We start from the raw sequence: 55,373 nt of genomic DNA, 5'->3' as shown, positions 1-55,373 counted from the left end.
CGCCTGCCTTCATTCGCCCGCCGTCATCCCTGGATCGGTCTACTGATCGTGGCGACGATTGCGATGGCCTCGTGGATGCTGCTGCGCGCGCCGCATCCGGCAACCGAGTCGATGCCCCTGGCCGCCGCCGGGTCCGAAGCGCCGAAACCGGCCGGCCCGCCCTGGCTGTATGGCCGTGCCGATGCGCGCTTCACGGTGGTCGGGTACGCCGACCTGGAGTGTCCGTACTGCCGGGCCTACTTCCCCGCGCTCAAGCGCTGGATCGACGCCCATCCCGAGGTGAACTGGCAGTGGCACCACCTGCCGCTGTCCATGCACGAGCCGGCCGCGACTGCCGAGGCACGCCTGGCCGAGTGCGCGGGAGAGACGGGCGGACATGCCACGTTCTGGCAGGCCGTGGCGTGGCTCTACGCGTACACCCGCGGCGACGGCCAGGGCCTGCCGGAGGGCCTGCGCTATCCCGACCTCACGCCAGCCATGCAGGCTTGTCTCGACAGCGAGCGCCCCGATGCGGTCATCCGTGCCCAGGCGGTGGAAGCCGCACAGCAGGGCATCGCGGCCACGCCGGCCCTGCAACTGCGCGACCGCGAGTCCGGCAAGACCCTCCTGCTGCACGGTCCCGTCGAAGGCGATGCCTTGCTGTCGGCCATCGACCTGCTCGCCGCCGGCAACACGACCGCAGCCGAACCTGCCCATTCCCCAGACATGCCCGCCGGCGTTGCCGGTGACATGCCCAGGTAGCCATCGATCTTCAAGGCTGCGGCGCGGCTCGTCCGCGTTGATCGAAACCCGTTCGCATCGCATCCCTTGACGCGAACAGCCACCGCATCCGCGGTGGTGGATGCCCGCTCGTCACCTGTTCCATCCCCATCGTCCCCAGGAGGGTTTGCCCTCCAGGGGCAGGCGCCCTCCGATCTCATCCATTGGAGGTTCGCCATGTCTCTCGTCATCGCCGACTCCCGCCCGGAGTCGCTCACCCTGATCGCCGCCCAGCACGAAGACTGGATCATCCGGCAGGCCATCACCCTGCTGGAGAACCGCGTGTTCAAGGCCGGTCCGGCGCTGGGCAGTCCCGCCGCCGTGCGCGACTACCTGCGCCTGAAACTGGTCGCGGAGCCGAACGAAATCTTCGCCGTCGTGTTTCTCGACAACCAGCACCAGGTGCTCGCCTTCGAGCCGCTGTTCAAGGGCACGGTCGACCAGACTTCGGTGTATCCGAGGGTGGTGGTCCAGCGTGCGCTGGCGCTCAACGCTTCGGCGCTGATCCTGGCGCATCAGCACCCCTCGGGGAACACCGAGCCCTCGGCCGCTGATCGTGCGATCACCGAGCGGCTGAAGAGCGCCCTGGCCACCGTCGATGTCCGGGTGCTGGACCACTTCATCGTCGGCAAGGGCAGCCCGTACTCGTTCGCCGAAGCCGGCTTGTTGTAGCAGCACCAGCCGACGCGCATTCATGTCATCACCACGGGAGCCCTTTGCTCCCGTTTCCTTTCGCCGGCCCGCAGAGAATCGGGACTGACCGGTTTCGGTTTCTTTGTCGTCCCCTGATCTGCGTTGCGCTCGACTACGAGTCTGCATCGACTCCGCGGAGGCGCGACATGCCGGCTCATTCCCTCAACCTTCCTGCCGCCTCGCGGCGCCCCCTGGCCGCCCGGCTGGCCGCTGGACTGTGCGCCGCGCTGCTCGGTCCCATCGCAGCGGCCGCCGATGTGCTCGTCGTCACCGACAGCCGTCATCCGGTGCTGGCCCCGGCCGGCGTGCGGATCATCGAGCTGGACCAGGCCACGCGCATCGAGGTCGAACTCGCCGCGCGCCTGCCGGCCGACCCGCAACAGGCCGCAGCCGTGGTGCGGCAGCGGTTGCATGACGGCGGCGAGGCGCTGCAGCGCCGCATCGGCCACGCCTATCAAGGTGTCGCGGATGCCTGGGGACTGGGCATCGCCAAGATTCCCGCCGTGGTGGTCGATCGACGCTACGTGGTCTACGGCGAGCCCGACGTGGCCCGCGCCGTCGCGCGCATCAACGCCTACCGGAGCACGCAGCCATGAGCCTCCTGCTGGCACGCCGGCGCCTGCGCGCCACCGCCGCCTCGCTGCTGCTGAGCGCGGCCACGTCGACGTTCGCCCTGGACACCGCCACCATCGTCTCGTCGGCGCTGTCCCCCGACTGCCTCGAATACCGCGTGGTCGGAATCTGCTACTGGCTGTACTGCACGCCCTTCGGCTGCTCGGTTCGCACCTCCGTCAAGGTGCGCCACTACGTCCCCGATGCGGTGGTGTCGAGCTACTCGAACACCGGAGAAAACCCGTGGCAGGAAGTCAGGGCGATGAGCATGCCCAACCCGACCGCCAAGGCTGGCGGTGACGGCACGACCAATCACGACAACGAGAACAACCTCGCCAAGTTCAAGAACGCCGATGTCATCGGCCATCCGGCCGGGCTGGTGTTCAGCCAGTTCGCCAGCGCCTCCGGCTACACCTGCGAAGGCGCTGGCACGGCCTTCATGCCGTATCTGCTGAGCACGCTCGACACGATCGCCTGGCGCTACAACATCCCGGAAGCGTTCTACCCCGAAGCGCTCATCCCCGGCCGGCGCGAAATCGGTACGCGCACCGGCCTGAACCTCTGGGGCAACGTGTATCCCCGCGGTGGCTTCCTGCACCAGACCGACGACCACAAGAGCGGCGCCGTGGTCGCGCAGCGCGCGGGCGACATCGTGACGCGCCGCAACCAGATTCACGTGTATCAGCCCCTGCTGGCCAACGCCCGCGACGGCTACTGGCCGGCCGGCGCGCTGATGGAGACCGACGCCTCGACGGGCAAGTGGCAGGAGCTGACGCCCACGCTCTCGAACAGTTGCGTGGTCTTCCCGCACAGCCGCACCCGCGTGCAGGCCCAGCAGGGCGACTACGCCTGGGCCTTGTGGCGGCCGTACTCCTGCTGCCGGCGCCGTGGCCAGGTCTTCCTCGGCAGCGTCGATTTCATGTGAGGAACCCACGATGAACGCCTCCCTCCCTGACTTCCTGCACCGCGCGAAGTCGCCCCTGCGGGCCACGCTGCTCGTGGCGGCCATCACGCTGGTCGTCGGCGTCGCCTGGGCGCAGACCCGCATCGACCCCAATGGCGTGAACGTCAGCGGCAGCGTGATCGGCGACGACGTGCTCTACAGCATCGGCGGCGGCCGGGCCGTGTCGATGGGTGGTGCCGGCAACATGCAGAGCATCGGCGTCGGCGTCGGCTGGAACAGCAACCTGATCTGCGGCGACATGAGCATCACCACGACGCTGCAGAACCAGCTCAACGGCATCACCAACGGCTTCCAGACGATCATGAGCAACGTGATCCAGAACGCCACTGCCGCGGTGGCGTCACTCCCGGCGCTCATCATCCAGCGCGCCGACCCGGGCCTGTACAACCTGCTCACCAACGGCATCCTCCAGGCGCGCCTGGATTTCGACCGCTCGAAGATGACCTGCCGGGCCATCGCCAATCGCATGGCGGACATGGCCGGCGGCCAGGCCGGCTGGGACCAACTCGCCGAAGGGATGGCGCTGCGGGATGCGGTCAGCAGCACCGATGCCGTCTCCGCCATCGAGCAGGCCGAGTCCAACAAGGGGAACAACGGCGTGCCCTGGGTCGGCGGCGGCAACGCGGGCGGCTCCGGCCAGAGTTCGATCAAGGTGGTCGGCGACGTGACGCGAGCGGGCTACAACCTGCTCAACGGGCGCAGCGCCACCGATACCTCGTCGATCGCGCGCAGCGCCTGCGGCAACCGCCTGACCTGCCAGACCTGGTCGTCGCCTGGCGCGGCCGCGGCCTTTGCGAACCGCGTGCTGGGCGAACGCGAGCAACGCACCTGCGAAAACTGCACGAAGACCCAGACCACGCCTGGCGTCGGGCTCACGCCAGTGATCCAGGAAGAGTACGAGACCAAGCTGCAGGTGTTGCAGGAACTGGTGACGGGCGCCCGGCCGACGACACTGGCCAATCTCGACGCGGCCGGCAGCAGCTCGCTGCCGATCACCCGCGGCGTGATCGAGGCCCTGCGTGACGAGCCCGACCAGGACGTGCTGGGCCGGCGCCTCGCGTCCGAGGCTGCGCTGTCCAGCGTGCTGGAGAAGGCCCTGCTGCTGCAACGCACGTTGCTGACCGGCAAGAAGGAGCCGAACGTCGCCGCCAACGAGCTCGCCGTGCAGGCGGTGGACCAGGAGAACAGCGCGCTGGAGCAGGAGATCAACAACCTCAAGACCGAGCTGGAGCTGCGCCGCACGCTGGCCGGCAACTCGGCGATGGCGATCATCCAGCGCCACAGTACCCGCGCTGCCGGCTCGCGCGGCGTCTTCGAGGGCGACACCACGCGCGACCGTCTGCGGGAAGTCCAGAAGCCGCGGAGCGGTACGCCATGAGCCGGCTCGCCTGGCTGCGGCTGCCATGGCTGTTCAACCGCCGCGTCGGCGTGGCGCTGCTGTGGACCTTGCTGGTGGTCGCCGCCGCGGTGGCGGTGAACATCGCCGGCATCCACGTGGTCGGCGGCGTCGAGGGCTGGCAGCACTGGCTGCAGGCGCACGCCGGCCACTTCTTCGTGTGGCGTCTGTGCCTCTACGGAGCGACGGCTTACGGCTGGTGGTGGATGCGTCGGCGCCTGTTGCGGCGGGAGCCGTCCCGCGAGACGCATCAGCGCCTGCTGCGCACGGAGATCGCGGCCGTCATCGCCGTGGTCGCGCTGGAAGCCAGCCAGCTGCTGCGGCACGGCTGAGACCGGGAGGCAGGCATGACGCTCTACACCACGGACTACTTGGAGTATTACCTGACCCTGGTGGCTTGGGTGGTCAACAACGGCATCTGGAGCATCCTCGTGGCCAGCGGCGTGTTCGCGCTGCCGTTCGTGGCCATCGTGATCCAGGAATGGCTCAAGGCCCGCAGCGAAGGTGCGGACGAGGGCAACAAGGGCGTGCTGTCGTCGATGCGCATCGAGAACCGGGTGTGGGTGGCGATCGTGGTCATCATGTTCGCCGGCATCCCGTTCATCCCGGTGGATCTCGCCACGATCAGGTTCGACACCACGCGCTCCGCGCAATGCCAGGTCAGTGTCCCGCTGCCCAACGACACGGGCTGGTCCAACGTCTACACGGCGCTCAACGACCAGAGCGCGCTGGTGCCGGTGTGGTGGTTCTTCATGCACGCGCTGTCGAAAGCCGTGACGGGCTCCGCGGTGGCGGCGATTCCCTGCGGCACGGACCTGCGTCAGATTCGCATGGATGTGGATGCCACGCGCATCGACGATCCGGTGCTGGCACAGGAGGTCGCCGACTTCACGCACGACTGCTACGGGCCGTCGCGCGCCAAGCTGTTCATGAACCGGCCGACGCTCTCCGACGAGCAAATGAACGACGTCACCTGGATCGGGTCGAGTTACTTCCTCGACACGCCCGGCTTCTATGACACCTATCGCGCCAAGACCCCACGCACGGCCTGGCCCTACGACGCGACCCGCGATGCAGGGTTGGCACAGGTGGACAGCGGCGGCGGCTATCCGTCCTGCCGGCAGTGGTGGGCCGATGGCGGCCAGGGACTGCGCAGCCGGCTGCTGGCACAGGTCGACCCGGACCTACTGACCCGCATCGGGCGCTGGGCGGGCTTCCTGTCGCAGAGCGAGGTCAATGACTCGGTGATCCGCGCCGTGGTCTCACCGCGACAGCAGAAGATGAACCAGGGCGCCGTCTACACCGACTACGGTGGCCAGATCGACAAGACGCTGCCGAACGTTGTCACGCGCGGCGCAAGCGACCTGGGGTTGACCGTCGGCTCGCTGGCCTTCTTTCCCGCGATGGACGTGGTGCGCCAGGCGCTGCCGATGGTGCTGACGATGCTCAAGATGGCGCTCGTCATCTGCATCCCGCTGGTGCTGCTGATCGGCACCTACGACCTGAAGACGGTGGTGACGGTGAGCTGCGTCCAGTTCGCGCTGTTCTTCGTGGACTTCTGGTTCCAGCTCGCGCGCTGGATCGACAGCACGATCCTGGACGCGCTCTACGGCTGGGGGTTTGGCGCGGACAGGCCGCACACGAACTTCGATCCGTTGATCGGTTTGAACAACGCCTTTGGCGACATGCTCCTTAACTTCGTCATGGCGATGATGTTCATCGTGCTACCGGGTTTCTGGGTAGCTGCGCTCGCGTGGGTTGGTGTCCGCGTAGGCAACATTTCGCAGATGCTCTCAGCAGCCACCGATGGCGCCAAATCTGCGGGAGGCAAAGGCGCTGACCTTGCAATCAAAGCAGCGAAGGCGAAGTAGCGCCGAGAGTGGCGAGCTACTCGTCGTCCGCGCTGCCGCCGTCAATGCGTACCTCGCCCCGGTAGAGACCGTATCCGTCCAGGCCGTTTCGCCATTGAGGCTCGTCATCATCACTGCTTTCGTCGGCATCGACGTTGCGTACCATCCAGGCAGCGATCCCTGCAAAGGCCAGCAGCAGCGCCAGCCAGAACGCGGAGTAGAGCAGCACACCAAGCACGGCCAGCTTCACGATCCAGAGCACCGCCGTCGCCGCGCTCGCGGGCACCCCGCGCGTCACCAGCCAACCGGCGACACGCTGCTCGCGGCGCAGGTATCCACGCCAGGCACGGCCAGCCCCCCGGCCCAGCCGGTGGCTCCAGCGCCCGTTGTGCGTGTTGGTGGTCATGCTCATGTGCCTCGGTTTCAGTGGTGCCTCACCTCAAGAGCGGCCGGTTGGGGCTTGCCCTCCAGCATAGACCGCGATCAGGAGGCCGGGTTGCGGCTGGCAGAGCGGTCGCAGGTCGATTAGATTCTGCACTATAAATCAAACGTTATGCTACTTTCCCTGCACGTTCTTGCGATAGCTCTAGAGGCTGATTTGATTCCGTGCTATTTTTACAGCATGGATGGAAATTCTAGGCACCAGGTAATCAAGCGGCTGCAGGCGGGACTCCCCCGCGGGGCGCCGTTCGACCTTGCCACCCTGAGCCAGTTCGGGGTGTCGCCCCAGCTCGCCGCCCACTATGCCGACGGCGGGTGGCTCGTGCGCCTGGCCCATGGCGTCTATGCCTTCCCGAACGATGAGTTCGGGGTCTACGGTGCGCTGAAGTTCCTGCAACAGCGCGTGCCCGGCCTGCACGTCGGCGGCAAGAGCGCCCTGGCCCTGCAGGGCGTGCGGCACAACCTGGGCAGCCGGGAGACGCTGGTGCTGTGGGGCGACGGTCGTTTCGCGTTGCCAGCCTGGTTCACCTCGCGCTTTCCGGCCCGCTACGTCCACGCCCGCCTGTTCGACTGGCCGGACACGGCGCTGGCCAGCAAGACCCTGACCACGCCGCCTGGCCTGCCCGAGGATCTGCGGGTGGCTGCCTCCGAGCGTGCCGTTCTGGAACTGCTGTACGAAGCCGGCGTCAAGCAGAGCCTCGAAGAGGCCCGCAACCTCTTTGATGGACTGCGTTCCCCCCGCAAGGACTTGCTCGGACAACTGCTGTCCTGCTGCACCAGCGTGAAGGCCGTGCGCCTGTTCCTCACCTGGGCGCGCGAGACCAGCCTCGTGGATGTCGATGCCCTGCTGGAGCAGTACCCGGTTCGCACCGGCAGCAACACGCGCTGGATGAGCCGGCTCGATGACGGCACCTTGCTGAGCCTGAGACCTCATGGATAAGACCTACGCGGACACCGTTCGCCTGCTGCTGGCCGTCGCGCCCGACGTGTTCGCCAACGACATCTTCGCCATGAAGGGCGGCACGGCCATCAACCTCTTCGTGCGGGACATGCCGCGCCTGTCGGTGGACATCGACGTGGTGTACCTCCCGTGGCAGACGCCGCGCGACGAAGCGCTGCAAGCCATCAACCAGGAGCTGGCCGCCATCGCCACGCGCGTTGCACCACTGGGCGTGCAGACACGCCTGGTTCGCGCCAAGGATCTGGGGGACACCAAGCTGATCGTCGAGAACGACGCCAACCAGGTGAAGATCGAGGTCAACGTCGTGTTCCGAGGCAGCGTGCTGCCCGTGGAGCGGCGGCCGCTGAGTGCCAAGACCAGCGATCTGTTCGGCGTCGAGTTCGAGCTGCCGGTTCTGGCACCGGACGAGCTGTACGCCAGCAAGCTGGTGGCTGCGCTGGATCGGCAGCACCCCCGCGACCTATTCGACGTGTGGCAGCTCTACGAATCGGGCGACATCAGCGACGGCATGGTCGAGTGCTTCGTGATCTATCTGGCGGGCCACAACCGGCCGCCCCACGAAGTGCTGTTCGGCAACGACAAGGACATCGCCGGCGAGTACGAGAGGGCCTTTGTCGGCATGACCGAAGTGGACTGCTCCCTGGAGACACTGCTCGACGCTCGCGCCAGGATGCGGCGCGAGCTGCCACAGCGACTGAGCACCGCGCACAGGCAGTTTCTGAGCGGGCTGGCGCGCGCAGAACCGGACTGGTCGCTGGTGCAGTGCCGGCACGCCGCGCAACTGCCGGCACTGCGCTGGAAGCTCGCCAATCTCGAAACCTTCCGCAAGCGCCGTCCCGACGACTTCGCAGCGCAATCCGCCGCCCTCGACACCGGCTTGGGCCAGAGCTGACGAACGTCCCGCAGCGCCCCACTTGCCGGGGTTGCCCCATGCCGCATTCATCGTGGCAGCCGCGAAGCAGCGGCCCTATACCCAAAGGCTTCCGACAAAGGCCAAAGGGCTGGGAAGGGGCAAAGGAAGGGCGCCAAGGGGAAAGGCCCTATCCTGAAAAGGCCAAAAGGCGCCCCGAGCAGCCCGTCATCCGGGGTTCGCCATGCTCTCGCTGTTCCAGCGCAAACGGGTGCCACCCACCGCCGGCACACCGCCCACCTCCGCCATCGAAACTCCGAAAGGGTTGACGCGGCCGGAGTCGGCCGCATCGCTGCTGGCCACGCCGCGCCGGCAGAAACTGCTGGAACACATCTGGCAGCGCACCTCGCTCTCGCGCCGGCAGTTCGCCACGCTCTACCTCGCCCCACTGGAGCGCTACGCCGAGCTGGTCCAGCAGTTCCCGGCCTCCGAGAACCACCACCACGCCTATCCGGGCGGCATGCTGGACCACGGCCTGGAGATCGTCGCCTATGCGCTGAAGCTGCGGCAGTCATACCTGCTGCCTGCGGGCGTCACGCCGGAGGCACAGGCGGCCCAGGCCGAAGCCTGGACCGCAGGCACGGCCTACGCGGCCCTGCTGCACGACATCGGCAAGATTGCGGTCGATCTGCACGTCGAACATGCCGACGGCAGCGTCTGGCATCCCTGGCACGGCCCGCTGCGAAAGCCCTACCGCTTCCGTTACCGAAAGGAGCGCGAGTACCGCCTGCACAGCGCCGCCACCGGGCTGCTCTACGCGCGCCTTCTCGATCGGGACATCTTCGACTGGCTCAGCGGCTATCCCGACCTCTGGGCCGCGCTGCTGTACGTGCTGGCCGGCCAGTACGAGCATGCCGGCACGCTCGGCGAGCTGGTCGTGCAGGCCGACCAGGCATCGGTCGCCCAGGAACTCGGCGGCGATCCCAGCAAGGCGCTGGCGGCGCCCAAGCATGCGCTGCAACGCAAATTGCTCGACGGCTTGCGCTACCTGCTCAAGGGAGCGTTCAAGTTGAACCAGGCCGGCCCGGCGGACGGCTGGCTGACACAAGACGCCTTGTGGCTGGTGAGCAAGACCGTCTCCGACAAGCTGCGCGCCCATCTGCTGTCGCAGGGCATCGACGGCATCCCGGCGAGCAACACGGCGGTGTTCAACGTGCTGCAGGATCACGGCATCGTGCAACCGACGCCGGATGGCAAGGCGATCTGGAAGGCTACCGTCACCAGCGACGCCGGCTGGTCGCACGCCTTCACCTTCCTGAAACTCTCGCCGGCGATGATCTGGGATGCCGCCGACCGGCCGGCGCCGTTCGCAGGCCGTGTGCAGGTCGAAGAGGAACAGGCGGAGCCGACGCCGCAGGCGACAACGGTGGCCGATGGGCCGCGCGCCGAAGGCATCGAAGCTGCATCCGCGAGCACGGCGCCGATCGCATCCACAGCCACGGATACCGGCGTGGCCGCGCTACTCGACCTGCTGGGCGACACCGCTCCACCCGCGACACCGGAGATCCCGAGTTCCCCTGTTGCCGAGCCCGAGCCGGCCCCTTCGACCATGCTCCCGCCGCAGATGAGCCTCGCGTCTTCCCAGGATCGCGCGGAGCCCTCCGGGGCGCACTTCATGGCCTGGCTGCGTCAGAGCATCCAGACGCGCAAGCTCATCATCAACGACGCCAAGGCCCTGGTGCATACCGTCGCCGGTACGACCTACCTCGTCAGCCCCGGCGTGTTCCAGCGCTACGCGCAGGAGTACCTTCAAGTCGCCGCGCTGGCCAAGCAGGAGAAGCTGGAGGGGTGGCAGTGGGTGCAGAAGCGCTTCGAGAAGTTGGGACAGCACCGCAAGCAGCCGAGCGGGCTGAACATCTGGACCTGCGAAGTCACGGGGCCGCGCAAGTCGCGCCGGCTGCACGGCTACCTGCTCGTCAGCCCGGATACGCTGTTCCAGGAGACGCCGCCAGACAACCCATACCTGCGGCTCCTCAACGAGGCCGCAAAGCGCGAAGATTCAGCCCTTGGGGGCAAGGACGACGATCAGGCGTAGGCATGCGACCGCTGTGCGGGCCGGCTTCAATCTGCGGATGGGGCCGACTCCGCCAGCTTGGCTTCGGTCAGAGTCATCAAGTGGGCGGAACTGCATTTCAGCGCACGGGCAATCTTGAGGATGAGAGGGAGCGTGGGGACATGCTCGCCGCGCTCGATCTTGCCCATGTGCGACCGTTCGATGCCGGCCATGTGGGCCAGCGTTTCCTGAGCGATGCCCTGGTTGGTTCTTTCTTCCCGCACGGCAGCCCCAAACGCGATGGCTGGTTCCGCTTCGTAGGTAGTGGTGCCGGTGGGGCGGCCCCTTTGGATCGAACGCTTTGGCATTGCCAAGAGCGTCGAACACGGTCACGATTTAAACCACGTTAAACTTAACTCATCCAACGGCTTCGAGATCAGTTGCCACGAGTTCACCGCCTGGGGGAGCTGGACGTGGAATCGAGTGACATCACCGCCGAAATTCGCATGGCCGTCCTCGGCGAATGGGTGCCTCCCCAGCTCGCCGACGTGCTCGCCCTGCAGCGTGCCGAAGAGCCGGAGACCCATGCCGTCCTGGCCGGGTGGACAGATCCCGGTCGAGGCGCGGAGCTGCCGGGCGACGGCTTCGACTTCGCTTTGTCTGCGGTTGCCCGGCAGTGGCCTGGCTGGCTATGCGAGCCGCTGTGGCATGGCACGCTGGCGGTCGCCGTGGCCAAGCGCTCTCACCTGCTGGCCTACCGTGAAGTGCCGTGCCAGGAAGTGCTCAAGCAGCCCTTGATCTGCGCGCAGTCCACGGCCGATGAACCATGGCGCATGACCGTACAGCGCGTGTTCGAGAACGCGCTGCAGGAGCGAGAGCAAACGGTGGAGACATTCGATGTGGCGATGACGCTGGTTGCCGCCGGGTACGGGATTTCCATTGCACCTGCCGCGAGACTGGCGAGCTACCTACGCCGAGGCATCGCCGTGCGGCCGCTGGCCGGCGCACCAACGATCGTGATGGCTTACCTGCTCCGTCGCAACGCTACCTTGTCGGACACCCAGGCAAGATTCGCCCGCCGCGCGCGCTTGGTGTCCTGACAGACGCGCGGGGATCGCGGTTTCGCCACGATCCCGCATTCCTGCTGCTAGGCGACCCCGACTCGCAGCGGGGTCCATTCGCTTTCCTTCACGGCTGTGCTCACTGCCATGACGAGCTTGTCGAGATTGCTGGCCGTCACGCCCTCCAGTGCCGAACGCCCCCGCAGCATCGAGCGCGGTTGCAGCAGTGCATGGTAGATCTGCCAAGGGTCCGCACCCCTGGTCAGCTTCAGGACGGACTGGATCAGCTCGTGCTTGAGTGGGTCGAGGTGCCAGTCCGGCACGCGCTGGCCGCGGTTGCCTACGTTCAACGCCAGCAAGTTGCCCGCCTTGATCTCGTAACTGATCCACCTGCGGGATTTGCCCGCCATCTTGGCAAACGCAGCGACGGAAAGGTTGTGCGGCGCTTCGAAGACATCGAACAGCTCCATCCTCTCGCGCTGAATGTCCGAAGGCACCAGCGGCGCGGCCGATCGAGGGGGCGGAACCGCCGGCAGCCGATGTGCGGCGGCAGAAACCAACGGCATGGCGTCACCCGGCTTCGTCACGAGCAGGATTGGCGAAGCGGCAATCGGCGTAGAGGGGGCGCTTTCGGTTTGCTCACTCGGGAATGCGGGCACGCCTTCCAGATGCACGGTGAGCGGCATGCTGGCCGCCTCGACCTGGTTCTGCTCGAAGAGGTCGAGCCGATCGGCCCAGTCCTGCATCATGCGGCGACGCTGCTCCACGTACTCGGCATGGTTGTAGGTCGCGCTGACCTTGTTGGGATCGACATGCGAGAGCTGTGCATCCACCCAGACCTTCGGGTAGCCGATCTCGTTGAGCGCAGTGGACATCGTGCCGCGGATACCGTGTCCGGTCAGGCGTTCCTGATAGCCCATGCGTTTGAGCGCACCATTGAGCGTGTTCTCGCTGATGCGCTTCTTCAAGTCGCTGTCGTGCCGGAACAGGTAGCGCTGGGCCGGCTTGAACTCATCCAGCAGGTGCCGGACGATCTCCATGGCCTGAATCGACAGCGGCACGATGTAGGGCGGGATGTCCTTCGGCTGCTGCCGCTTCTTGCGCATATCCAACTGGAGTTGCTTCACGACGTCGGCCGGGATGATCCACAACCCACGGTCCAGATCGAATTGATCCGGCATCGCCTGTCGCAGCTCGCCGGTTCGCACGCCGGTCAGCAGCAATAGCCGCAGCCCGAGCTGGGTCTGCCGCCTGCCGCGATAGCTGCGCAGCCGCTGCAACAGCTTCGGCAGCTCGGCCATGCGCAGGAACGGGTTGTGGTTGACGGGTGGCAGCGGCAGCGCCACCACATCGAGATCGGAGGCGGGGTTCTGCTCCAGGCCCGGCACGATCACCAGCGCGTAGCGGAACAGTTGGTTGAACCACGTCCTGACTTTCTCGGCGACGGAGAGCGCCCTGCGCTTCTCGATCTTGGCGATCACCTCCAAGAGGTCGGGACGCTTGATCTCATAGATCGACCGCTTGCCCAAGGCGGGCAGCACATCCTTGTCGAAGATGCGCGGAAGGATCGAGAGGGTCGTCTGCCGGCCTTCCTTGAGGCTGAGCCCGCGATGCTTGAGCCACTTGCGATACACCGCCTCGAAGGTGTTTTCGTCGGCGAGCCGGACAGCAGTGCGCTTCTGCTTGCGGTGAACGCGAGGATTGGTGCCTTTGGCCAGCAGGGCGCGCGCTTCGTCGCGTAGGCTGCGGGCCTCGCGAAGCGTCACCTCCGGGTAGGTGCCGAGCGACATCCGCTTCTGCTTGCCCGCCCAGTAGTAACGGAAGTGCCAAGTCCTGCCCCCTGCAGCCGTGACGGCCAGGGAGAGGCCATCCAAGTCAGGGAGGGTGTATGCCTTGCCAGTTGCCTTGGCCTGTCGAACGGCCAGGTCTGAGAGTGCCATGCTCTTGCTCCTGAACATGAGTCAGGAACCAGATGCTGGTCACGTCGACCTCGCCCCTCCATCAACAATCCGGAATCAGCCGCGCCCGCAAAAATGGACTTGTTTGTGGACTTAAAAGTCCCGGCTGTAGGCGGATCGCAGTGGACTACGGCAGAACGTCAAAGAGAGGAAAAGTCCTTGTGTGGCAACGACTTGCAGACTCTCTTGGACTTCTGCGGAAGTCCGCAGAATGATGCGGTGGAGCGGGCGATGGGAATCGAACCCACGTCTTTAGCTTGGGAAGCTAAGGTAATGGCCATTATACGACGCCCGCCATGGCTTGCTGGGGGCGGATTGTAGCATGGCTCGCTGCGCCGATGTCCGCGCCGGACCCGGCCTGCGGCTCTCCCGCAGTGAGCCGCCGTGCGGTGTCTTCCGTCGGCGAAATATCGGCGCACAATAGTAGCCATCCTCACAAGACGCCCCCGCCTGTGCATCCGAATCCTGCCGAACGTTTCACTGCCGAACTGTTGCCCCGCATCGTGGATCGCGTGCAGCAGCTGTCCCATGGCACGCTGCATACCGAGATCCTGCCGCCGGTGGCCTTCGATCAACCGGCGCGGCTGCGGGTCTGGGCGCCGCCGCGGGCCGAGCGTGGGCGCTATGCACATCCGCTCGCTATCACGTTGTCCTGGGATGGGCTCGAGGTCGAGAGACTGTTCGCGTCAGGCGGCAATCTGCGCTTTGCGGAATATCTGGATGCGCTGCCGGCCAAGCTCTATGCCTGGCAGGAGCCGCGTCGGATCGATTTGGGTTCGCGCACGCAGGCCGAGGCCGAGGTGCTCATCGGTGGCCTCGATTTCGAGCATCTGTTGTCGTAGCCTTATCTGACGGTGACACGGCAAGTGGCGGGCTCCGCGGCGCCCGCAGGCACCCAGCGCAAGCCGTGGCCGTGGTGGATGGCGTTGGGCAGGCCGAGCCACGGTTCCACGCAGTAGAAGTCCGACGTCTCGCGCTCGGTCCACGTGGTCACGGCGTACCACGGCACGGAGCCGTTGCCGCCGAGCGCGAAATCGATGGTGCGCGTAGGCATTTCCAGTGCGACGGGTCCGGTGCCGTTCAGCACGTGGAAGGTGTCCTGCAGGCGTGGGTCGCTGATCGAGTAGGCGCGTTCGCCGGGCTCGGCGGCGGTCAGACTGCCATCGGGCAACTGTCTGACGCGCGACGTGGCGGGCAGTGTGATGCGGCTCTGCGCGCGCTGGTCATGGGGCAGGGCGAAATAGAAGTGATGGCCGGCGTAGTAAGGCAGGGGCGTATCGCCGGTATTGCGGATGTGCAGTGTCACTTCGAAGCCGTCCGGTATCGCCCGATACGTTGCGGTGAATACAAACCCGAACGGATACGCCGCTTGTGTTGCCGGCGACGACCTCAGCGTCAGGCTGACCGTGGCCTGGGAAATGTCGGAAATGTCGAATGGCCGATCGCGGGCAAAACCATGCGGCGGCATATCGCGCACGACCCCTGCGCGGTCGCGCCACTTGCCGATTTGTCCGTCTACAACGTGCCTGGCGATAAACGGAAACAGCAGCGGATTGCCGCCCCTGACCCGCGCGACGTTAGTCCAGTCGGCATCGTCGGGCCAGTAGAGGATGTCCTCCCCGCGCCGCACCCACCGTACCAGCCGGCCGCCGTGCCCCGGTGCCAGCAGCAGATAATTGTCGTCGTCTCCAATGCGGATCAGTTCCTGGTTCTGAAAGCGTTGTGTGGTCGTCATCGGCTCAAGGTCTGCAGTCTCCGAAACCCGCAGCGTAGCGCAAGCGCGTGCCGCCACGATGGGGCGACGCGCATCATTTCGGCGCTGGGTCTTGCGCGGTCGTCGTGCATGGACAAGCCGTGGAGGCGGCCGCGATGTCGCGCGCGCCACTTCATCCCCAAAATCGCCCGGCCTGAATGTTGCAGCGCAAGGGCGCCATGACCGTGCTCGTGGCCCATTCCCATGCTGAACAAGGAGTGCTCCATGTCGCAGCTGCCGCCGCTCCAGCCAGTGTCGCTGGCTTCCCCCACACGCTTTTCCCATGTTCGCCCGTTCGACACCAAATTTGTCGACCAGGGTTTGCGCGACTTCTTTCTTTACCGTGACCTGGGCATTGCCGACGCCACGCAAGGCAAGCTGCTGGTACAGCTCGTCAAGGCGAACCTGCCGCCGGAGCAGGGCACGGGTTGGCATCGTCATGTGGCCGATTTCCATGTCGTGCTGATGCTCAAGGGCTGGGCGCGGTTCATGTACGAGGATCAGGAAACCCTGGTGGCCGAGGGTGATTGCGTGCATCAGCGTCCCGGCATCGTGCATTACCTGTTCGACTATTCGCCCGACATGGAGTACCTGGAGATCGTCGGGCCGGCCGACTTCAAGACGATCGATGCGCTCGCGCCGTGCGAGGTGCCGCCCGTCACGCCGTGGACAGAGACGCCGCCACAGTCCTGGCGCGACGCGGCACTGTAGTGCATCGTCGCGCACGCCGCGCTCATGCCCGCATGTCGTCGCTCATGTGGATCGTGTCCCGCACCAGCGGATAGACCTGGGATTCCCAGCGCTTGCCGTTGAATACGCCGTAGTGGCCGACGCCGGTCTGGATGTGGTGCATGCGCATGTAGGGCCGCAGGCTTGCGCACAGGTCCTGCGCGGCCATGGTCTGGCCGATGGCGCAGATGTCGTCGCGTTCGCCTTCCACGGTCAGCAATGCCGTACGGCGGATGGCGGCGGTGGTGACGCGCCGGCCGCCCACATCGAGCAGGCCCTGCGCCAGCAGGAAGCGCTGAAACACCAGGCTGACCGTTTCGAGATAGAACTCGGCGGTCAAGTCCATGGTGGCGAAGTACTCGGTGTAGAACGATTGGATCGCGTCGGCCTTGTCGTGTTCGCCGCGTGCGCGCAAGTCGTACAGGTCGCGCAAGGCTTGCTCGTGGCGTTCGCGGTTCATGCTCATGAACGCAACCAGCTGCACGAAACCCGGATAGACGCGACGCAGGCCGCCGGCGAAGCGCAGCGGCACGTAGCCGATCAGGGTGTTTTCGAACCACTCGATCGGGCGGCTGGTCGCCAGTTCGTTGACCTTGGTCGGATTCACGCGCGCGTCGATCGGTCCCGCCATCAGCGTGAGGCTCGGCGGCTGCATCGGGTCGTTGTCCTCGGCCATCAGCGATACCGCCGCCAGCGCGGCGACCGTCGGCTGGCACACGGCCACCAGATGGGTATTGCCGCCCAGCGCATGCAGGAATGTGATCAGGTGCTGCACGTATTCGTCGAAGCCGAAGCGGCCGAATACCAGGGGAATGTCGCGCGGGTTGTGCCAGTCGGTAATGTAGACGTCATGATCGCGGAGCATCGTTTCCACGGTGCCGCGCAATAGCGTGGCGAAATGGCCGGACATCGGCGCTACCAGCAACACGCGCGGCTGCTGCGGCATGCCTTCGCGCCGAAAGCGCAAGAGCGAGCAGAACGGCGTCCGCGTGATCACCTCTTCGACTACCGGCACGGCTGCGCCGTTGATTCGCACGCTGTCGATGCCGAATGGCGGGCGATAGTGGGTGAGCCGGGCCAGCGCCAGCACTTCGCAGCCGGCGCGCAGGCTCCGCAATGACTCACTCTGGTCGGCACGCGGCACCATGCGCTGGAATGCATCGATCAGGGTGGCCGTAATGTCCGCCAGCGAGCACGCCGGCTGCATCATGTCCGCGTAGGTCTGGTAGGCCTGGTAGAGCATGGCTCGGTCCCCTCGCATATTCGAGCCCAGTAGCCGCAATATATATGCCATCGTCATGAAAGTTGGCATGCGGCTTGCGCATTGCGTGGGCGGACACACGCAAACTGTGCAACGTGGCGTAGTCAGCGCGTGGCAAGCGGGCACGCGGCATCGCGCTGGTGCTGGCGTGCCGGTGCCACGCACCGCATGGGTGCGAACTGGTCAAACCGGTCCGCGCCGCCGATACTGCAAGCGAATGTCACGCTCCAGCGGAGCGGAGGAGGCACGATGGCCAAGACCACTCTGACCATCAGCAGCAAGACGTATTCGTCGTGGTCATTGCGCGGGTGGCTGCTGGCGCGCTTTGCCGGTCTGGAATTCGAGGAAGTGCTGGTGCCGCCCGATGATCCGGCCGCACGCGCCGAAATTCTGCTGCTGTCGCCGTCGATCCTGGTGCCCTGCCTGCGGCATCAGGGCGTTACCGTGTGGGACACGCTGGCAATTGCCGAATACCTCAACGAGATCCGGCCGAAGGCGAAATTGCTGCCCGACGACCTGGTGGCGCGCGCGCACTGCCGTGCCATCTGCGGTGAAATGCATTCCGGTTTTGCGGCCATGCGCGCAGCGTTGCCGATGAATCTCAAGGGGCATTTTCCCGGCCTGAAGGTCTGGTCGCGCGCACAGGCGGACATCGATCGCATCGTCGCCATCTGGAGCGATTGCCTGACGCGCTATGGCGGTCCGTTCCTGTTCGGCAAGCATCGCACCATGGCCGACGCGATGTACGCGCCGGTGGTCACGCGCTTTGTCACCTACGGGGTCAAGCTCGATGCCCCGCTGGTGGAATTCTGCAAGACCATACTTGCCATGCCCGAGATGCAGGAATGGATTCACGCTGCGCGCGAGGAGCCCGACGAAATCAGCGAGCTCGACGTCGAGTTCTAAGGGCGGTGAGCGAAGCCGGCGCGTTTCGCACCGCGCGACGCAGCCTCACGCCACGCGCGGCTGACGCGCCAGATAGTCGGCCGCGTAGGCGAAGTACCAGCCCAGGCAATCGGGGTTGGCCATCGCGTCCGGATTGGCGATCTTGTCCGCGGAGTGGCCGAGCAGCAGCTTCTTGATCGGCACCTCCATCTTCTTGCCCGACAGCGTGCGCGGCACGGCTGGCGCCTGGACGATGTCGTTCGGCACATGGCGCGACGACAACGCCGCGCGGATGCGAGCGCGCATCGTGTCGCGCAGGGCATCGTCGAGTTGCAACCCATCGCGCAGCACGACGAACAGCGGCATGTACGACTCGCGTCCCAGGTATTCGAGATCGACCACCAGGCTGTCGAGCACCTCGGGCAATTCCTCGACCACGCGATACAGCTCGCTGGTGCCCATGCGGATGCCATGGCGATTGATCGTCGCATCGGAGCGGCCGTAGATCGTGGCGCCGCCGCGCGCCGAAATACGTATCCAGTCGCCGTGCCGCCAGGCGTTCGGATAGGTGTCGAAATAGCTGTCGCGATAGCGTTTGCCGTCGGCATCGCCCCACAGGAACAGCGGCATCGAAGGCATGGGCTGCGTGCACACCAGCTCGCCGACTTCGTCGATCAGCGCGCGGCCGCTGTCGTCGAAGGCTTCGACCTTTGCGCCCAGGCACCGGCATTGCATCTCGCCGGCGTATACCGGCAGCAGCGGGCATCCCGCCACGAACGACCCCGCGAAGTCGGTCCCGCCCGACATCGGCGCGAGCCAGACGTCTTTACGGACATGCGCGTAGATCCACGCGTAGGCCTCTTCGGGCAACGGCGAGCCGGTGGAGCCGATGCCGCGCAGGCGCGACACGTCGGCGATCCGCGCCGGTTCGATCCCGGCTTTCATGCATCCGGTGAAGAATGCTGCGCCCGCGCCGAACATCGTCACCCGGGCATCGTCGACGAATCGCCATAGCACGCCGGCGTCGGGCCAGGCAGGGTTGCCGTCATAGAGCGCGATCGTGGTGCCCAGCAGCAGCCCCGCGATTTGCGCGTTCCACATGATCCAGCCGCTGCTGCTGTACCAGTGGAACACGTCGTCGGGGCCCAGATTGTTGTGGAACGCCATGAGCTTGAGCTGCTCGATCACGATGCCGCCGTGCCCATGCACGATTGGTTTGGGCATCCCTGTGGTGCCGGACGAGTAGACGATCCACAGCGGATGGTCGAACGGCACCGGATCGATCCGCAGCGCCACGTCGTGGCCGACCACATCGGCCCAGCTGTGGCGCCGCACGCGGCTGCCGGTATCGATGTGGCTGCCGATGGACGGCACGATGACGATATCGGTCAGCGAAGGCAGCGCCGCGACGAGATCGGCCAGCACCGGGGCGCGGTCATAGACCTTGCCGCCGTAGCGATAGCCATCGACCGCGATCAGCACCTTGGGTTCGATCTGGCGAAAGCGATCGATGACCGCCACCTGACCCATGTCGGGCGCGCAGCCGGACCACACCGCGCCGATGCTCGCGGCGGCCAGGAACGCCACGACCGTGGCGGGGATATTGGGCAGGTAGCCCGCCACGCGATCGCCGCGCGCCACGCCCATCTGACGCAGCGCGTGCGCCATCGACGCCACCTGCTTTTCGAGCGTCTCCCAGCTGATATCGGCAAGTTCCACGGCCTCGCCCGCGTGGCGGATCGCGGTGCGGCGCCGCTGCTCGCCGCTGCCGGCGTGGCGGAAGACCTGCTGGACGTAGTTCAGTGTCGCGCCGTCGAACCAGCGTGCGCCGGGCATGGTGCGACGATCGAGGACGCTGCGGGCCGGTGTGTCGAAGCGGACGTCGAAATAATCGACGACGTTCTGCCAGAACGCTTCAAGGTCGGTGACGGACCAGTTCCACAGGCTGGCGTAGTCGGGGAAATCGAGCGAGCGCTCGCGGCGCAGCCACGCCATGAACGCGGCGATCCGGCTGCTGTCGGCAAAGGCGGCCGACGGCGTCCACATCGGCGCGCCGCCGGTTGCTGGTGCAACGGTCATCTTGTCTCCTCCGCGGCCCGTCTGCGCGGGCCATGAGAGTGATGGGAAGTCCGCAGATGATAGCGGAGCGCCGCTTTACTTGCCGGCTTCGAACAGCGATCCCCAGATTTCGTCGACGCGGGTCTTGACGGCCGGGTCCATGCGGATCGGCGTGCCCCATTCGCGGGTGGTTTCGCCGGGCCACTTGTCGGTCGCATCGATGCCCATCTTCGACCCCAGCCCCGACACCGGCGAGGCAAAGTCGAGATAGTCGATCGGGGTGTTGTCGACCATCACCGTGTCGCGGCTGGGATCGACGCGCGTCGTAATGGCCCAGATCACTTCCTTCCAGTCGCGTACGTCGATGTCGTCGTCCACAACGATGATGAACTTGGTGTACATGAACTGGCGCAGGAAACTCCAGACGCCAAACATCACGCGCTTGGCATGGCCGGCGTACTGCTTCTTCATGCGCACCACGGCCATCCGATAGCTGCATCCTTCGGGCGGCAGATAGAAATCGGTGATTTCCGGAAACTGCTTCTGCAGCAGCGGCACGAACACCTCGTTCAGCGCCACGCCGAGCACCGCCGGCTCGTCGGGCGGCTTGCCGGTGTAGGTAGAGTGGTAGATCGGATCGCGGCGCATGGTGATGCGCTCGATCGTGAAGACCGGAAACCAGTCCTGCTCGTTGTAATAGCCGGTGTGATCGCCATAGGGACCTTCCAGCGCGTGTTGGTAGCCGGACGGATGGTCGGGATCAGGCTGGATGTGGCCTTCGAGAACGAACTCGGCCGAGGCCGGCACCGACAGTTCGGACAACGTTGGCGTGAGGCAGCCGGCCAAAGCCGTGCGGCTGCCGCGCAGCAGTCCGGCGAACTGATATTCGGACAGCGTATCGGGCACGGGCGTGACCGCGCCGAGGATGGTGGCGGGATCGGCGCCCAGCGCCACGGCGATCGGAAACGGCTTGCCTGGATTGGCCAGCGCGTGCTCGCGAAAATCGAGCGCGCCGCCGCGGTGCGCCAGCCAGCGCATGATGACCTGGTTGCGGCTGATCACCTGCTGGCGGTAAATGCCGAGGTTCTGCCGTTTCTTGTGCGGCCCCTTGGTGACCACCAGGCCCCAGGTGATCAGCGGTGCGGCGTCGCCGGGCCAGCAGGTCTGGATCGGCAGGCGGCCCAGGTCGACATCGTTGCCTTCCCAGACGATCTCCTGGCACGGCGGGCTGCTGACACGCTTGGGCGCCATGTCCCAGACCGATTTGGCCAGTGTGAACAGCTTGCCCGCCTCGCGCAGCCCGCGCGGCGGCTCGGGTTCCTTGAGCGCCGAAAGCACGCGGCCGATGTCGCGCAGGTCTTCCAGCGAGGAGGCGCCCATGCCTTGCGCCACCCTCTGTGTCGTGCCGAACAGATTTGCCAGAACCGGCACTTTATATATATCGCCATTGTCATGACGTGGCCGTTCGAACAACACGGCGGGGCCTTCGGCGCGCAGCAGGCGGTCGCAGATCTCGGTCATCTCGAGGTCGGGCGACACGGCGGCGCTCACGCGTTTGAGATCGCCGCGCTGCTCGAGTTGACTGATGAAATCGCGCAAGTCTTTGTATTGCATGGTGAATTCGGTTCGGAATGCGGCGTCGCGCCAATCCGGCGGGACGGCGGCGGAGTGTGTGACGATACACACGCCACCTCAATGGCGCAAAAAAATCGCGTGCGGGATGGTGACGAAATTGTAAGTAAATTGCGAGATCACGGGATCGGATCGATGGCCGTGAGGCTAGGTGGGGCTTGCGATTCGAGGTCGTACGACAAGCCCCCGACGTCGTAAAAAGCGTTGTTACATATTTCTGAAAGTAGTTATTTTTCGGTTTATTATGCTTGACGGGTTATAAAAGCGTTCCTACAATCCGGTCTGCTCTGTGAAGTGTTGCGTCGCAACATAGCTTCGTGCCCGATGTCAAGAGGGTGAAGCGAAAAAAGCGACGTCAGCAAACTTCCATTCGATTGTCACCAAGCGGTGCCCGGGAGGCGCCCGGTGCGCAGTCACCTGGCGGGATGCCAGGGTCGTAGAGTCTTAAGTGGCAGGGTGCGGCTCCCCAAGCTCGTACCCTGTTTCTCGTTGGGCGCATGGGGAGCGCCCGCCAACAGATGCTGGACACCCCTGCTAGGTGGCGCAGCATCCTTACTTGAGTACGTTGAGATCGGGCACGCGCTGTATTGTGGCGCGCGCAGCGGGCAGCGGATGGAGGTAAGCATGAGCGGTTGGAAAACCCTTCATCTTCCCGGCATCGGGCGGGCATTGCAGGTCCGCTTCAGACAGCCGGTTCCCGGTGTGAGCCGCGCACTTCAGGTGCGACTGGCCCATCCGGTGGCAGGTCGCGCCTTGTTGCGCGGCGGCCGAACAACCTTGAAGTACGCCCTGAACAGTCTCGGGGTGCTTTCCGTGGCTGCCGCAGTCACGTTGACCGTGAGCCAGCAATGGCGGACGTCCCTCGCCGGTGCGCTGGCGGGCAAGGAAGCGCCTGCCGTGCTGGTGGACGCCGCCGTCAGCCAGGCGCCAGCGCAGGTCACCGTGCCGGCGATGTCGGCCGATGTGGCCGCTGCCCGCCTGGTCGTCGCAGGCACTGGCGTGAAAGGCTTGCCGACGGTGTCGGGCGTGGACGAATGGAGCCAGACCGCTGCAGGCAAGGTTCCGTCGGTGGCCCATCTGGCTGCGCAGATCCCGCTGCAGCGCGTGGCGTTGGATGCGCGCAGCAGCTCGGCATTGGGCTCTGCCCGTGAGCAGGCCGCCGTGGCCGACTACATCGCCCGCAAGTACCGCGTGGCAACGCAGGCGACCGCGCAACTGGTGAAGGCCGCCTACATGACCGGGCGCGAAGTCGGGATCGATCCGCTGCTGATCCTGGGCGTGATCGCAATCGAGTCCAGCTTCAATCCGTACGCCGAAAGCGGCGTCGGTGCGCAGGGCCTGATGCAGGTCATGACCAAGGTCCACCAGGACAAGTACGAAGCAGTGGGCGGCGTGGCCGCCGCGCTGAATCCGTACGCCAACATCAAGATCGGCGCGCTGGTGCTCAAGGATTGCATCGCCCGCGCCGGTTCGATTGAAGGCGGGCTGAAGTACTACGTCGGCGCCACGACCAACACCGACGGTGGCTATGGTGCCAAGGTTCTGGCCGAACGCGCTCGACTGCGCGCGCTGTTGGGATTGCCCACCACCGAAGCCGCCAAGGCGTCGGCCGATGCCAAGACGCAGGCCGAGCATCATCAGAATGGCGGCGAAAAGCTCGAGGCCGCCGGCAATACCGCCCAGGCCGCCTGATCGTCGGCCGGACGCTCCGGCGTCCTGCGCTGCGGCTGGTCCGCGTCGCAAAAAAGAATGGCACCCCGCGGGGTGCCATTTTCATTGCTTCGGGCTGTCCGACTCAGCGCAGGAAATGATGCAGGCGCTGCATCGCTTCCTCGATATTCGCCATGGACGTCGCGTACGAAATTCGGATGTAGTCGTTGGCCGTATGCGGGCCGAAATCGGTCCCCGGCACCATGACCACGCCCGCGTCGTGCAGGATCGCCTGCGTCAGCCGATCGGCGTCGCCAGCGGCGGGATGGTTCACATGCCGGCAGTCGGCATAGACATAGAACGCGCCATCGGGCTTGACCGGCACACGCAGGCCCAGCGCTTCCAGCGCCGGCAGGATCGCGTCGCGGCGGCGATGGAATTCCTCCTTGCGCGCATCATAGATCGCCAGCGCCTCGGGCGAGAAACACGCCACGGCGGCATGCTGTGCCACGGCAGACGCGCAGATGAACAGGTTTTGCGCCACCTTTTCGAATGCCGATACGAGTGAATCCGGTACAACCAGCCATCCCAGGCGCCATCCCGTCATATTGAAATACTTCGAGAAGCTGTTGACCGTGATGACGTCGTCGTCCAGCGCCAGCGCGGAAACCGGCGGTCCGTCGTACGACAGGCCCTGGTAGATTTCGTCGACGATGGCAAAACCACGGCGCGCGCGCACTTCGGCGAGGATGGCTTTGAGTTCGTAAGGCAGGATCGACGTGCCGGTGGGGTTGGACGGCGACGCCAGCAGTACGCCGCGCGTCCGGGCGCCCCAATGAGACGCCACCTGCGCGGCGGTCAGCTGGAACCGCTCCGCCGGGCCGCTCGGGATCATTTTGGCGTGGCCGTCGAAGGCGGCGACAAAATGGCGGTTGCAGGGGTAGCTCGGATCCGGCATCAACACTTCCGCGCCGATTTCCACCAGCACGGCGCACGCCAGCAACAGCGCGCCCGAAGCGCCCGCCGTGACGATCACGCGTCGCGCGGGAATATCGAGCCCATAGGCGGTTTTATAGTGGCCGGCAATAGCTTCGCGCAGCGCATGGATGCCCAGCGCGCCGGTGTACTGCGTGACGCCGCGCCGCATCGCGGCCTCGGCCGCGTGGATGACCGGCGGCGCCGCCGTGAAATCGGGCTCGCCGATTCCCATGTGGATGATGTGCCGGCCGGCGCGCTCCAGCTCTGCCGCCTGCTTGGCCAGTTCCATGACATGGAACGCTTCGATGTTGGCCAACCGGGAGGCGGTGGCGATGTGCTGGGAGTTCATGGCGATGGGGGCGAACGGCCTCAAATGGATGCTTGCGCGCGGCAGCATCGGAAGCGGATTCAATAAAAACACCCGCCAGGGCGGGTGTTGTTGCCGGCGCAGGCATCATCGAACGCCGTGCGCCGAAATGCAACAGCTGTTCGAAAGTGCGATCAGCGGCGCGCTGCCACTTCGGGCGCCCGCACCTGGGCGGCCAGCTTGTCCAGCACGCCATTGACATACTTGTAGCCTTCGACCCCGCCGAAGGTTTTGGTCAGCTCGACGGCCTCGTTGATCACGACCTTGTAGGGAATGTCCAGGCAGTGCACGAGTTCATAGCTGCCGACCAGCAGCGCAGCGCGTTCCACAGGCGACAGTTCTTCGACCGTGCGGTCCAGGAACGGTGCGAAGGCTGCCGTCAGGCGCTCTTCCTCGCGCACGGCGCCATTGAGCAGCGCGTCGAAATGCTCGACGTCGGCCTTGTTGAAGCCCTGGGCATCATGCAGATGCGCTTGAATCGCACCGATGTCGTGGCGATTCAGCAGCCATTGATACAGGCCCTGGAGCGCCAGTTCGCGCGACCGGCGGCGCGCGCTTTTGGGCGGCGCCTTCGGTTCGGGGCGCGGCTTGGCGCCAGCGGGCTTGCCGGCCACGTCGCCGTTGTCGCCCTTGTCGCCGATGTCGGACGCGTTACTCATCATCTTCCTCGTCGTTGCTTTCGTTTTCGCGCAGCGAATCCAGCGCCACCACCAGGTTGGCCATCTCCACGGCGGTGCGGGCGCAGTCGCGGCCCTTTTCGCGCGTGCGGGCATGCGCTTGCGCGTCGGTGTCGACGGTCAGGATGCCATTGGCGATCGGCACGTTGAAATCCAGGCCCACGCGGGTGATGCCGGCGCCCGATTCGTTCGAAACCAGCTCGAAGTGATAGGTCTCGCCCCGCACCACGGCGCCCAGCGCCACCAGTGCGTCGAACTGGCCGCTTTCGGCCATCTTCTGCAGGGCAAGCGGCACTTCGAGCGCGCCCGGCACGGTCACCAGCAGCGTGTCTTCGCCTTCGACGCCAAGTTTTTCCAGCTCCGCCAGGCACGCTTCGCGCAGCTCGTCGCAGACGGGCTCGTTAAAGCGGGCCTGCACAATGCCAATACGCAGGCCTTCACCGTCGAGGTTGCTCTCGTAGAAGCCGTGATCCATTGTCAGTTCTCCATTCATTCGGTCGGGCATCGGCGCGGATGGCCGATGTCCTGTGATTCAGTGTGATTCGGTGCGGCCCGCGGGGCCACTCAGTTGCAGCCCGGCTCGCCGCTCATGGGCTGGCAGCCGACGATTTCCAGGTCATAGCCGGTCATGCTCGGCATTTTCTGCGGCGAGCCCAGCACGCGCATCCTGCCGACGCCCACGTCGCGCAGAATCTGCGCACCGACGCCGTAGATGCGCAGATCGGGCTTGCGGCGCGGCCGATTCTGCGGCGCGTCCAGCGCGGCGAACTGCGTGAACAGCTCGTCGGGCGAATCGCCGCAATTCAGCAGCACCATCACGCCTTGCTCGCTGCCGTGCAGCACTTCCAGCGCGGCCGGCACGCTCCACGAATGCGTGGTCCGGCCGGATTCGAGCACGTCCAGCACCGACAGCGGTTCATGCACGCGCACCAGCGTATCGCGCTCTGGATGCGGCTGGCCCTTGACCAGCGCCAGATGCGCGCGGCCCGACGGCTTGTCGCGATACATCACGCCGCGGAACGTGCCCCAGGGCGTTTGCATGTCGCGTTCGCCCATGCGTTCGATGATGCTTTCCGTGCGGCTACGATAGTGGATCAGGTCGGCGATGGTGCCGATCTTGAGGTCGTGTTCGCGAGCGAATTCGATCAGGTCCGGCAGGCGCGCCATCGTGCCGTCGTCCTTCATGATTTCGCAGATCACCGCGGCGGGCGTCAGGCCGGCCAGGGCGCCGAGGTCGCAGCCGGCCTCGGTATGGCCGGCACGAATCAGCACGCCGCCGGGCTGGGCCGTCAGCGGGAAAATGTGGCCGGGCTGCACCAGATCGGTGGCACGCGCGTCCTTGGCAACCGCGGCCTGGACGGTGCGCGCGCGGTCCGCCGCGGAAATGCCGGTCGTCACGCCTTCGGCCGCTTCGATCGACACCGTGAAGTTGGTGCCATGCACGGTACCGTTGCGCGACACCATCGGATACAGCTCCAACTGGCGGCAGCGTTCCGCGGTCAGCGTCAGGCAGATCAGGCCGCGCCCGTACTTGGCCATGAAGTTGATGGCTTCAGGCGTCACGAAATCGGCCGCCAGGACCAGGTCGCCTTCGTTTTCGCGATCTTCCTCATCTACGAGGATGACCATGCGGCCGGCACGAATGTCGGCAATGATGTCTTCGGTACGGGCGATAGTCATGGCTGGGGCGACGTCTGAATAACGGGCGGGTGCGAGGGTGCCGATGGTGTCAGCGGCGGGGCAGGGCGGCGCAGATGCTTGGAGGCCGACGAAATCAAGGCCGCTATTGTACGCCATGCCGCTCCGCGATGCCCCGGTTCGCGGCGCCAATCGAAGCGCCGATCCGCAGCCACGGGTTGGCCCGGGTTGCACGGAAGTGCGTAAAGCGGCATATCGGAAGACGCCTTTTTGGCCGGCAAACAGGAGACATCGCATGACACCACCGCTGCAGGGCATCCGCATCGTCGAATTCGAAGGAATCGGCCCGGGGCCGCTGGCCGGCAGGATGCTGGCGGACATGGGAGCGGAGGTTGTGGTCGTCACCCGTCGCCAGCGCGTGGCCGTGGCCGAGCAACTGGGCGGCGCAAAGGCGAGCCCGCTGCGGCGGGGCAAAACCATCGTGCCGCTCGACCTCAAGCAGCCGGGCGATCTGGCCCAAGCCATGGATCTGGTAGCCAGCGCGGCGGGACTGATCGAGGGCAATCGACCCGGCGTGATGGAGCGACTGGGCCTGGGGCCCGCCGACTGCGCGCTGCGCAATCCCGCGCTGGTCTATGGCCGGATGACCGGCTGGGGCCAAAGTGGGCCACTGGCCCAGGTGGCCGGGCACGACCTCAACTATGTCGCGTTGACCGGCATGTTGTCACTGGCGGCGCGTCCGGGCCAGACGCCGATGATTCCGCCGACGGTGGTCGGCGATGCCGGCGGCGCACTGGGGCTGGCCTTCGGCATGGTCTGCGCGATGCTGGACGCGCGCGCCACGGGCCGCGGGCGCGTGGTGGATGGCGCGATCGTCGATATGGTCGCCATGCTGGGCAGCATCGCGTTGTGGGTGCGAAACAATGGCCAACTGGACGGCCCGGCGCCGAGTCCCTTCCATCAATCGCCGTTCTACGACGTATATGAGTGCGCCGATGGTGGATTTATCACGATCGGCGCGCTGGAGCCACAGTTCTACGCGTTACTGCTGCAGAAGCTGGGCATGACGGACGTGGATCCCGCCACGCAGTACGACGCCGGCTCGTGGCCGGCGCTGAAGCAGCGTTTCAAGACATTATTCCGCAGCCAGCCGCGCGCGCACTGGGACGCCTTGCTGGGCGGCACCGATGTCTGCTACGCGCCAGTGCTCAGCATTGCCGAAGCCGCGGCGCATCCGCACAACGCAGCGCGGGGATTGTTTGTCCAAAATGGCGACGGCACGCTTGATGTGGCAGGCGCCCCGCGATTTGTCCCGCTGGACCGTTAGCTTTTCCGGCCGACGGCAAGCGGCCGCTCAAGGTATCTGGTTTGCCGCCGAAAACAAGGATGCGGACGCGTGGCGCACGCGAGTGCGTCGCGCGCGCCGTATTTCCCAACTCGTACAAGGTAGTCCTTCATGAGTACTTCCCTCGTCAGTTCGCTGGGCGCGGCCGATGCCGGCAGTGACCCGGTGGCGCTGCTGATGCTGCGCAAGACGCTGGATCTGCAGGCCCAAGGTGTTGCACAACTGTTGCAAGGCGCGACACCTGTGGCATCGTCCGGCAGCAATCCGCCGCATCTGGGCAACACCATCGACATCAAGGTGTAACGCCTCTGAAAGCGCGGGCGGTCTTCGGTGTGCCTGCCGAAGGCCGCTTGCCCGGCGGCGCCTTGACAGGAAGGAACGGGCAACGGCCGCAGGTCCTCCCGACGATTTCGGTCCTGGTCGTGCTTTGCCTCAGGCTTGACGCCTCAGCTCAACGGCCACGCATGCTCAGCCGTTGTGTTGCACGCCGGATGCCGACAGCATCCGCTCCACATAGCGTGCAATCAGATCGATTTCCAGATTCACGCGCTTGCCCGCCGACAGCTCGTTGAGCGTGGTGACCTCCACCGTGTGCGGAATCAGGTTGATCGAGAATTCGCAACCCTCGGCCGAATCGCTGACATTGTTGACGGTCAGCGATACACCGTTGACCACCACAGAGCCCTTGTAGGCGAGGTAGCGGCCAAGCTCGCGCGGCGCGCGGATGCGCAGCTCGTGCGATTCGCCGACCGGGGCGAAGCGCACCACCTCTCCAAGGCCGTCGACATGGCCCGACACCAGATGACCGCCAAGTCGGTCCGCCAGGCGCAGTGCCTTCTCGAGGTTGACGCGGCCCGGTTGATCCAGCCCCACGGTCTTGTCCAGCGATTCGCGCGAGACATCGACTTCGAAATGGCCGGGCTCGAGCGTCACGGCCGTCATGCATGCGCCTTGGATCGCGATGCTGTCGCCGATGCCGACATCGGACAAGTCCAGATCGCCGGCCGCCACGCGCAGGCGTACCCCTGCGTTGACGTCGCCAAGCGGGGTGACCGATTCGATGCGGCCAACCGCCGCCACGATGCCAGTAAACATGTTTGCCTCTTCAAGTATGCGTAGTGCGTAGTTGTCTGGTGCCGGCTCAGTGCGTGTTATCGGCACGGCGCGCAATCAGGCGCAAATCGTCGCCGATCTGGCGCACTTCATGCCAGCGGAAGGATGCGGCGTCGTCGAGCTTGGCCAGGGGCGGGAGATTGAACATCCCTTGCGCATCGCCCAGCAGCTTCGGCGCCAGATAAATCAGCAGTTCGTCCGCGCAGCCTTCGCGAATCAGCGATCCATTGAGCTTGAAGCCCGCTTCGACGTGCAGTTCGTTGATGCCGCGTTGCCCGAGCGCCTCGAGCATGCGTCGCAGTTCGACCTTGCCATGGCGATTGGGCAGCACCACCACTTCGACACCGCGCGCTTCCAGCGCCTGCCGGCGGGCCTTGTCGTCGATGGCGCAGAACACGAGCACCGGTTTCGCGAATTCGCCAGTGTCGCGATTGAGGATCTGCGCATCGAGCGGAACTTCGAGGCGCGAATCGACGAGCACGCGTTGCGGCTGGCGCGGCGTGGAAACGGCGCGCACGGTCAGTGCCGGGTTGTCGTCGCGCACCGTACCGATGCCGGTGAGAATGGCGCAGGCGCGTGCGCGCCAGGCGTGACCATCGTCGCGCGCAGCCTGACCGGTGATCCATTGGCTGGTGCCGTCATGCAGCGCCGTGCCGCCATCCAGCGACGCAGCCACTTTCACGCGCACCCACGGCAAGCCGCGCGTCATCCGCGAAACAAAGCCGATATTCAGATCGCGTGCCTCTTTTTCCAGCAAGCCGCACCGAACATCGATGCCAGCATCGCGCAGCCGCTGCAGTCCGCGACCCGACACCGCCGGGTTCGGGTCTTCCATGGCCGCCACCACGCGCGCGATGCGCGCCCGCACCAATGCGTCAGCGCATGGCGGCGTGCGGCCGAAGTGGCTGCAGGGTTCGAGCGTTACGTATGCGGTGGCGCCGGCGGGATCGTGCCCGTGCGCGATGGCGTCCTTCATCGCCTGGATCTCGGCGTGATCCTGTCCGGCTGGCTGCGTGTAACCCTGACCGATGATCCGGCCATCCTTCATCAGGACACAACCGACGCGAGGATTTGGCGTGGTCGTGAACATCCCGCGTGCTGCCAGCGCGAGGGCTTGTTCCATGGCGGTGTGGTCGGAATCGGAAAACATGGCGTGCGGAATCGGGCCGAAAGAGGAAATCGGGAGTCAGGACCTGGCGTCGTCAGGCGGGGCGCGCATGGGCTGGCGTCGGGTGGTCAATCGCAGTCGGTATCCACGCCGGGTTGGCAAATCCGTATGCGCCCCTGGGCACCCAGCCGGACTTGTCGTTGTGCGTGGCCGCAGCTCACCTGAAACGTGGCGGCAAAGAAACCGCCATGCTCAGACCGTGAGTATCCCACAGCTGTCAAGCGCAGGCTTTGGCTCCCCGCGGCGCCTCCCGTACCGCGCAATGCCACGCCCAGGCATCGTTCGTTGAGCGCAACGACTGCAAACGGTGCGTCCGTGGTGTCCGCGTCTGCGTCGGGCACGCTAAGCTGCCAGCCGTGATCGAGCGCTGTGTTGTCGCCGAGCGGCTCCAACAGGACCTCCATACGCCGATTGGCTGCGGTGGAGCGCGCCAGCGCCAGCGACGCCGCAAGGCGATCCGCGGCCTGTGTGGCGATCATGGTGGCGTGCATGTCGCGCAGCATGGGCCACGCTGCTATTGCCAAGGTCAGCGCCACAGCCAGCGCGATGAGCGTTTCGGCAAGGGTTGCGCCCTGCTGCGATGAGATCGTGCGGGTCATTTCAACAGTTGGGCGGCAGCGGCAGGGCTTCACCAAGTTCGGTGGGCACGGAAAGCCACTCGCCGCTGCTACGCAGCACCAGGGTCCCGCACGCCGCATCGGGGCGCACTGGTGTGGCGCGAACTTCCACGCAATGCGACAGAGAGCGCCCCGCGCAACTGGTGGCTGTCAGCCAGTGACGCGTGGGAGCAGGGGGTGGTGGCAGCGGCTTTGGCCAGTCGCCGGCGGGCGAAGCGCCGCCCGGCTCGCTTGCGTAGGTGGCGGTGAGCAAAGCGTGTCGTTCGAGCGTCAGCATCGCCGCGATCATCTCGGCGCGCGCCTGCATCCGCCAGCCCCGTTCGATGTGCCGTTGCCACGTCGGCAATGCAAGCGTCATCACGATTGCGACGATCGCAAGCGCCGCGACCAGCTCCGGTAGCGAGAATGCGAAGTGGCCCGCGCGCAGGTGGAGACGTTCCTTGCTCATGATGGTGACCGAATCAGTTCGCGCCAGCCGAGCCGGCCACGCTGCCGGTACCAGGTGGCTTGCTGGGTGAGACGCGCGGTGTCGCCATCGATCTGCCAAAGCTCAAGCCTGAACGCGTCGCGCGATGTTTTGCCGGCCGACGTATCCGCCCCGGTCGACGTGGCCGTCGATACGACGACCGGGGCGACCTCGCCGTCGAACGGCAGACCTGTCACCGCCGGTGCAATAGCGCCGTTGGCGTCGGTGGCGATCACGGATTCTCCCGTCGCGGCATCGACCAGATAGCTGCGTTGCCGGCCGTCTGGCGTTACGGTGGTGAAGCTCAAATGAACCGGCGTGGGTCCCTGCAGCGTTTCAATGCGCTCGCCTTCATGGGGCAGCCGGAGCGTCCAGCCGTTCTCCGATGTGGCCACGCCGGCCTGATGGGTGCGCAAGACAACGCCGTCGCCATCGGCAAGCGCATCAACCTGTGCCGGCATGCCGCGGCCGGGGCGATCGGGAATCGCGGAAAGCTCTCCGCCCGAGCCGAACACCACGAGCGGCCCAGTGCCGGTTTGGATGACGACAGGTGCCTCTGCCTGGCCCGGGGCCGGCGCCTGATGCCGATGCATGCAGGTCGCGGGCGAAGCGCTGTCGTTGCGGGAGAGATGATCAAGTCCGAAGCGCCAGAGCCGGCCGGTGTCGTCCACCACATAGGCGGCCTGGGACGTGCCGTCGACATTGCCGTTCACCGTGGTGGCAAGCAGATGGGCAGTGGCCGCGGGCACGCCGCAGCCCGCGTCCGGCAAGCCGATGCGCGGCACGTTGCCGGACGCGGCCCAGAACTGGGGCGAGCGGTCGAGCGGCAGCAAGGCAATGCCAGCGCGCGCACTGGTCTCCACGTCAGGGGCAAGCGCGGCCACGACGGCCCAGCGGCGCACGCTATGCTCGATCCACATCGCGACGCGGATCGGCCCGTCGCCCGAGATCGGCAGCGCTGGCGATGCGCCGACTTCCCAGAGCAATCCCAATTGACTGGCTTCGGCGTCCGGGTCGGAAATGTCGAGCACGAAAACCGCGCCCGGCTGGGTGAATCGAGGCGTTTCACTGGCGGGAACGCCGCAAAGCAGCAGCGTGCGCCAGGTGCCCGCGGGATCCGCATCGACACTTTCGGGGCGTGGGCAGGGCGCGGCAGGTATGGGCCCGTCGACCGACGTCAGCGATGCGGCGCCATGCAGCATTGCGTACGGCAGGTAGGCTGCGCGTTCGTCTCCGGACAGGGCATCGAATTGATGAACCAGACCGTCGCGTGTGCCGAGCCATAGCGTCACGGGCCGCGACACATGGCGCCGCCGATAATCGGCATGGCCAGGCTGCATGGGCAGCCATTGCGGCGGCAACACCAGATGAATGCGTGCGCCGCTGGCGCTGCCAAGCCGCGTATCGCGCGGCCGCAAGGATGTGTCCGTGCGGTCGCCGCGCAGCCATGCCAGACGGGCGGCGCCGTGCTCGGTTGGGTCCACGCTGTCCAGCGCCACTTTTGCCTCTGCGTCGATGGAATCCCAATGCAGTGCGCCAAGGTGCGCGCCGCCCAGATAGAGCTGCCGCGATGGCGTCTGGCGTTGATCGAGCTGGAACCCTGCCTCCCATTTCGTCAATACCGCAGACGAAGACGGTGACGCCGTGCGGAAGGCCAGCGCATGCAGTCTGCCGGTCCAGGGGAAGTCGCCGCTTGAAATGCGGTAGCCAAGCGGCAACTGGCCTGGCGGCGACGCGCAGAGCGCCACCGGGCTGATCGCCAATGCGATGGCGGTCAGGCCAAGATGGATTCGCTGGGAAATCCTCATGGTTGAAACTCCGTTTGCAATACCACGCGTACCGAAGGATCGCGACCTACACCCAACGCGACGATGCGGAAGACGGGCCATGCGTCGCGTGTGGGCGACGGAGCGTCGTCCCGCAGTTCGATCAGATAGCGGGGCAGAGTTGTGGCACCGATGACGTCGGGCGGCAACGGTGGAAGTTGTGCACCGGTAAACGTACCCAGTGCAACGCCAAGGTTGCGGCTTGCGATGCTGGCCGAGCTGCCGTCCAGCCAGGATTGCCACGCGGCGTCCCGGCCGTTGGTGCGACACAGGCCGGCCTGTGCGCCTTCACCGCAGGCGCCGGGGGCGGGCCATACCGCGAATCGGTCGTCGTCGCCAAGCGCGGCTGCAACGAGATCCGACTCGCCGTCGAGCAACGCGGCCTCCGCTGCGCGAAACGCGATCTCGCGATCCAACTGCTGGCTTGCCAATTGGCGGCCCATCATGAGAAAGAGCGTAATGGCGGCACTGATCGACGCCATCAGCAACATCAGCATGGCGACGAAGGCAATCAGGGCAGCGCCTGTTTGTGGACGTGGCTTCAGCACTTGGCCTCCATGCATGGCGATGGATTGCGCAGCCGGATCGTGGTCGAGAAGACGCGACGGCGCACCGGTGAGCGAGCCGGCGGTTGGAACGACGAATCCACCGATGCGTCGCCGTCGGCCTGGGAAGGGAAAAGCTGCAGGACTGTCACGGGATAGGGCTGGGCAGTGCGGCGGTCGCCTCGTACCACCATCGAGATTTGCACGGCGCGCACGCGATGCCACGCCCCCTCGCCCAGTTCTTGCACAGCGCGAGCGGGAATAAAGCGGTCGGGGTTGCCGTCGTCGTCCATGTCCACGCCATAGCGCAATTGCATGGTTTCGACGCCGCGCACCAGCGTGCCTGCGGTGTAGGCGTTGGTCAGCACACGGTTGCCTTGCCGCGTGGGGTAGCGGCACAGCAACTGCGGCACGCCATCGCTGGCCTTGCCGATATAGAACAGATTGGTGGCGGCGTGGTACGGCAGCGGGGCGTCATCGCCGGGCGTAGCTGTCGCGGGCAGCGCGTAGCCACTGCAATCGCTCATCGTGCCGTCAGGCAATGTGTTATCCGTCGGCAGGCCGCTGCCGGATACGCGCACGAGCAATGCGTCGCTGGCGGCCACTCCGGAACGGGTGCACTGCATCTGCGGCTGTGATGACAACTGTCCGCAATCGTCGCGGCCTTCGATTGGCGCATCGGGCGCTGGATGTGCGGCCGACATCGACACATGGGCGGGTATCCATCCCGCCTGCCGAACGGCGTGCGCGATGATTGCAAGGGCGCGCTGCCCGCGTTCCTCTATCAGTACGCTATCGGCCGTTACCGCATAGCTATCGCGCAGCACCTGGAAAGTGGAGAGCGCCGCCACGGAGGCAATCATGGCGAGGGATATCCCCACCATTACGCTGACCAGCGCGAAGCCGCATTTGCGGCGAGCTCCGGTCATGGCGACACCCACAACGCGATGCCCGCGAGCGGTTGCTTTCCCGCGCCGATTTCTGTCGTCGTATCGGGGGACAAGCCGGCGACTGCAACGCGATGGCCCGGCGTACATCCGGCGCCGACAGTCGGCGCATCACATAGCGCAACGCGCTGCGGATCGCCGCCGACCAGCGGCCATGTATCGGCGCCCGCTTCGGCGCGTTCTGCCGCCAGCTGAAGCGTTGCGGTAAGTTGCTCGTGATTGCCGGACCAGCGCAGCCATTGGCTGCCGAGCACGGCCAGCGGCATCACGCCAAGACTGATCAGCGCAATGCATAGCAGAGACTCGAACAAGACGTGCCCCGCATGGCGAGAACGTGAGCCCGGCGAGATGGCACGGGGAAACCTGGCAGAACACATGGTGCATCGGCTCAAAGAGAACAGATGCCCACGATAGCGGCTAGCGAAGGGTTAAAACGTGTCCGTTTTTTGAGGGCTTGCGTCAGTGTGTTTCCGAATGGATATCGGATACGGCGGGCGTGTGAGCGGATGCCTCACGGCATCGTGCAGGTGGTCGTGTCGACGGAAGGATTGCAGACGCGTGCGCGGCCCAGCAAACTGATTTCCACCACGCGCTGTGCTTCGGAAATGGCAAAGCCGACCGTCATTGCCATCTGGGCCTTAGTGGCCGCTGTCTGCGAATAGCCGACCGGCGAAAACGAGATCGAGCCCAGGCCCTGTGGTGTGGTCGCGACGGTGATCGACATGTCGGCAGGCGGCTGATCGGATTCGGAAATCAGCGTGTCGATGCCTTCCTCGTAAGTGCCGTTTGGCGACGCATGCTCGTTGAAGACCTGCCAGCCGTTTTTCCAGTCGCCGCCCAGTGGTGCCACGGTGACATAGCTGTTGGTGGCCGCCGCGGTGGTCCGCGCCTTTGACACCGCCGAGTTGAAACTGTTTGCCGTCGTCATCACGCGATTGCTGCGGATCAGGCCCGACATGCTGGGTACCGCGAATCCGACCAGCACCGCGCCAACCACCAACGTGATCATCAGCTCGAGTAACGTGAAGCCGCGCATGCGGCGGGCGTGGATCGTGGGCATCGCGGTCACCAGCAATTTGCGGTTTGGGAATACGTGGTGCCGTTGGCCATGTTGTTCTTCTGGCCGTTGGTTCGCAGCACTAACGTTCCACATGTGGCGTCGGTGCGCCTTGGGATGGCTTGAAGCTCGATGCATTGGCCATTGTTGGTGCCGGGGCACTGGATGGCGCGGATGTCATAGTTGCTGCCGTTGCTGGCGTCGCCGGAAAACGTCTTGTAGCCGTTCCAGATGGTGGCATCCGTGCTCGATGTGGAGTACGTGTTGACCTGCGAGTAGTGTCGCTCGAACAGCTGCATGTTGCTCATCAACGCTGCCTTCGCTTCGGTGCGGCGTCCCTTGAGAATGAACTCCTGGTAGGACGGATAGGCGAACGCGCACAGGATCCCGATGATGGTGACCGTGGTCATCAATTCAGCGAGTGTGAAGCCGCTTTGGCGGCGTTTGATATGGCGTGTCATGGCGGCTTTCTGTCAGTTCGCAATCGTGAAGTTACGCACTTCGCGCCAGCTTGTGCGGCCCGGCCGGCTGTTGGAATCGAGCGGCGGCGAAGTGGTGGCCGCGCCAGACGTACCGAAACCGATGACCTGCGTCCGCGTTGTCTGGGGCAAGCCGCCTACCGAGTCGCGGGCGCCCACGGTGACATTGGTGATGATGATCGACGGCGCGCCAAGCAGGCCGATGGTCGACAGATAGCCCGAAATGCCGAGCGTTGGCAGGCCGGTCAGCGTGTTCAGCGCGTAGCTGCGGCTGCCGCCGGACGTGCCGCAGGTGCCCGTGGCGGTGTAGATCGAATTGAAGTAGACCAGCCCGCCCGATACCACCGCGGACGTGATCTGCCGCTCGGTGGTGTCAAGAAAATCGATCACCCAACCCGGTTTGCGCGGCGCGACATAGCCCGGCGCTGCCGCGCTGCCCGAGTACTGGATCGATTTGCCGCTGTCGTAGTAGCTCAAGGTCAGCTTGTTGAGCTTGCTGCGATCGCTGACATAGTTGGTGCCGCCGCCATCGTAGATGCCGTAGAAGGAATTTGTCTGGGCGGTGGCGGCGTTGGTGTCGGCCAGCTCGTAATATTTGCCGGTGCCGAACAGCACCATGTAGCCGGCCGGCGCATACACGACTTGCGGTTGCATCGTGATCGGCTGGCGGGCGCCTGTCGGCGAGGTGGCCACGAACATCGGCTTGCCCGGTGCGCCGCCATAGGCGGGCAGGGCGCCGCCGGCGTTGGCGTTCCAGGTGTCCGGGGTGCCGGTCAGAGTGAACTTCCACAGATTGCCCTGCAGATCGCCGGCATACGCGGCGAGCGCCGCGCCGCTGACCTGCGTGATCAAGGCGGGCGTGCTCAGGCCGTTGGCCGTTGCCGTGGTGGAAGGCGAGGGCGTAACGATCTTCCAGTAGTTGCCATTGAGCGACCATGCGGCGCCCGGCGCCTTGTCCAGCGACAGGATGAATAGCACGCTCGGTGCATTGGAATTGGCGGAGCCGTCCGGCTGATTCGAGTTCAGGCCGTTGCCGACGATCACATACCATTTGTAGAGCGGCTGGTTGCTGCTGTCATAGCCGCTAAGCAACTTTGCAAATACTGGCGTACCCATGACGTTGCCCATGTCGGCATCGTCCTTGTCGGTAAATTCCCAGATCACGTTTGAAGCGTTGAAGGCCGCGCCGCTGAGGCTGCCGACCGGATCCGTGACATCGAGCGCGTACACGCCCTGCGCGCCGCCGCCGAAGCCGCCGGCGAGTACCGACTTCCAGGTGCCGCCGACCTGGACGTCCGAGACGACCGGCGTAGCGTCGACATAGGCGCGATGGTTGTACGTCGGCGAAGTCAACTGCGTCAGGTTGTTGAACACTGCATTGGGCACGTAGGCGAAGACCTCATCGCCGGTTGTCGCGTTGAAGCCGTGCACCATGCCGTCGTTGGCCCCGACGTAGAGCATCGGCGTGCGCGCGACGTACTTCGATAAGAAGGTGCTGTAGCCTGCGCCCGTGCGCGAAGGCGACGGCGCGCCGACATACAGCGGCCCGGAGTTGATGATGTCCCCGAACACGGTTTTGCGCCCGCGGAATACACCGCCGTTGCCCAGGCTGTCGGCTTCGAGGCTGCGATCGCCGCGCAGGTAATCGACGCGTTGCTGGCCACGGCCGTCGCTGGTGCCGGTGCCGGGATTCAGGTTCAGCGCGTCCTGCTGCGTCTTGCCGAGATTGCCCCACGCGAATGCCGTGCCCGCGCCGGTCGTGCTGCTGAGGGTGAAGATCGAGCGCGAGGAAAAGCTGCGTGCCGTCAGCTTGGCGCCGGCTTCCCAGGCCGATGTCGAGGAAATCGACACGGTGCCGTCGGGCGCCTTGGTCAATGGAAATGCATTGAGCTTGCCGTTCCACTGCTGGTCGAAGCCCGGCGTGTAGACGTAGCCGCTATCGACGATGCGGGTGCTGCTGAGCGCCACGCCGGAGAGCGTGCCCGCGGAACTGGTGATCTGGGTGAACACCTGCTTGATCGCGTTGATCATCTGCGCCGGCTGGCTGGCCAGGAACCAGTTCGACGGAATGTTCGAACCGGCGGGCGCCGCTTCCCACTCGGTGTTGTTGGTCACCACGGTGCCGCCGGGGCCCAGGGTCTTGAACGGATTGCCGTCCTTGTTGCCGCCATCGGACGTCTCTTCCTTGAATCCGCCGTATTTGGCGGCCAGGAAGATCTGGCTCTGGCGTTGGGTGCTGCCGACCGTGCCGTTGCCGTTCTCGTTCACGTCGATGCCGAACGTCGTCACGCGCGCGTCGGGCATGGTTGGCCGGAACGACGACGTGTGCGCCCAGTAGGCGACGCCGGCCATGTAATAGGTGGAATTGCTGGAAGTCGGGTGATTCTTGGTGCCGAGGTTCGTGAACGACGAATCCAGCGGATTGGCGTTGCCCGCGGCAGGTGTGTTGGTTTCCAGCGCACCGACCTTGTTGGTCCAGTCGACCACGTTGAAGTTGCTCCAGCTGTCGGCGGCGCGCGCCGGATCGCCCTGGTTGGCGATGCCGTTGCCGGGGATGTAGTGATCCTGGTGAGTGTTGATATCGCCGATTGTCAGCACGTAGTTGCGTTGGCAACTGTTCAGCAGCGGATCGGTCCAGGTCGTATAGACCGGAAAGTTATCCGCGTATGCCGTGGTGATGTTGTTGATGGCTTCGGGCGTGGGGCCGTCAGGGTGGTTTTGCAGGTAGCGGATGCTCTCGTAGTACAGCTCGCTCAGCGGATCGTAGGTCTTGTAACTGCCGACAGGGTTGTCGGTTGGCTTGCCGAGATCGGTCACCATCGTGCGGCCGAACTTGTTCAGGTAGTTGATCACGCCGCTGTTGCCGGTGGTGGCGTCGTTCAACGGGTTTTGCAGCAGGACGCCATAGGCGTCCCATTCCTTGGCCGGATTGGCGATGGTGTTGAGCGAAGCGTTGACGGCGTTATCGCCGAGATACTTCATCGGGGCCCGCAGCACGCCGCCATAACGCTCGTTCTGGGCCAGTTTCGAGTTGTTGGTGGGATCGTTGAGGTAGCCGAAGGCGGCAAAGCGCACGCGGTCGGCATTGCGCTGCATTTCACCGACAGGCTTGTAGTTCGTCCCATCGTAGCTGTAGCAAAGGTCGGTGCGGGTGGTGGCCTCGTTGCTGTCGCAAACCTGCACCTGAACGCGGAAGCCGCGTCGTTCGGTCACCGCGCCCTTTTTGTCCGTAACGTCGGCATATTTGCCCAGGCTTGTGCAGTTGGCCGTGGAATCGTCGGCATCGGAAAAATAGATGTGATTGCCGCATGACGCCATGTAAAGCTTGTTGTAGCCGAACGGCGTGACCTTGCTCGGTGCGCTGGTGGTGCCGTTGCCGTCGATGCTCTTGAGCGGAAAGTAGCTGCCGCTCTTGAAGAAGTCGGCGCGCAGCATCGCGCGCTGCAGGACGGTCTGCGTACGGGTGTCGATTACCCGGTCGCCGCCGGTCATGGCGAGACGGAGTTCGTCGATCGCCGATGCGGACGCCCAGTTCATGAAGTTGCCACTGAAGGCGCTTGAGCATTCATGATTGCTGGATGCGGCGCCGGAAATCGTGAAGTAGCCATTCGTGGCGTTGTACGTGTAGCACTTCGCATTGTTGAAGTAGCCGAGGTAGTTTTGCGACTTGTCGTACGCGCTCCGATAGGCCGCACCAGTGGTCGGAAACTCCACCGACAGCGTGAGCATCAGGTTGGGGTGGATGTTCTGCGACTGGCCATAGAGCGGCGTGCTCGAGATCGAGACGGTCGGTACGGTCGTGGCTGCAGACAACAGCGTGCACCAGAGCATGGCGCAGGCGACGAATAATCGGTGTTGGATCTTCATGAATGCGTTCCCGGTTTGGTGGGGGCAGACGAAGGCAAGGGGCTCAGGAGTCGGACTTGCGATAGATCGACTGGACCATTGCACGCGTGGTGTCGTTGGGTCCGAATCCGATGGCAGTGATCCGGTAGAGATAACGTTTGGCCGCGTCGTTGCTGGCCGACCCGCCGTTCGAACTATCGGGCAGCAGCTCGATCAGGTAACGCGGCTTGCGGGCCGGCGTGAGACCCGATCCCGTCGGATATTGGCGCCCCGTGAACGTGCCGTATTCCACGGTGCTGTTGCCGGTTGCGGCCGTCCAGTCGATGGTGTTCCAGATCGGCTCGCCGGTCCCGCTGAACGTATCGCACAGTCCGAGGTATGGCGATGGCGCCGCGGTGCCGGTGTTGCAGCCGCCCGCGAGAAATCCCACGGGCTTGTCCGGCGCGAAAATGCTCGACCGGCTCTTTGCCGCTACGGCGCCCTGAATATCGATTTCGGCGTCATACAACGCCGCTTCCGCCGCCTGATAGGCGATTTCGAAGTCGCGCTGGTTGCGCGTGGAGCGCTTGGTGTCGAGCGCAAGGCGCGCGCCGCCCAGCGCCAGCAGCGTGATCACCAGCAGCATGATCACAGCGGTAATCAGCGCGATGCCTGTGGGGCGACGCGAGCGGTGGAGCCTCGCGGGTCGGATGGTCATTAGCATGACGAATCTCCGCAGGACTGATAGTTGCGAATCTGCACGGTGGCGTAGTACAGCTTCCGTACGGATCCCGTGTCTGTCGTGGGCGTGAAAGTCGCGTTGTTACCGCTGTACAGCGGCCCAAACAGCGAGATCGTGGCGGGCGTGCCCGCATCGGCGCTGAGGTTGTCCGCACGCACGACCAGTGCGATCTTTACGGTCTTGACGTTGATCCAGTCCGTGGCCGCCATGCCGTCCGCGGTGACGTATTTGTCGGGCACGTCATCGCCGTTTGTGGTGACGCCGTACAGCAGTTGCATGGTTTCCACGCCGGGCACCAGTTCCTGCGTGACAAAAGTCGTGCCTTCGACGCCGTTGGCCGCACGCGTGCGGTACTTGCACATCAGCGACGGCTTGCCGCTGGCGCCATTGGCGATGAACAGCATCGATAATCCACGCTCGGTATCGGCGGTGTCGTTGCTAGTCGATCCCGCCACACCTTGCCCGGAACAGTCGATGACCGAACCGTCCGGCACGTTTTTTTGCGTTTCCGATTTGCCGATGCCGTAATAGCGGATCATGACCGCGTCGCTGCCGTTGACCGCGGTGCCCGGTCCGCAGCTCAGCGTCTCGCTGTCGTTGGGTGTCGAGCAGTTGTCCAGGCCGGTCAGCATCGCCGAGGTGACAGAAAGCATGCCACCGGTATCGCTGACGACAGGTACGTACGCGGTTTGACGCATCAGGCGCGTCATGACGGAGATCGCAAAGTTGCCGCGTTCTTCCAGGTTGGCGTTATCGTCGATGGTCACATAGCTGCTGCGACTCATGAGATAGAAGGACAGTCCCGCCATCAGCACGAGCAGCGTGATGACCAGCGTGACCATCAGCTCGATCAGCGTAAAGCCGGCATCGCGGCGTGGTAGCGGCGGAGCACATCGGCGCGGCATCAACTTGCAACTCCCGGTGAAACCACGACGACGATCTGCACGGTTTCGGACCCATCGGCAGCCAGGCCATCGGCCGTGCCGGTATCGGTGCTGTCATTGAAGCGCGAGATCCAGCCAATCTTGATGACCAGCGGCGCATTGGCGCCGCCCGTGTCGTTGCAGTCCCACATATAGCCGGTGGTGGTCCAGGTGTTGACGTCCCGGCAGATCACGGCCCGTCCGCCGGGCAGGCCGGCGGTGACGCGCCGCGCCCACTCGGCGGTATCGAAAGCGGCCGCGATCGGCTGGCATACGCTTGACGCGCCGGCACAGGCGGTTTTGTAGAGATTGTTTGCGTCGGAAATCTGTGGGATGCCCAGCTTCGTGTCGAAGTTGTCAAAGGCGCCCGCGTTGGTCTGCACCAGATTTGCGCGCATGCGATCCGCCATGTCGTTGGCCAATTGCAGGGCGACGACGTCATAGGAAGACTGCTGCGCGAAGCGGAATGACTTGATGAGCAGGTTTGCCACGCCCAGCACGCCGAAGGCGAGCACGACGATGGCGACCAATGCTTCAAGCATAGTGAAGCCGGCTGCCCCCCGGCAGCGTGATTGACCCATGACGACTCCCGTCCAATAAACGACAGTTCTTTTTGTTTTTTCTCGGCGCGCTGGCGTTCTGCGTTCTGTTGCGTCCGGGCCTCTGATGGGCCGGTGCCGCAGGGTGTAGCGGTTGAATCGCGCGCTCGTTGGTCAACCTCCTACCCGAAGGAGGTCAGTGCAGATTAGACAGCTTTTTTAGTGAAGTGACTACCCCTTTCGTGGGGTGGGAGGGGAAAATTCGTCGAGTACGTCGCGGAATTCCGACACGTCTTCGAAGCTTCGGTAGACGGAGGCGAAGCGGATATAGGCGATCTTGTCGAGCTTGCGCAGCTCGCGCATGACCAGTTCGCCCAACTGGCTGCTTGGCATTTCCTTTTCGCCCAGCGCCAGCAGTTTTTCCTCGATCCGGAGAATCGCTTCGTCGATGGCTTCGGCCGAAACCGGGCGCTTGCGCAGGGCCAGCCGCATCGAATCCTTTAGCTTGCCGCGCGAATAATCGACGCGGGAGCCGTTCTTCTTGACGATGGCGGGGAAAAACAGCTCGATGCGCTCGTAGGTGGTAAACCGGCGGTCGCAGGCTTCGCAACGACGGCGGCGGCGCACGGTCTCGCCGTCTTCGGATACGCGACTATCGAGGACCTGGGTATTGGAATGAGCGCAGAAGGGGCATTTCATGCCTGACCACCCGGAGAAATTTGCCAGTCCGCATTTTGCATCTTTGAGTTCTTCCGCGGATCTGTGGCGGGTCAACCGGCGCCACCACCCATCGGGCAGTGGCGCCGTTGGTGCGCGCTAACTACCGCGCAATCAGCGTATCGCTCAGCCGTAGACCGGGAAGCGGCGCGTCAGCGCGGACACCTGCTCGCGTACCTTGGCGATGTTGGCCTCGTCGTGCGGGTTGTCCAGCACGTCGGCGATCAGGTTGGCGACCTGGCGCGCCTCGTCTTCCTTGAAGCCGCGCGTGGTCATGGCCGGCGAGCCAAGACGGATGCCGGACGTGACGAACGGCTTCTCCGGGTCGTTCGGGATCGCGTTCTTGTTCACCGTGATATGTGCATCGCCCAGAATCTTCTCGGCTTCCTTGCCGGTGATCTTCTTGGCGCGCAGATCGACCAGCATCACGTGGCTTTCGGTCTTGCCGGACACGATGCGCAGGCCACGTGCGATCAGCGTTTCGGCCAGCATGGCGGCGTTCTTCACCACCTGTTCCTGGTACGCCTTGAATTCCGGCTGCAGCGCTTCCTTGAAGGCCACGGCCTTGCCGGCGATCACGTGCATCAGCGGGCCGCCCTGGATGCCGGGGAAGATTGCCGAGTTGATGGCTTTTTCATGCTCGGCCTTCATCAGGATCACGCCGCCGCGCGGGCCGCGCAGGCTCTTGTGGGTGGTCGTGGTGACGAAGTCCGCGTGCGGCACCGGGTTCGGATACACGCCGGCGGCGATCAGGCCAGCGTAGTGGGCCATGTCCACCATGAAGTAGGCGCCCACCGCCTTCGCCACCTTGGCGATGCGCTCGAAGTCGATGCGCAGGGCGAAGGCCGACGCGCCCGCGATGATCAGCTTCGGCTTCTTTTCATGGGCCAGCTTTTCCAGCGCGTCGTAGTCGATGTCTTCCTGCGCGTTCAGGCCGTAGCTCACCACGTTGAACCACTTGCCGCTCATGTTCAGCGCCATGCCGTGGGTCAGGTGACCGCCTTCAGCCAGGCTCATGCCCATGATGGTGTCGCCCGGCTTCAGCATGGCGAAGAACACGCCCTGGTTGGCCTGCGAGCCCGAGTTCGGCTGCACGTTGGCGGCTTCGGCGCCAAACAGCTGCTTGACGCGATCGATGGCCAGCTGCTCGACCACGTCGACATATTCGCAACCGCCGTAGTAACGCTTGCCCGGATAACCTTCGGCGTACTTGTTGGTCAACTGCGACCCCTGCGCGGCCATCACGGCGGGCGAGGTGTAGTTTTCGGAAGCGATCAGTTCGATATGGTCTTCCTGACGCTGGTTCTCTTTCTGGATCGCGGCAAAGACCTCGGGGTCGATCTGCTCGATCGTGAAGCGGCTGCGTTCAAACATGGCGTGACTCGTCTGTAAAAAGGAAAGCGGCCGGCAATGTCGATAGGAAAATCGGATGCATTCGGCGCTATCGGTTTTCTTGGGAATACTTCGCGGGTAGGGCGCGCGCGGAAAGCACTGGCGTCCGGCACCGGCGCCCGGCCACGTAAAACCCGTATGGCCGACCGGTGCAGGGCGCACCCTGCTTCCCATTCGCTGCCCAGGCGAGCGGCAGGCGCTATGAACATCGCGCCCAAGGAACTTGCGCTTCCTCGTGGTAGTACCCACTGACTTCGCCAGTCGCGCAAGGTGGAATGGTTGCGCCAGAGTTTATGCGAAGGCGGGCCTCGCCGCAAGACAGCGGAGCAACCGCCCCATACCCGCGCCCGCCCATGCCGGCAAGCGCCGCGGGCGGTTGGCTCGCAACTTGCTGTTGCAAAGTCGCCTACGGGTTAACCAGTGCGCTCCGTTACAATGCCCGCCATGTCAAATTTCGTGTGGCCGTTGCGCGTGTACTGGGAAGACACGGACGCCGGCGGCGTGGTGTTCTACGCCAACTACCTGAAGTTCTTCGAGCGGGCCCGCACCGAATGGCTGCGCTCGCTCGGCATCGAACAGCAAACGCTCGCAGATACTTCGGGCGTGGTCTTCGTCGTACGAAGTACTTCTGTGGAATACAATGCGCCCGCCCGGCTGGATGATCAGTTGCAAATTCGCACCGATATCGAACGGGTTGGACCGGCCTCAGTCCAATTCGCCCAGGAAGCCTGGCGTGAGGGTGTTTTGCTTGCGTCCGGCCAGATCCGTGTCGGATGCGTAGATAAAATCACATTTCGCCCGGCTCCGATACCCGCCCCTGTTCTTGCCACCATAAAAAACGCTCGATGAATCCAGTGACCGTCACACAAGACCTGTCGATCATTTCGCTGGTGCTCCACGCGAGCTTGCTGGCCCAGGCCGTTATGGCGCTGCTGCTGGTGATGTCGCTGTTTTCGTGGACATACATTTTCCGCAAGCATTTGGCGCTGCGCGCCGCGCGCACCCAGACCGAGGGTTTCGAGCGCGATTTCTGGGCCGGCGGAGACCTGCAGGCTCTTTACAACAGCGCGGTCAATAACCGTCACAACACCGGCGCGCTGGAGCGTATCTTTGAATCCGGCATGGGCGAATTCCTGAAGGCCCGTGAGCGCAGCAACGATGCCGGCGCACTGCTCGATGCGGCCCGACGCGCCATGCGCGCCGCATACCAGCGCGAAATGGATGTCCTGGAGTCGCACCTGCCGTTCCTCGCTTCGGTGGGTTCGGTAAGTCCGTATATCGGCCTGTTCGGCACGGTGTGGGGGATCATGAATGCGTTCCGCGGCCTTTCGAACGTGCAGCAGGCGACGCTTGCCTCGGTTGCCCCCGGCATTGCCGAAGCACTGGTCGCCACTGCCATCGGCCTGTTCGCGGCGATTCCAGCTGTGATTGCCTATAACCGCTACGCCACGGAGATCGATCGCCTGGCCATCCGGTTTGAAAGCTTCATGGAAGAATTCCTGAACATCCTGCAGCGGCAGACTCGTTAAACCAATCGGGAGCTTGGAGCCATGGCAGCCATCCAGCGCCGCGGCGGTTCACGCCGCCGGGCCAGCGCCGAGATCAACGTCGTCCCGTATATCGACGTCATGCTCGTGCTGCTCGTTATTTTCATGGTGGCAGCACCGATCGTGAATCCCGCGGTGGTAGACCTGCCGTCCGTGGCCAACGCCACGCCGCAGCAGCAGACGCCGCCGATCATCGTCACGGTCCATGAGGACGGCGAACTGACCGCGCGCGGCAAGGACAACGCCGGCAACGCGTTCGAGCGCAAGCTCGACAAGCGCGGCCTGATCGATTTCGTTCACGAGCGCCAGAATGAAAACCCGGACCAGCCGGTCGTGATTGCGGCCGACCGCGCCGTCAAATACGAAGCCGTGCTTGACGTGATGTCCGTGTTGAAGGCCGACGGCGTCAAGCGCGTCGGTCTGATGGTGAAGTCCAAGTAAGCGTTCTCGAGCCCCCGTCGCCAAGTGGCCAGCCTCTCGTCACGTCCTCTTCTGCAACGGCCTTCGCGTATGAAGGCCGGCGCCTATCCCTATCAGCCGGTCAAGGAACGCGGCACGATGCGGTCGTTCCTGCTCGCGCTGCTGATGCATTTGCTGCTCGGCATCGTGCTGTACTACGGCGTGCATTGGCAGAGCAGCACGCCGGTAGGCGCCGAGGCCGAATTGTGGGAAGAAATCCCGGACGTCACGCCGGCGCCGGCGGTACGTCCGGTGCCGCAGCCAGTGCCCGTGCCGACGCCGCCTCAGCCTGCGGTGCGCAGCAACGCCGAGCAGGAGGCCGATATCGCGCTGGAACGCCAGAAGCGCAAGCAGGCCGAGGAAGCCGCGGCGCGCGAAGAACAGGCGCGCAAGGAAGCGGCGCGCAAGGAAGAGGCCGAACGCCAGGAAGCAGCACGCCTGGAAGCCGAGCGCCGCGCGCAGGAAAAGAAGGAAGCCCAGCGCAAGGAAGATATCCGCCAGCAGCAGGCCGAAGCCCAGCGCAAGGAAGACGCACGCAAGAAGGCCGAGCAGGAGCGCAAGGAAGCCGAGGCGAAGGCCCGTGCGGAGGCCGATCAGAAGGCCAAGGAAGCCAAGGCAAAGGCTGACGCCGAAGACAAGGCGAAGCAGGCCAAGGCGCGCGCGGAAGCTGACCAGAAGGCGAAGGAAGCCAAGGCAAAGGCCGACGCCGAGGCAAAGGCCAAGGCGCAGGCCAACGCGGCGCGCAATAGCGAACTGGCGCGTCTGCAGGCGCTGGCGGGTGGCGGCACCTCGGCCAATAGCGGCGGCGGTGTGGGCAAGGCCACTGGCTCCGGCGCGGGATCGGGCGGCAAGGCGTCGCCGGGCTATTCGGACCGTGTGCGCCGCCGCGTCAAGCCGAACATCATTTTCAATGGCGATGTCGAAGGCAATCCGGCGGCCGTCGTCGCGGTGCGCCTGGCGCCCGACGGATCGATCCTGTCCAAACGCCTGGCCAAGTCCAGCGGCAGCTCGGATTGGGACAACGCCGTGCTGCGCGCCGTCGAGCGATCGGATCCGCTGCCGCGCGATGAGGACGGCAAAGCGCCATCGTTTGAATTCACGATCACGTTCCGGCCGAAGGACTGAGCGGCCAGCACGGCTAGAGCGCCATGATTTGCAACAGAATGCAACCTTCATCGTTGGTCACTGGTCGCATCGCTACCATGAACGGTTGCCTGACGCGGCCGGCAGCGTGCAAGACGTGTGCAAACGGAGCATGCGCCAAGTTGCATGCCTTCCGTGCTGCATCACTTGCTGTGCCCGCCGTACCGATGAATCCTGATATCGACTGAGGAGCAGCATGCGAAAGCTTTGGGCCCCCACTTGGCTGTCCCGGCGCCAGAACGCCACCCCCACCCGCGACCAGAGCCGGCACGCGCTCATGGCGTGGCTGGCGGCGGCACTGATGTCGGCCGGCGTCGCGCACGCGCAACTGAACGTGGAAATCACCGGCGTGGGATCGAACCAGTTTCCGGTAGCCACGGCCAACTTCCAGGGCGAGGCGCAGGCCCCGCAGAATCTGACCGCCATCATTCGCAGCGACCTGCAGCACAGCGGTCGCTTCCGCAATATCGATCCGGCTGGCGCAACGGTCGCCGAATCCGCGCAGGTGGATCTCGGCAGCTGGAAGTCCAAGGGCGCCGATGCATTTGTCGCCGGCAGCGTGACACCGAGCGGCAACGGCCAGTACGAGGTGCGTTTCCGCCTGTACGACACGGTCAAGGGCCAGAGCCTGGGCGGCCTGGCATTCAACGTGTCGCAGAGCCAACTGCGCGTGACCGCCCACAAGATCGCGGACTACATCTACGAAAAGCTGCTTGGCGAGCGCGGCGTGTTTGCCACGCGCCTGTCGTATGTGTCGAAAGTGGGCAACCGCTATCAGTTGCTGATTTCCGATTCCGACGGCCAGAACGCACAGGTGGCACTGACCAGCACCGAGCCGATCATCTCGCCGTCGTGGTCGCCCGATGGCCGCCGCGTGGCCTATGTCTCGTTCGAGGCGCGCAAGCCGGTGGTCTACGTGCATGACCTGGCCACGGGCAAGCGCACGCTGGTGTCGAACCAGAAGGGCAACAACAGCGCGCCGTCGTGGTCGCCCGATGGCCAGCGCCTGGCGGTGGCCCTCTCGCGCGATGGCAACACGCAGATCTACCTGGTCAATGCCGACGGTTCCGGGCTGCGCCGCATCACGCGCAGCAGCGCGATCGATACCGAGCCGCAGTTCGCGCCGGACGGCCGCAGCATCTATTTCACAAGCGATCGCGGCGGTGCGCCGCAGATCTATCGTATGCCGGCCTCTGGCGAGGAATCCGGCGCAGCGCAACGCGTGACCTTCAAGGGCAACTACAACGTCAGTCCGCGCATTTCGCCGGACGGCAAGTATCTGGCCTATATCACGCGTTCGGGCGGCTTCCGTCTGCAGCTGCAGGACCTGTCCAATGGTGATGTGACTTCGCTCACCGACACAACCAACGACGAAGCCCCCAGCTTCGCCGCCAATGGTAAATACATCCTGTACGCCACCCGTTCTGGCGGCCGCTCGGTACTGGCGGCAGTCTCCACGGATGGCCGAACGAAACAGGTTCTGTCACTCCAGTCCGGCGAGGTCCGCGAGCCGTCCTGGGGTCCTTTCATGCAGTAGAAAAAGAGGAGTCTCTCGCCATGTCCAAAATGATGATGACCAAATCGCTCGCCCTGGCCGCCCTGCTGGCGTTGGGCGCCTGCAGCTCGGGTGTCAAGCTCGACGACGCTTCGAAGTCGGGCGCCGGCACGGGCGGTCCGAGCACCGACGCGCGCCAGGTGCAGCCGGTGGACGTTTCGCGTGATCCGCTGAACGACCCGAACGGCCCGCTGGCCAAGCGCAGCGTCTACTTTGACTTCGACAGCTACGCTGTGAAGTCCGACTATCAAGGTCTGCTGCAAGCTCACTCCCAGTACCTGGGCGCGAACAAGAGCCGCAAGATCCTGATCCAGGGAAACACCGACGAGCGCGGTACCAGCGAATACAACCTGGCGCTGGGCCAGAAGCGTGCGGAGGCCGTGCGTCGATCGCTGTCGTCGCTGGGCGTGCCGGAATCGCAGATGGAAGCCGTAAGCCTGGGCAAGGAAAAGCCGAAGGCTACCGGTCACGACGAGGCCTCGTGGGCTGAAAACCGTCGCGCCGATATCGTCTACTGATCCACGGATAATTCTTCATGAATGCTCGCGTTTCCACCCTGCTGTGGCTGGCCGCCGTCTCTGGCGGTGGTCTGCTGGCAGCCAGTTCCGCGCACGCCGGCGTGTTCGATGACGACGAGGCGCGCAAGGCGGTGATCCAGCTGCGGGACCAGTTCAATGGTTTCCAGGCAACGGCATCGCAGCGTATTGATCAAAGCAGCCGGGCCCAGCTCGACATGCAGAACCAGCTGGAAGGTCTGCGTCAGGAAGTGGCACGATTGCGTGGTCAGAACGAAGTGTTGCAGAACACGGTGGATACGCTGCAAAAGCAGCAGAAGGATTACTACGCCGACCTGGATGCGCGCCTGAAGAAATTCGAGCCGCAACAGGTCAACGTGGAAGGTCGCGAAGGCCTGGCCCAACCGACCGAAAAACCCGAGTACGATGCCGCGCTCAAGCAGTTTCAGTCGGGCGATTTCAAGAGCGCCGGCAATGCGTTCTCGGCGTTTGCGAAGAAGTATCCGCAAAGCCCGTATCTGCCGCTGGCGCAGTTCTGGCTCGGCAATTCGCTCTACGCGCAACGCGACTACAAGGGATCGACCTACGTCCTGCAGAACATGATCCAGCAGTTCCCGGACCATGCGAAGGTGCCGGACGCGATGATCGCCGTCGCCAACAACCAGTTCGAAACCGGCCAGAAGGCGGCCGCGAAGAAAACGCTGGAACAAGTGGTGGCGAAGTTCCCCGGGACCGAAGGCGCCCAGGCCGCCAGCAACAGGCTGAAGACGCTGAAATAACGGACGCGGTGCGCGAGTCGACCACAAGCGCTCGATGGTATTCGCGCGGGTTGCGGGAAACCCGATCGGCGTGAAATCCGCGGCGGGCTGTGGACCATGACGGAGGCTGATGCCTCCGTTTTGTTTTTTCCGGCAGGGCGCGCGCTAAAATACGCGCTTCGCCCTGACCGGGGCGTGTCCAACAGCGCGCTTGTTCCGCGCGCAACCCATCATGACCAAACGCGCAATCGTTCTACTTTCGGGCGGCCTGGATTCCGCCACCGTTCTCGCCATGGCCAATGCGGCGGGATTTGAGACTTATGCCTTGTCGATGCGCTACGGCCAGCGCCATTCGTCGGAGCTGGAAGCGGCCAGCAAGGTGGCTGCGGCGCTTGGCGCCCGGCACCACGAAATCATCGATCTCGATCTGCGCCGCTTCGGCGGGTCCGCGCTGACCGACGATTCTCTCGACGTGCCCACCGACGGCGCGACCGGCGGGATTCCCATCACTTATGTGCCGGCGCGCAACACCATCATGCTTTCGCTGGCGCTTGGCTGGGCCGAGGCGATTGGCGGCCGCGACCTGTTCTTCGGCGCCAATGCGGTCGATTACTCCGGCTATCCCGATTGCCGTCCCGAATACGTGGCCGCCTACGAAACGCTGGCAAATCTGGCCACCAAGGCCGGCGTCGAGGGCGACCGCTTTCGCGTCCATGCGCCGATCATCGACATGACCAAGGCCGAGATCATTCGCGCCGGCGTGGCGCTTGGCGTCGATTACGGCCTGACCGTGTCGTGCTACAAGGCAGACGATGCGGGCCGCGCGTGCGGTGTGTGCGATTCCTGTCGTATCCGCAGGGCAGGCTTCGAAGCTGCCGGCGTAGCCGATCCAACGCGCTATCAAGCGGCTGCCTGAGCGGCCGCGCAATACAGAGGGACGCCAGCCATGAGCGTCCCCATTTTCGAATAGAAACAGAAATCCCGAGCCCCCGGTCCGACATGCCTGAAATCGATATTCCCGCGCTGACGCGCACGGTGCTGCTGAGTACTTTCGTCCTGACGTTTCTGTTTGGCGCCGTTCTGCAGCGCACGCATTTCTGCACCATGGGCGCCATTTCGGACATCGTGAACATCGGCGACTGGAGCCGCATGCGCATGTGGATTCTGGCGATTGGTGTTGCGATGATCGGCACCGGCGTGCTGGCATGGGCAGGGCTGATCGATCCGACCAAGACGATCTATACGTCGGCACGGCTGGGCTGGTTGTCGGCGGCGGTCGGCGGTCTGATGTTCGGCTTCGGCATGGTGCTGGCATCGGGCTGTGGCAGCAAGACGCTGGTGCGGATTGGCGCGGGCAACCTTAAATCGCTGGTGGTATTCGTGTTTCTCGGGCTGTCGGCGTACATGACCCTGCGCGGTCTGTTTGGCGTGCTGCGCGTGAATACGGTAGATGCCGTGTCCGTGGCATTGCCGTCCACACAGGATCTGCCGTCGCTTGTGGCGCATGCCACGGGAATGGCGCGCGGCTCTCTGCAACTGGCGCTCGGCGCGGTGATCGGCGCGGTGCTGGTGATTTGGGCGCTGCTGGGCAACGGGTTTCGAACGTTCGACAACCTGCTGGGCGGCCTTGCCGTCGGCTTGATCATCGTCGGGATGTGGTACGTGTCCGGCCATCTCGGCTATGTGTCGGAAGACCCGAACACGCTGGAGGAACTGTTTGTCGGCACGAACAGCGGCCGCATGGAGAGTCTGAGTTTCGTGGCGCCCTACGCCTATACGCTGGACTGGCTGATGATGTTCAGCGACAAGAGCAAGGTGCTGACGATCGGCATTGTCAGCGTGTTCGGCGTGATTGCCGGCGCCGCGGCCTACGCGCTGATTTCGCGCACGTTCCGCTGGGAAGGGTTTGGCAACGCCGAGGACGTGGCCAATCACATGGTTGGCGGCATCCTGATGGGCGCGGGCGGCGTCACCGCGCTGGGCTGCACGATCGGGCAGGGACTGTCCGGCGTGTCGACGCTGGCGATCGGTTCCTTCATCGTCTTTGCCATGATCGTCGTGGGCGCAATCCTCGCGTTCAAATATCAGATGTGGCGTCTGGAGCGTATGGCCTGAGCCCGGCGCAAGGGCTCGGCGTCTTGACAGTCATAGGTCGGCTCCCTATAATCGCGGATTCAGTTTTTCCGGGTCGTTAGCTCAGTCGGTAGAGCAGCGGACTTTTAATCCGTTGGTCGCGTGTTCGAGTCACGCACGACCCACCAGTTTTTCGGAAAAGGCCTGTGGCGAAAGTCACGGGCCTTTTTTGTTTTCGGGCTTCGGACTTGCGCGCAAGTCGCGGGTACGACGATCCGCGAGCGCCACGATCGATGCGCCGCATTCCATTGCGCGGGCATCGGAGACTGAATCGCGGCGCTCGCCGCCTGCCGGCTGATTAACCAGTCTGAGGTAGAGACGTATTGCGACGCGTGGCTGAAAATGCCACCAGCCGTGGCCCGCGCGAGGCCGCGCCGCAATCATCGACAGTGTCGGCCAAGACCGGCGCGGGAAGTCTCATATGCAGCGAGCTGGTGGTGGGAAAAGCCTGCCGGCCAATGAGCACGTGTTGCGCGTTGTCTGGCCGTTCGTTCCGGTAGTGTTGGCCTTGGCATTGTTCTGTATCGTCAGTGTCGATGTGTTGTCCGCAGCGCGCGGATTCGTCGCCGGCGAAAGTCTCTGGAGCAAGGGACAGAAAGCGGCGGTGCTGCATCTGCTGCGGTATTCCGAAAGCCGGCTCGATGCCGACTACCAGGCCTATCTTTCCGCCATCGCCGTGCCGCTCGGCGATCATGTGGCGCGCCTCGAACTTGAAAAGACCGACTACGATCGCGCCCGTGCCGTGCAGGGGTTGCGGATCGGCGGCAATCATCGCGACGACATCCCAGGCATGATTCGCCTTTATCGTCATTTCCGGAATGTGTCTGAAATCGACGAGGCGATCTCGGTCTGGGCCGCTGCCGATGTGGAGATCACCCGTCTGGAAGCGGCCGGCAAACGTCTGCGCGAACGCATTGGCGAACGCAATTGCGACGCCGCATGTGTGGCGCCGCTGCGGCGCGACGTCGTCGATATCGACGCGCTGCTCACGCCGATGGAAGCGGCTTTTTCCGATGCGCTTGGCCGGGCGTCGCGCCGCGTGCGCGGTCTGCTGACGTGGTGCGCGGTCGGGCTGGCGCTGCTGTTACTGGCGTGTGCAACGTGGTTGTCCAGGCGCGTGACGCGCAAGGAGCGACAGTTGCGTCATGCTTTGCTGGTCAGCGAGGAACGACTGCAACTGGCGGTGGCCGGCAGCACCGATGGCCTGTGGGACTGGCATCCTCACAGTGGTGAGCTGTACTTTTCGCCGCGTTGCGCGGAGATGCTCGGCTTCGGCGCCAACGAACTGCCGCACGCGCGCGAGACGCTGCTGGCGCTGATGCATCCGTCCGACGTGTCCGAGTTCGAGCGGCGACTCGAGGGCCATGTGCGCAAGGGCGCGCCATACGATATCGAAATGCGCTTGCGCAAGAAATCCGGCGGATACCTGTGGGTGAGGGCGCGCGGCCAGATGGTGCGCAGCGCGGTCGGCAAGGCCGTTCGCATGGCGGGCTCGCTGAGCGACATTTCCGATCGCAAGCGATTCGAGGCGCAGTTGTTCGCCGAAAAGGAGCGCGCACAGGTGACCTTGCATGCGATCGGCGATGCCGTAATCACCACGGACGTGTGGGGCAGGATCCAGTCGCTTAATCCCGTTGCCGAAGCCATGACAGGATGGGCGCAAGCGGAGGCCGCAGGATGTTTCCTGCAGCAGGTTTGCCGTCTTCATGACGAAGTCACGCGAGAGGCGGTGAGCGATCTGGTGCCGCGCGCGCTGGCGGGCACCTGGCCCAGTCAGGTGTCGATGCTGCTGTCACGCGGGCGGCCCGAAGGGCAGGGCGATGCCGTTGCGGATCGGGTGGCGGTGAAACCGTCGGTCGCGCTGATTCGCGACAAGGCCGGCCAGGCAATCGGAGTCGTGGTGGTCCTGCACGATGTGACGCTCGAGCGTGCACACGCGGCGCAGCTGGCGTACGAGGCCAGCCATGATGCGCTGACCGGCCTGGTCAATCGCGCGGAGTTCGAGCGCAGGCTTGGCGCGGCGCTTGGCCGGGCCAAGGTCGATGGCTGCATTCACACGTTGATGTATCTGGATCTGGACCAGTTCAAGCCCGTCAACGACACCTGTGGACATGCGGCCGGCGACGAATTGCTCTGCCAGATTGCCGAGATCATGCGCCAGCAGCTACGGCGCAGCGATACGCTGGCCCGCCTGGGCGGCGACGAATTTGCCGTATTGCTCGAACATTGCCCGACCGGTGACGGCGAACGCGTGGCGGAAGCGTTGCGCCACGCGATTGCGAATTATCGCTACACGTGCCGGGATCACGCGTTCGCAATCGGCGTCAGCATTGGGC

54 protein-coding genes, 2 tRNA genes and 1 riboswitch (2 of these 57 only partly in view) are annotated in these 55,373 nt (G+C 64.8%); of the genes, 28 read left to right on the top strand and 28 right to left on the bottom strand.

Annotated elements, in window-relative coordinates; genetic code table 11:
• The 7 genes from AC1RKI_RS05035 to AC1RKI_RS05005 form a co-directional block, all read left to right on the top strand.
• Window positions 1-741: the 3' portion of a DsbA family protein gene (locus AC1RKI_RS05035; protein ID WP_023121127.1), read on the top strand. Its footprint begins 3 nt before the window's first position; the window shows 741 of its 744 coding nt (coding positions 4-744); its start codon lies beyond the left edge, outside the window; it ends in the stop codon at window positions 739-741.
• Window positions 742-936: 195 nt separating this feature from the next.
• A complete protein-coding gene (gene radC, locus AC1RKI_RS05030; RefSeq protein WP_003292123.1) occupies window positions 937-1,431 on the top strand; it encodes a RadC family protein in 495 nt (164 codons plus the stop codon).
• Between the two features lie 167 nt (window positions 1,432-1,598).
• On the top strand, window positions 1,599-2,048 hold the full coding sequence (locus tag AC1RKI_RS05025) for a TIGR03757 family integrating conjugative element protein (protein ID WP_023121126.1): 450 nt from the start codon (window positions 1,599-1,601) through the stop codon (window positions 2,046-2,048).
• Window positions 2,045-2,989 (top strand): TIGR03756 family integrating conjugative element protein, encoded by a 945-nt coding sequence (locus tag AC1RKI_RS05020; protein ID WP_033959618.1) that lies wholly within the window; start codon window positions 2,045-2,047, stop codon window positions 2,987-2,989. The genes AC1RKI_RS05025 and AC1RKI_RS05020 overlap by 4 nt, the downstream gene beginning before the upstream one ends.
• 10 nt (window positions 2,990-2,999) lie before the next feature.
• The gene (locus tag AC1RKI_RS05015) at window positions 3,000-4,406 is read left to right on the top strand and encodes an integrating conjugative element protein (protein WP_013721901.1); all 1,407 of its coding nucleotides are present in this window, start codon (window positions 3,000-3,002) and stop codon (window positions 4,404-4,406) included.
• Window positions 4,403-4,756: a hypothetical protein gene (locus tag AC1RKI_RS05010; protein WP_003292115.1), complete on the top strand. Its 354-nt coding sequence runs from the start codon at window positions 4,403-4,405 to the stop codon at window positions 4,754-4,756. Before AC1RKI_RS05015 ends, AC1RKI_RS05010 begins: the two co-directional genes overlap by 4 nt.
• 15 nt (window positions 4,757-4,771) lie before the next feature.
• Entirely contained in the window at window positions 4,772-6,295 is a 1,524-nt protein-coding gene (locus AC1RKI_RS05005) for a conjugal transfer protein TraG N-terminal domain-containing protein (RefSeq protein WP_011805401.1), read from the top strand.
• A gap of 16 nt (window positions 6,296-6,311) precedes the next feature.
• On the opposite strand, the gene AC1RKI_RS05000 is transcribed toward AC1RKI_RS05005, so the two are convergent.
• Window positions 6,312-6,680: a DUF3742 family protein gene (locus tag AC1RKI_RS05000; RefSeq protein WP_011805400.1), complete on the bottom strand. Its 369-nt coding sequence runs from the start codon at window positions 6,678-6,680 to the stop codon at window positions 6,312-6,314.
• Between the two features lie 216 nt (window positions 6,681-6,896).
• Here AC1RKI_RS05000 and AC1RKI_RS04995 point away from each other — a divergent pair, with 216 nt between their 5' ends.
• From AC1RKI_RS04995 to mobH, 3 genes are all read left to right on the top strand, one after another.
• Entirely contained in the window at window positions 6,897-7,655 is a 759-nt protein-coding gene (locus tag AC1RKI_RS04995; RefSeq protein ID WP_031754973.1) for a type IV toxin-antitoxin system AbiEi family antitoxin domain-containing protein, read from the top strand.
• Complete coding sequence (locus tag AC1RKI_RS04990) at window positions 7,648-8,568, top strand: nucleotidyl transferase AbiEii/AbiGii toxin family protein (protein ID WP_016446144.1); 921 nt, start codon at window positions 7,648-7,650, stop codon at window positions 8,566-8,568. The genes AC1RKI_RS04995 and AC1RKI_RS04990 overlap by 8 nt, the downstream gene beginning before the upstream one ends.
• 202 nt (window positions 8,569-8,770) lie before the next feature.
• Window positions 8,771-10,621: a MobH family relaxase gene (mobH, locus tag AC1RKI_RS04985; RefSeq protein WP_033959620.1), complete on the top strand. Its 1,851-nt coding sequence runs from the start codon at window positions 8,771-8,773 to the stop codon at window positions 10,619-10,621.
• A 26-nt stretch (window positions 10,622-10,647) separates the two neighbouring features.
• On the opposite strand, the gene AC1RKI_RS04980 is transcribed toward mobH, so the two are convergent.
• Window positions 10,648-10,947, bottom strand: a complete 300-nt coding sequence (locus tag AC1RKI_RS04980; RefSeq protein ID WP_003282197.1) for a helix-turn-helix domain-containing protein — start codon at window positions 10,945-10,947, stop codon at window positions 10,648-10,650.
• Between the two features lie 105 nt (window positions 10,948-11,052).
• Between AC1RKI_RS04980 and AC1RKI_RS04975 the strand changes: the two genes are divergently transcribed.
• Entirely contained in the window at window positions 11,053-11,679 is a 627-nt protein-coding gene (locus AC1RKI_RS04975) for a substrate-binding domain-containing protein (protein ID WP_033959623.1), read from the top strand.
• Between the two features lie 47 nt (window positions 11,680-11,726).
• On the opposite strand, the gene AC1RKI_RS04970 is transcribed toward AC1RKI_RS04975, so the two are convergent.
• Together AC1RKI_RS04970 and AC1RKI_RS04965 are read right to left on the bottom strand one after the other, a co-directional pair.
• Window positions 11,727-13,580, bottom strand: coding sequence for a tyrosine-type recombinase/integrase (locus AC1RKI_RS04970; protein WP_023109284.1), 1,854 nt, complete (start codon window positions 13,578-13,580; stop codon window positions 11,727-11,729).
• A 238-nt stretch (window positions 13,581-13,818) separates the two neighbouring features.
• A tRNA-Gly gene (locus AC1RKI_RS04965) sits at window positions 13,819-13,893 on the bottom strand.
• Window positions 13,894-14,050: 157 nt separating this feature from the next.
• Between AC1RKI_RS04965 and AC1RKI_RS04960 the strand changes: the two genes are divergently transcribed.
• Window positions 14,051-14,440: a DUF5594 family protein gene (locus AC1RKI_RS04960; protein WP_150982409.1), complete on the top strand. Its 390-nt coding sequence runs from the start codon at window positions 14,051-14,053 to the stop codon at window positions 14,438-14,440.
• Window positions 14,441-14,442: 2 nt separating this feature from the next.
• On the opposite strand, the gene AC1RKI_RS04955 is transcribed toward AC1RKI_RS04960, so the two are convergent.
• Window positions 14,443-15,333: an aldose epimerase family protein gene (locus AC1RKI_RS04955; protein WP_492794657.1), complete on the bottom strand. Its 891-nt coding sequence runs from the start codon at window positions 15,331-15,333 to the stop codon at window positions 14,443-14,445.
• Window positions 15,334-15,576: 243 nt separating this feature from the next.
• On the opposite strand from AC1RKI_RS04955, the gene AC1RKI_RS04950 reads away from it, so the two are divergent.
• Entirely contained in the window at window positions 15,577-16,062 is a 486-nt protein-coding gene (locus AC1RKI_RS04950) for a cupin domain-containing protein (RefSeq protein WP_492794659.1), read from the top strand.
• A 22-nt stretch (window positions 16,063-16,084) separates the two neighbouring features.
• On the opposite strand, the gene AC1RKI_RS04945 is transcribed toward AC1RKI_RS04950, so the two are convergent.
• On the bottom strand, window positions 16,085-17,323 hold the full coding sequence (locus tag AC1RKI_RS04945) for a polyhydroxyalkanoate depolymerase (RefSeq protein ID WP_061959566.1): 1,239 nt from the start codon (window positions 17,321-17,323) through the stop codon (window positions 16,085-16,087).
• A 267-nt stretch (window positions 17,324-17,590) separates the two neighbouring features.
• Here AC1RKI_RS04945 and AC1RKI_RS04940 point away from each other — a divergent pair, with 267 nt between their 5' ends.
• Window positions 17,591-18,247, top strand: a complete 657-nt coding sequence (locus AC1RKI_RS04940) for a glutathione S-transferase family protein (protein WP_341247922.1) — start codon at window positions 17,591-17,593, stop codon at window positions 18,245-18,247.
• 45 nt (window positions 18,248-18,292) lie between these two features.
• Here the strand turns inward: AC1RKI_RS04940 and AC1RKI_RS04935 are convergent, their stop codons facing one another.
• Both AC1RKI_RS04935 and ubiD read right to left on the bottom strand, forming a co-directional pair.
• A complete protein-coding gene (locus AC1RKI_RS04935; protein WP_492794662.1) occupies window positions 18,293-20,305 on the bottom strand; it encodes an acetoacetate--CoA ligase in 2,013 nt (670 codons plus the stop codon).
• A gap of 75 nt (window positions 20,306-20,380) precedes the next feature.
• Window positions 20,381-21,898 (bottom strand): 4-hydroxy-3-polyprenylbenzoate decarboxylase, encoded by a 1,518-nt coding sequence (ubiD, locus tag AC1RKI_RS04930; RefSeq protein WP_492794663.1) that lies wholly within the window; start codon window positions 21,896-21,898, stop codon window positions 20,381-20,383.
• 642 nt (window positions 21,899-22,540) lie between these two features.
• On the opposite strand from ubiD, the gene AC1RKI_RS04925 reads away from it, so the two are divergent.
• Window positions 22,541-23,608, top strand: a complete 1,068-nt coding sequence (locus tag AC1RKI_RS04925) for a lytic transglycosylase domain-containing protein (RefSeq protein WP_061956861.1) — start codon at window positions 22,541-22,543, stop codon at window positions 23,606-23,608.
• Between the two features lie 103 nt (window positions 23,609-23,711).
• On the opposite strand, the gene AC1RKI_RS04920 is transcribed toward AC1RKI_RS04925, so the two are convergent.
• The 4 genes from AC1RKI_RS04920 to ribBA all read right to left on the bottom strand — a co-directional run bounded on the left by AC1RKI_RS04920 (window position 23,712) and on the right by ribBA (window position 27,268).
• Window positions 23,712-24,893, bottom strand: coding sequence for a pyridoxal phosphate-dependent aminotransferase (locus AC1RKI_RS04920; protein ID WP_492794665.1), 1,182 nt, complete (start codon window positions 24,891-24,893; stop codon window positions 23,712-23,714).
• 152 nt (window positions 24,894-25,045) lie between these two features.
• Window positions 25,046-25,570, bottom strand: coding sequence for a transcription antitermination factor NusB (nusB, locus tag AC1RKI_RS04915; RefSeq protein WP_200899019.1), 525 nt, complete (start codon window positions 25,568-25,570; stop codon window positions 25,046-25,048).
• Window positions 25,563-26,063: a 6,7-dimethyl-8-ribityllumazine synthase gene (ribH, locus tag AC1RKI_RS04910; protein WP_061956862.1), complete on the bottom strand. Its 501-nt coding sequence runs from the start codon at window positions 26,061-26,063 to the stop codon at window positions 25,563-25,565. The genes nusB and ribH overlap by 8 nt, the downstream gene beginning before the upstream one ends.
• 89 nt (window positions 26,064-26,152) lie before the next feature.
• Window positions 26,153-27,268 carry a bifunctional 3,4-dihydroxy-2-butanone-4-phosphate synthase/GTP cyclohydrolase II gene (gene ribBA, locus AC1RKI_RS04905; RefSeq protein WP_061956781.1) on the bottom strand — a complete coding sequence of 372 codons (1,116 nt, stop codon included), beginning with the start codon at window positions 27,266-27,268 and terminating at the stop codon, window positions 26,153-26,155.
• A 253-nt stretch (window positions 27,269-27,521) separates the two neighbouring features.
• On the opposite strand from ribBA, the gene AC1RKI_RS04900 reads away from it, so the two are divergent.
• Together AC1RKI_RS04900 and AC1RKI_RS04895 are read left to right on the top strand one after the other, a co-directional pair.
• Entirely contained in the window at window positions 27,522-28,553 is a 1,032-nt protein-coding gene (locus AC1RKI_RS04900) for a CaiB/BaiF CoA transferase family protein (RefSeq protein WP_492794668.1), read from the top strand.
• Window positions 28,554-28,682: 129 nt separating this feature from the next.
• Window positions 28,683-28,874 (top strand): YjfB family protein, encoded by a 192-nt coding sequence (locus AC1RKI_RS04895; RefSeq protein WP_061956783.1) that lies wholly within the window; start codon window positions 28,683-28,685, stop codon window positions 28,872-28,874.
• Between the two features lie 165 nt (window positions 28,875-29,039).
• Here the strand turns inward: AC1RKI_RS04895 and AC1RKI_RS04890 are convergent, their stop codons facing one another.
• From AC1RKI_RS04890 to glyA, 16 genes are all read right to left on the bottom strand, one after another.
• Complete coding sequence (locus tag AC1RKI_RS04890; RefSeq protein ID WP_492794670.1) at window positions 29,040-29,666, bottom strand: riboflavin synthase; 627 nt, start codon at window positions 29,664-29,666, stop codon at window positions 29,040-29,042.
• A 46-nt stretch (window positions 29,667-29,712) separates the two neighbouring features.
• Window positions 29,713-30,834: a bifunctional diaminohydroxyphosphoribosylaminopyrimidine deaminase/5-amino-6-(5-phosphoribosylamino)uracil reductase RibD gene (gene ribD / locus AC1RKI_RS04885; RefSeq protein ID WP_227459063.1), complete on the bottom strand. Its 1,122-nt coding sequence runs from the start codon at window positions 30,832-30,834 to the stop codon at window positions 29,713-29,715.
• An 86-nt stretch (window positions 30,835-30,920) separates the two neighbouring features.
• Window positions 30,921-31,451, bottom strand: a complete 531-nt coding sequence (locus AC1RKI_RS04880; protein WP_227459064.1) for a GspH/FimT family pseudopilin — start codon at window positions 31,449-31,451, stop codon at window positions 30,921-30,923.
• Between the two features lies 1 nt (window position 31,452).
• Window positions 31,453-31,917, bottom strand: coding sequence for a type IV pilin protein (locus AC1RKI_RS04875; RefSeq protein WP_341247927.1), 465 nt, complete (start codon window positions 31,915-31,917; stop codon window positions 31,453-31,455).
• The gene (locus AC1RKI_RS04870; RefSeq protein WP_492794673.1) at window positions 31,914-33,743 is read right to left on the bottom strand and encodes a pilus assembly protein; all 1,830 of its coding nucleotides are present in this window, start codon (window positions 33,741-33,743) and stop codon (window positions 31,914-31,916) included. The genes AC1RKI_RS04875 and AC1RKI_RS04870 overlap by 4 nt, the downstream gene beginning before the upstream one ends.
• Window positions 33,740-34,309 carry a pilus assembly PilX family protein gene (locus AC1RKI_RS04865; RefSeq protein WP_492794675.1) on the bottom strand — a complete coding sequence of 190 codons (570 nt, stop codon included), beginning with the start codon at window positions 34,307-34,309 and terminating at the stop codon, window positions 33,740-33,742. Before AC1RKI_RS04865 ends, AC1RKI_RS04870 begins: the two co-directional genes overlap by 4 nt.
• Window positions 34,303-35,235 carry a PilW family protein gene (locus AC1RKI_RS04860; protein WP_492794677.1) on the bottom strand — a complete coding sequence of 311 codons (933 nt, stop codon included), beginning with the start codon at window positions 35,233-35,235 and terminating at the stop codon, window positions 34,303-34,305. Before AC1RKI_RS04860 ends, AC1RKI_RS04865 begins: the two co-directional genes overlap by 7 nt.
• A complete protein-coding gene (locus AC1RKI_RS04855) occupies window positions 35,232-35,564 on the bottom strand; it encodes a hypothetical protein (RefSeq protein ID WP_492794679.1) in 333 nt (110 codons plus the stop codon). Before AC1RKI_RS04855 ends, AC1RKI_RS04860 begins: the two co-directional genes overlap by 4 nt.
• Before the next feature lie 200 nt (window positions 35,565-35,764).
• Entirely contained in the window at window positions 35,765-36,313 is a 549-nt protein-coding gene (locus AC1RKI_RS04850; RefSeq protein WP_492794681.1) for a GspH/FimT family pseudopilin, read from the bottom strand.
• Window positions 36,314-36,318: 5 nt separating this feature from the next.
• Complete coding sequence (locus AC1RKI_RS04845; RefSeq protein ID WP_061956792.1) at window positions 36,319-36,771, bottom strand: type IV pilin protein; 453 nt, start codon at window positions 36,769-36,771, stop codon at window positions 36,319-36,321.
• A 12-nt stretch (window positions 36,772-36,783) separates the two neighbouring features.
• The gene (locus tag AC1RKI_RS04840) at window positions 36,784-40,656 is read right to left on the bottom strand and encodes a pilus assembly protein (protein WP_492794683.1); all 3,873 of its coding nucleotides are present in this window, start codon (window positions 40,654-40,656) and stop codon (window positions 36,784-36,786) included.
• A gap of 43 nt (window positions 40,657-40,699) precedes the next feature.
• Window positions 40,700-41,332 (bottom strand): pilus assembly PilX family protein, encoded by a 633-nt coding sequence (locus AC1RKI_RS04835; RefSeq protein ID WP_492794823.1) that lies wholly within the window; start codon window positions 41,330-41,332, stop codon window positions 40,700-40,702.
• The gene (locus AC1RKI_RS04830) at window positions 41,332-42,261 is read right to left on the bottom strand and encodes a PilW family protein (protein ID WP_492794685.1); all 930 of its coding nucleotides are present in this window, start codon (window positions 42,259-42,261) and stop codon (window positions 41,332-41,334) included. Before AC1RKI_RS04830 ends, AC1RKI_RS04835 begins: the two co-directional genes overlap by 1 nt.
• Window positions 42,261-42,860, bottom strand: coding sequence for a type IV pilus modification protein PilV (gene pilV, locus AC1RKI_RS04825; RefSeq protein ID WP_492794686.1), 600 nt, complete (start codon window positions 42,858-42,860; stop codon window positions 42,261-42,263). Before pilV ends, AC1RKI_RS04830 begins: the two co-directional genes overlap by 1 nt.
• 189 nt (window positions 42,861-43,049) lie before the next feature.
• A complete protein-coding gene (gene nrdR / locus AC1RKI_RS04820) occupies window positions 43,050-43,517 on the bottom strand; it encodes a transcriptional regulator NrdR (RefSeq protein ID WP_150982428.1) in 468 nt (155 codons plus the stop codon).
• A gap of 144 nt (window positions 43,518-43,661) precedes the next feature.
• Entirely contained in the window at window positions 43,662-44,909 is a 1,248-nt protein-coding gene (gene glyA, locus AC1RKI_RS04815; protein WP_492794688.1) for a serine hydroxymethyltransferase, read from the bottom strand.
• A gap of 190 nt (window positions 44,910-45,099) precedes the next feature.
• A riboswitch (ZMP/ZTP riboswitch) is annotated at window positions 45,100-45,202 on the bottom strand.
• A 169-nt stretch (window positions 45,203-45,371) separates the two neighbouring features.
• Here glyA and ybgC point away from each other — a divergent pair.
• The 11 genes from ybgC to AC1RKI_RS04760 all read left to right on the top strand — a co-directional run.
• On the top strand, window positions 45,372-45,776 hold the full coding sequence (ybgC, locus tag AC1RKI_RS04810; protein ID WP_061956799.1) for a tol-pal system-associated acyl-CoA thioesterase: 405 nt from the start codon (window positions 45,372-45,374) through the stop codon (window positions 45,774-45,776).
• On the top strand, window positions 45,773-46,456 hold the full coding sequence (tolQ, locus tag AC1RKI_RS04805) for a protein TolQ (protein ID WP_061956800.1): 684 nt from the start codon (window positions 45,773-45,775) through the stop codon (window positions 46,454-46,456). Before ybgC ends, tolQ begins: the two co-directional genes overlap by 4 nt.
• A 21-nt stretch (window positions 46,457-46,477) precedes the next feature.
• A complete protein-coding gene (gene tolR, locus AC1RKI_RS04800; protein WP_061956801.1) occupies window positions 46,478-46,915 on the top strand; it encodes a protein TolR in 438 nt (145 codons plus the stop codon).
• A 69-nt stretch (window positions 46,916-46,984) separates the two neighbouring features.
• Window positions 46,985-48,058 carry a cell envelope integrity protein TolA gene (gene tolA, locus AC1RKI_RS04795; RefSeq protein ID WP_211922791.1) on the top strand — a complete coding sequence of 358 codons (1,074 nt, stop codon included), beginning with the start codon at window positions 46,985-46,987 and terminating at the stop codon, window positions 48,056-48,058.
• Between the two features lie 214 nt (window positions 48,059-48,272).
• The gene (gene tolB / locus AC1RKI_RS04790) at window positions 48,273-49,613 is read left to right on the top strand and encodes a Tol-Pal system beta propeller repeat protein TolB (protein WP_061956803.1); all 1,341 of its coding nucleotides are present in this window, start codon (window positions 48,273-48,275) and stop codon (window positions 49,611-49,613) included.
• 20 nt (window positions 49,614-49,633) lie between these two features.
• The gene (gene pal, locus AC1RKI_RS04785) at window positions 49,634-50,149 is read left to right on the top strand and encodes a peptidoglycan-associated lipoprotein Pal (protein WP_200899021.1); all 516 of its coding nucleotides are present in this window, start codon (window positions 49,634-49,636) and stop codon (window positions 50,147-50,149) included.
• Between the two features lie 17 nt (window positions 50,150-50,166).
• The gene (ybgF, locus tag AC1RKI_RS04780) at window positions 50,167-50,925 is read left to right on the top strand and encodes a tol-pal system protein YbgF (protein WP_061956804.1); all 759 of its coding nucleotides are present in this window, start codon (window positions 50,167-50,169) and stop codon (window positions 50,923-50,925) included.
• A 211-nt stretch (window positions 50,926-51,136) separates the two neighbouring features.
• Entirely contained in the window at window positions 51,137-51,820 is a 684-nt protein-coding gene (queC, locus tag AC1RKI_RS04775) for a 7-cyano-7-deazaguanine synthase QueC (protein WP_492794692.1), read from the top strand.
• An 83-nt stretch (window positions 51,821-51,903) separates the two neighbouring features.
• Complete coding sequence (locus tag AC1RKI_RS04770) at window positions 51,904-53,019, top strand: YeeE/YedE family protein (RefSeq protein ID WP_061956805.1); 1,116 nt, start codon at window positions 51,904-51,906, stop codon at window positions 53,017-53,019.
• 70 nt (window positions 53,020-53,089) lie between these two features.
• Window positions 53,090-53,165 (top strand) — tRNA-Lys (locus AC1RKI_RS04765).
• A 293-nt stretch (window positions 53,166-53,458) separates the two neighbouring features.
• Window positions 53,459-55,373, top strand: the 5' portion of a protein-coding gene (locus tag AC1RKI_RS04760) for a diguanylate cyclase domain-containing protein (RefSeq protein ID WP_492794695.1). 110 nt of this gene lie beyond the right edge of the window; the window shows 1,915 of its 2,025 coding nt (coding positions 1-1,915); it begins with the start codon at window positions 53,459-53,461; the stop codon falls past the right edge of the window.

The sequence above is a fragment of the Cupriavidus sp. GW822-FHT06G04 genome, assembly GCF_058799075.1.
The sequence above is the reverse complement of the archived record's forward strand: the minus strand, read 5'-3'. Positions and strand labels throughout refer to the sequence as shown.

Excerpts from the sequence above, each read along its gene's own strand:
- AC1RKI_RS04875 (WP_341247927.1), bottom strand. The coding sequence starts at position 31,917 with ATGAGCAAGGAACGTCTCCACCTGCGCGCGGGCCACTTCGCATTCTCG.
- AC1RKI_RS05000 (WP_011805400.1), bottom strand. The coding sequence starts at position 6,680 with ATGACCACCAACACGCACAACGGGCGCTGGAGCCACCGGCTGGGCCGG.
- AC1RKI_RS04955 (WP_492794657.1), bottom strand. The coding sequence starts at position 15,333 with ATGACGACCACACAACGCTTTCAGAACCAGGAACTGATCCGCATTGGA.
- AC1RKI_RS04850 (WP_492794681.1), bottom strand. The coding sequence starts at position 36,313 with ATGCCCACGATCCACGCCCGCCGCATGCGCGGCTTCACGTTACTCGAG.
- mobH (WP_033959620.1), top strand. The coding sequence starts at position 8,771 with ATGCTCTCGCTGTTCCAGCGCAAACGGGTGCCACCCACCGCCGGCACA.
- AC1RKI_RS04890 (WP_492794670.1), bottom strand. The coding sequence starts at position 29,666 with ATGTTTACTGGCATCGTGGCGGCGGTTGGCCGCATCGAATCGGTCACC.
- AC1RKI_RS05015 (WP_013721901.1), top strand. The coding sequence starts at position 3,000 with ATGAACGCCTCCCTCCCTGACTTCCTGCACCGCGCGAAGTCGCCCCTG.
- AC1RKI_RS04990 (WP_016446144.1), top strand. The coding sequence starts at position 7,648 with ATGGATAAGACCTACGCGGACACCGTTCGCCTGCTGCTGGCCGTCGCG.
- AC1RKI_RS04770 (WP_061956805.1), top strand. The coding sequence starts at position 51,904 with ATGCCTGAAATCGATATTCCCGCGCTGACGCGCACGGTGCTGCTGAGT.
- ybgC (WP_061956799.1), top strand. The coding sequence starts at position 45,372 with ATGTCAAATTTCGTGTGGCCGTTGCGCGTGTACTGGGAAGACACGGAC.
- AC1RKI_RS04845 (WP_061956792.1), bottom strand. The coding sequence starts at position 36,771 with ATGACACGCCATATCAAACGCCGCCAAAGCGGCTTCACACTCGCTGAA.
- glyA (WP_492794688.1), bottom strand. The coding sequence starts at position 44,909 with ATGTTTGAACGCAGCCGCTTCACGATCGAGCAGATCGACCCCGAGGTC.
- AC1RKI_RS04870 (WP_492794673.1), bottom strand. The coding sequence starts at position 33,743 with ATGAGGATTTCCCAGCGAATCCATCTTGGCCTGACCGCCATCGCATTG.
- nrdR (WP_150982428.1), bottom strand. The coding sequence starts at position 43,517 with ATGAAATGCCCCTTCTGCGCTCATTCCAATACCCAGGTCCTCGATAGT.
- AC1RKI_RS04895 (WP_061956783.1), top strand. The coding sequence starts at position 28,683 with ATGAGTACTTCCCTCGTCAGTTCGCTGGGCGCGGCCGATGCCGGCAGT.
- AC1RKI_RS05020 (WP_033959618.1), top strand. The coding sequence starts at position 2,045 with ATGAGCCTCCTGCTGGCACGCCGGCGCCTGCGCGCCACCGCCGCCTCG.
- AC1RKI_RS04980 (WP_003282197.1), bottom strand. The coding sequence starts at position 10,947 with ATGCCAAAGCGTTCGATCCAAAGGGGCCGCCCCACCGGCACCACTACC.
- AC1RKI_RS04945 (WP_061959566.1), bottom strand. The coding sequence starts at position 17,323 with ATGCTCTACCAGGCCTACCAGACCTACGCGGACATGATGCAGCCGGCG.
- AC1RKI_RS05005 (WP_011805401.1), top strand. The coding sequence starts at position 4,772 with ATGACGCTCTACACCACGGACTACTTGGAGTATTACCTGACCCTGGTG.
- pal (WP_200899021.1), top strand. The coding sequence starts at position 49,634 with ATGTCCAAAATGATGATGACCAAATCGCTCGCCCTGGCCGCCCTGCTG.
- AC1RKI_RS04995 (WP_031754973.1), top strand. The coding sequence starts at position 6,897 with ATGGATGGAAATTCTAGGCACCAGGTAATCAAGCGGCTGCAGGCGGGA.
- AC1RKI_RS04935 (WP_492794662.1), bottom strand. The coding sequence starts at position 20,305 with ATGACCGTTGCACCAGCAACCGGCGGCGCGCCGATGTGGACGCCGTCG.
- AC1RKI_RS04880 (WP_227459064.1), bottom strand. The coding sequence starts at position 31,451 with ATGACCCGCACGATCTCATCGCAGCAGGGCGCAACCCTTGCCGAAACG.
- tolR (WP_061956801.1), top strand. The coding sequence starts at position 46,478 with ATGGCAGCCATCCAGCGCCGCGGCGGTTCACGCCGCCGGGCCAGCGCC.
- AC1RKI_RS04970 (WP_023109284.1), bottom strand. The coding sequence starts at position 13,580 with ATGGCACTCTCAGACCTGGCCGTTCGACAGGCCAAGGCAACTGGCAAG.
- pilV (WP_492794686.1), bottom strand. The coding sequence starts at position 42,860 with ATGGGTCAATCACGCTGCCGGGGGGCAGCCGGCTTCACTATGCTTGAA.
- AC1RKI_RS05025 (WP_023121126.1), top strand. The coding sequence starts at position 1,599 with ATGCCGGCTCATTCCCTCAACCTTCCTGCCGCCTCGCGGCGCCCCCTG.
- AC1RKI_RS04925 (WP_061956861.1), top strand. The coding sequence starts at position 22,541 with ATGAGCGGTTGGAAAACCCTTCATCTTCCCGGCATCGGGCGGGCATTG.
- AC1RKI_RS05010 (WP_003292115.1), top strand. The coding sequence starts at position 4,403 with ATGAGCCGGCTCGCCTGGCTGCGGCTGCCATGGCTGTTCAACCGCCGC.
- ribD (WP_227459063.1), bottom strand. The coding sequence starts at position 30,834 with ATGTTTTCCGATTCCGACCACACCGCCATGGAACAAGCCCTCGCGCTG.
- ribH (WP_061956862.1), bottom strand. The coding sequence starts at position 26,063 with ATGGATCACGGCTTCTACGAGAGCAACCTCGACGGTGAAGGCCTGCGT.
- AC1RKI_RS04860 (WP_492794677.1), bottom strand. The coding sequence starts at position 35,235 with ATGACCGGAGCTCGCCGCAAATGCGGCTTCGCGCTGGTCAGCGTAATG.
- tolQ (WP_061956800.1), top strand. The coding sequence starts at position 45,773 with ATGAATCCAGTGACCGTCACACAAGACCTGTCGATCATTTCGCTGGTG.
- ubiD (WP_492794663.1), bottom strand. The coding sequence starts at position 21,898 with ATGCAATACAAAGACTTGCGCGATTTCATCAGTCAACTCGAGCAGCGC.
- tolB (WP_061956803.1), top strand. The coding sequence starts at position 48,273 with ATGCGAAAGCTTTGGGCCCCCACTTGGCTGTCCCGGCGCCAGAACGCC.
- AC1RKI_RS04950 (WP_492794659.1), top strand. The coding sequence starts at position 15,577 with ATGTCGCAGCTGCCGCCGCTCCAGCCAGTGTCGCTGGCTTCCCCCACA.
- AC1RKI_RS04840 (WP_492794683.1), bottom strand. The coding sequence starts at position 40,656 with ATGAAGATCCAACACCGATTATTCGTCGCCTGCGCCATGCTCTGGTGC.
- AC1RKI_RS04835 (WP_492794823.1), bottom strand. The coding sequence starts at position 41,332 with ATGACCATCCGACCCGCGAGGCTCCACCGCTCGCGTCGCCCCACAGGC.
- AC1RKI_RS04830 (WP_492794685.1), bottom strand. The coding sequence starts at position 42,261 with ATGCCGCGCCGATGTGCTCCGCCGCTACCACGCCGCGATGCCGGCTTT.
- tolA (WP_211922791.1), top strand. The coding sequence starts at position 46,985 with ATGAAGGCCGGCGCCTATCCCTATCAGCCGGTCAAGGAACGCGGCACG.
- AC1RKI_RS04900 (WP_492794668.1), top strand. The coding sequence starts at position 27,522 with ATGACACCACCGCTGCAGGGCATCCGCATCGTCGAATTCGAAGGAATC.
- ribBA (WP_061956781.1), bottom strand. The coding sequence starts at position 27,268 with ATGACTATCGCCCGTACCGAAGACATCATTGCCGACATTCGTGCCGGC.
- radC (WP_003292123.1), top strand. The coding sequence starts at position 937 with ATGTCTCTCGTCATCGCCGACTCCCGCCCGGAGTCGCTCACCCTGATC.
- ybgF (WP_061956804.1), top strand. The coding sequence starts at position 50,167 with ATGAATGCTCGCGTTTCCACCCTGCTGTGGCTGGCCGCCGTCTCTGGC.
- queC (WP_492794692.1), top strand. The coding sequence starts at position 51,137 with ATGACCAAACGCGCAATCGTTCTACTTTCGGGCGGCCTGGATTCCGCC.
- AC1RKI_RS04920 (WP_492794665.1), bottom strand. The coding sequence starts at position 24,893 with ATGAACTCCCAGCACATCGCCACCGCCTCCCGGTTGGCCAACATCGAA.
- nusB (WP_200899019.1), bottom strand. The coding sequence starts at position 25,570 with ATGAGTAACGCGTCCGACATCGGCGACAAGGGCGACAACGGCGACGTG.
- AC1RKI_RS04940 (WP_341247922.1), top strand. The coding sequence starts at position 17,591 with ATGGCCAAGACCACTCTGACCATCAGCAGCAAGACGTATTCGTCGTGG.